This is a genomic window from Catellatospora sp. KI3 (assembly GCF_029948125.1).
Lineage (GTDB): Bacteria > Actinomycetota > Actinomycetes > Mycobacteriales > Micromonosporaceae > Catellatospora.
In genome coordinates, this window is sequence record NZ_JASAMB010000001.1 from 511,755 (window position 1) to 569,425 (window position 57,671).

Below are 57,671 nucleotides of genomic sequence, written 5' to 3' on the forward strand. Positions count from 1 at the left end.
CCAGCGTGAAGGCGACCGAGCCCAGCACCCGCCCGGTCGGTTCGTCCACCGCCACCAGCACCGTGCCGTGCTCGGCCCGCGCCGCGACGTCGCGTAGGTGCAGCTCGTACGGGTGCCCCTCGCGGGTCTGCCCGTCACCGCGGTAGGCGGCGACGGACAGCTCGCCGATCTCGTCCAGGTCGGCTTCGACGGCCGCCCGGACCACGATCCTGTTCACGGCAGCGTCACTCGATCACGGCGATGAGGTCGCCCTCCTGGACGACGTCACCCTCATTCACAGCGATCTTGGAGACGACGCCGTCGGACTCGGCGATGACGGGGATCTCCATCTTCATCGACTCGAGGATGACCAGGGTGTCGCCGCCGGAGACCTCGTCCCCGGCCTGCGCCACGACCTTCCACACGTTCGCCACCATCTCGGCGCGAATCTCCTCGCCCATCGCCAGTCCCTTCTCCGCTGAAGCAAGACGTCCGTATCCAATCACGGAGCGCCTGACCCCGGTCGGCCAACCGGCGCATAGGATTTCGACTGACCTGCATCCGTCTGCGGGAGACCGACCCGCACGCTGTGAGAAGAGGTGTCGACATGGGCAAGCGCGCTCGTAAGAAGCGGCAGCGCAAGGGCTCGAAGGCCAACCACGGCAAGCGTCCCAACAGCTAAATCCGTTGCCGGGGTGCACGCCGGAGCGGACCATTCTCCGTCGTGCACTCCGCGCTCACCGTCACCCCGTCCCGGCTGCCCGACCTGCTGCTGCACGTCGCGGTGGTCCGACCCGTGTTCGTCTGGGGCGCCCCGGGCATCGGCAAGAGCTCCCTGGTCCGCGCCTTCGCCGACTCGCTCGGCCTGCCCTGCGTCACCCTGGTCGGCACCCAGCTCGCCGCCGAGGACCTGATCGGCGTGCCCGAGCTGGTCGACGGCCGCAGCCGCTTCGCGCCGCCCGAGTCGATCGCCCGTACCGAGCCCTACTGCCTGTTCCTGGACGAGCTGAACGCGTCCTCGCCCGAGGTGCAGAAGGCCTTCTACTCGCTGATCCTGGACCGCCGCATCGGCTCGTACGAGCTGCCGCCCGGCTCGATCGTGATCGGCGCGGGCAACCGGGCCACCGACAACGCGCTCGCCCGCCCGATGGCCTCCGCCCTGGTCAACCGCCTGATCCACGTGCACCTGCGGGCGTCGGCGACCGACTGGCTGGCCTGGGCCCCCGCGGCCGGCATCCACCCCTGGGTGCTGGACTACCTCACCCAGCGCCCCGACCACCTGTGGAGCCAGCCGCCCAAGACCGAGGAGCCGTTCTCCACCCCGCGCTCCTGGCACATGCTGTCCGACGCGCTGACCTCGTACGGCGAGGGCGTGGACGAGGAGACGCTGCGGCTGCTGGCCGGGGGCACCCTGACCGCCGCCCACGCATCCGGTTTCTGCGCGTACGTCAAGACGGTCCGGCACCGCTACGGGCTGGACGCGATCATCCGCGGCGACGCGTCCTGGCCGCGCGCGGTCACCGACCGCGACCTGCTCTACTTCTTCGCCGAGACGTTCCGGGCCCGCCTGGTCAAGGAGCTGCCCGCCAGCCGCGAGCACGCCTCCCGCGCGGTGCGCGACTTCGCGCTGCGCGCCAAGGGCCTGCTGGTCGAGCTGGCCGAGCTCTCGCTGGAGTGCGCGCAGCTCGTGGTGGCCGCCGACGCCGAGGGCCGGCCGGTGCTGCCCGCCTGGTTCCTGGTCGAGGTCACCCGCGACCTGCCGCGCCTGGTCGCGGCGCGGGTGTGACCCGGTGAGCCGCCGCGCCCCGCAGAGGCTCGACCCGAACCAGGAGGCGTTCCGCGCAGCCGCGCAGGCGGTCAGCGGCCTGCCCATGTTCCGCCCGCTGAGCTCCGGCGGGATGGGCTGGCGGCGCGGCATCCGCCCGCACTGGACGCAGGACGAGCGGCTCGGCCGGGCACGCGGCTACGCCCGGGTGAACCCGGACGGGCGGATCACGGTTAACAGCTCGGCCCGCGCCACGGCCGAGGAGTGGACCTGGATCCTCACCCACTGCGTGCTGCACCTGGGCTTCGGCCACCTGGAGCCGGGGCGCCGCGCCGACCGCGCCGCGCAGACGGCGGCGTGCGTGGCGGTGGCCCGCTTCCAGCAGCAGCTGCGGCTGGGCAAGCCGCCGTTCCCGGTCCCGGCCGACCTGCCCGGCGGCGACGAGGACCGGATGGCGCAGCTGTGGCGCGACACCGCGGTCCCCGCCGAGCTGGAGTCGCTGGGCTGCGGCGGCACCGGACCCGACCAGGACCCGGCCGACACGGTGCCCGACGACGACACCCCGCGCGCCGGGCGGGCCGCCGGGCCGCCGCCGCTCACCTGGCCCGAGCTGTTCGCCGTCGGCCTGGCCGCGGCCGCGACCGAGGCGGTGCGCACGGCGGGCGAGGTGCGGACCCGCCCCGAGGGCGAGATCGACCCCGACAGCCCGTGGGAGCAGGCGCGGCGCTGGTTCGTCTCGTCGTACCCGCTGCTGGGGGCCCTGGCCGCGGGTTTCCGCATCGTGGCCGACGTGGAGCTGGCGCGGGCCTGGCAGATCTCGGTCGCCGCGGTGGACGCGACGGTCGGCGAGATCTACATCAACCCGCTGAACAAGCTGCCCGAGCCGCAGTGCCGGTTCGTGCTGGCGCACGAGATGCTGCACGCGGCGCTGCGCCACGGCGAGCGGGTCGGCCCGCGCGACCCGTACCTGTGGAACGTCGCCACCGACTTCGTGATCAACGGCTGGCTGGTCGAGATGGGCGTCGGGGAGCTGCCCGAGGACGTGCTCTACGACCCCGAGCTCAAGGGCAAGTCGAGCGAGCAGGTGTACGACGAGATCACCACCAACCTGCGCCGCTACCGCAAGCTGGCCACCCTGCGCGGACGCGGCCTGGGCGACATTCTGGCCCACCCGGTGCCGGGCGCCGAGGAGGCGCGGCGCGCGGGCGACCTCGACGACTTCTACCGGCGGGCGCTGTCCAGCGGCCTGTCCTACTACGAGCAGGCCGCCGGGCGCGGCCTGCTGCCGGCCGGGCTGGTCGCCGAGATCAAGGTGCTGGACAACCCGCCGCCGCCGTGGGACGTGCAGCTGGCGCAGTGGTTCGACCGGTTCTTCACGCCGCTGGAGCCGCTGCGCACCTACGCCCGGCCGTCCCGGCGCCAGGCCTCGACCCCGGCCATCCCCCGGCCCGGCCGCTACTTCCCGGAGCAGCTGGAGCGGCAGCGCACCTTCGGCGTCGTGCTGGACACGTCCGGGTCGATGAGCGCCGAGCTGATGGGCCGGGCGCTGGGCGCGATCGCGGCGTACGCGCTGGCCCGCGACGTACCCGCGGCCCGGGTGGTCTTCTGCGACGCCGCCGCCTACGACGCCGGGTACCTGCCGGTCGAGGAGATCGCGGGCCAGGTCCGGGTGCGCGGGCGCGGCGGCACCGAGCTGCAGCCCGGCATCCGGCTGCTGGAGCGGGCCGAGGACTTCCCCGCCGACGGCCCGATCCTGATCATCACCGACGGCGAGTGCGACGTGCTGCGGGTGCGGCGCGAGCACGCCTACCTCATGCCCGCGCACGCCCGCCTGCCCTTCACCCCGCGCGGTCCCGTCTTCGCCCTGCGCTGACAGACGAGAAGAGCCGCCCGAGGGCGGCTCTTCCACATCCAGGGGGTACGGCCTCAGCCGAGCTCGCGCGCGGCCTCGTGGTCGACGACCAGCTCGGAGAGCTTGGCCCGCAGCCGCTCCTTGAGCTCGTTCGGCGCCTGCTCCTGCCCGCAGCAGCGGTTGACCAGGGCCTTGACCTCCTGCTCGATGCCGAACTCACGCAGGCACGGCGAGCACTCGTCCAGGTGCTGCTTGATCACGTAGCGGCGATCCTCGCTGCACTCCAGGTCGAGATAGAGGTAGACCTCGGTGAGCACTTCGCGGCAGTCGTTGTCCTCGTGGTCGCTCATGACGCCTCCCGAGCGTGCTGACCCGTGAAGCCGCGCTCGGCGGCGTAGTCCTCCAGGAGGTTACGCAGATTGCGCCGACCGCGGTGCAGCCGCGACATCACGGTGCCGATCGGCGTACCCATGATGTCGGCGATCTCCTTGTAGGAGAAGCCTTCCACGTCGGCGAGGTAGACCGCCAGCCGGAACTCCTCCGGCAGCGACTGCAGCGCTTCCTTCACGTCGCTGTCGGGCAGCCGGTCCAGCGCCTCGGTCTCGGCCGAGCGCAGGCCCGACGAGGTGTGCGACTCCGCCTCGGCCAGCTGCCAGTCGGTGATCTCGTCCGTGGGCGCCTGGATGGGCTGGCGCTGCTTCTTCCGGTACGAGTTGATGAAGGTGTTCGTGAGGATGCGGTAGAGCCACGCCTTGAGGTTCGTGCCGTCCTCGAACTGGTGGAACGCGGCATACGCCTTCAGGAACGTCTCCTGGAGCAGGTCCTCGGCGTCGGCCGGGTTGCGCGTCATGCGCAGCGCCGCCGCGTAGAGCTGGTCGAGGAAGGGCATCGCGTCCCGTTCGAAGCGGGCACGACGCTCTTCGACGCTGTCGGTGCTGGTCAACCGCGAAACCACCTTCTGCAGTTTCTTCGGCTGCGGCTCCTCCACGACGGGCCGCTGCGCTGAGGCTGACTCTACCGATGCCAGCTGCACCCGGGGCGCGGGCACGGCGGTAATGCCGCTCACCGCGTCGGAGTCGAGCGCCGCGGGCCACTTGGGTGCGGAGAGCAGATTCTCCAGGGCCCGCAGGACCGGATCGTCGTTCGACCTTGCCAGGCAGCGTGTACCGGTTCGCACCATCGCCCACCTCTCGCCCTGGGGCCGGCGGGTGCCGGCCTGTCCGCGGGGTGCAACACCGCGTGGCGGCTCTCGCATTCCGGACGGCCGTGACCGGGTGGCGCCCGTCACCCGGGCCGCCGCCGGACCGCGGCCTCAGCGCGCCCAGCCGTGCGCGCGCAGAAACGCGACCACCGCACCGGCCACCGCGGACGGGGCCTTGCGCAGGTCGTGCCGCTCCCCACCCAGTACAACGAGCTCCACCCCCAGTGCGGCACCGGGCACGCCGAACGGATCTCGATCACCGTTGACGACCAGCGTGGGCAGCCCGGTGGCCAGCTCACCGGCCCGGCTGCGGTCGGGCTTGCCGGGCGGGTGCAGCGGGAAGGCCAGCGTGACGATGCCGACCGCGCCGACCTCGGCGGCGGTCCGGCAGGCCACCCGGGCTCCGCTGGAGCGGCCGCCCACGATCACCGGCAACCGCCCCGTCTGCCCCATGAGCACCGCGAGCACCGCCCGCCACGCCTCGTCCAGGTGCCCCGCCGGGGGCGGCGTACGCCGTCCGGCGACCCGGTAGGGCTGGGTGACCAGCGCGACCGCGACGCCCGCGGCCAGCGCACCGTCACGGACGGCGGTCAGGTCCGGGGCGTCGACGCTGCCCCCCGCCCCGTGCCCGAGCACGAGCAGCGAGGCGGGGACGGCACGGCCGCCCGGCACGGTCAGGTCGACCCGTGCCGGGCCCCGATCGGTCTCGATGGTCTGCGTGCCAGTGCGCACACCGACGATCATGCAGCGTGTGCGTGCTCCCTGGCCAGTAACGGCACGCCGTGCGGACGGACGTCCCGGTCACGCTCGGCCTCGCCGAGGGTGACCAGCGCCAGTTCGGCCCGGCTCTGCGTCGGCACGCGCCGGTTGGCGCCACCCCGGCGGGGCGGCTCCAACTGCCCCGCCGAGACCACCAGCTCCGGCTGGGGCCCGAACGCGACGTACTGCAGCTCCTCGGCGGATTCCTCCGTGCGCCAGGCGACGAGCATGGCCCGGCGTTCCCGGGCGGTCGTGCCGCCCCAGACGCCGTGGCAGTCGCCGACGCTCAGTGCCCAGGCCAGGCACGCCCCGGACACCGGGCAACGACCGCACAGCTGCACTGCTGCGTCGGCCGCCTCCAGCGGCGCCGGGAAGAAGGTCTCCGGATCGGTGGCCTGGCACGCACCTCTGGTCCGCCAGGCATTGTCATGACGCTCCCGCACCGCGCGCGCAAGACGCGGATCGCGGCGCGCGGCCGCGATTTCATGCGGGCGTGGAACCCGCGCCCGGGTCATTCCACCCACCTCCCCCGTGGGTCGGTCCCATCGCCAACTGGCGATGGGATCCGGCTGAATGTCGTTGACGCTAAGACAACCGCGCCACCGACGCTGTGTCTTACCGCACAGCGGGGAGTCGAGACAAGGGTTTACCCGCAAAGTCGTGACGCAAACTGTCACGATCCGACGCAAAATCAGAACAGGGTTGCCGGTTCGGCCGATCCGGCCAGCCGATGGGCCAATTCAGGGCCGTCATTGCGGACGTCGCCCACCGCCGGGCCCACCGGGCGGATCTCCACCGTGGACACGAGCTCCGGCCCCGGCGGGGTCAGCAGCTCCGCGTCGGCGGGGCCGCTCAGCCAGGCCGCCCAGTCCACCGGAGCCAGCAGCAGCGGCATCCGGTCGTGCACCTCCGCCAGCGCGCCCTGGGCCGCGGTCGTGATGATCGTGCAGGTCAGACCGAACCTCCCCGCGGTCCACAGCCCGGCGAAGGCCAGCCCGCCCGGCTGGGTCATGAAGTACGCCTGCTTGCCCTCGGGGGTGCGGGTCCACTCGTACCAGCCGTCGGCGGGGACGATGCAGCGCTTGGCCTTGAACGACGGCCCGAAAGCCCGCGACGAGGCCAGCGTCTCGGCCCGCGCATTGATCATCTTGAACCCGGTGCGCGGATCCTCCGACCACGGCGGCAGGAAGCCCCACCGCGCCAGGCTCACCACCCGGGCGGCGCGCGAGGCCGAGACGCGCACGATCGGCGCGGGGTCGGTCGGGGCCAGGTTGTAGTCGGGGGCCAGCGCGCCCGCCGTGTCGTCCTCGGCCTGGAACAGCTGGGACAGATCCACCGCCGTACGCGTCGTCGCATAGCGCCCGCACATGCCGCTCACCTTACGCCTGCGTCCATCAGGCAGACTGGAGGGCGTGAGCAGACCGTTACAGCCGTGGGCCGCGCCCACCGCCACCGGCCCGGTGAACTCCGTGGTCCGACTGCCCGGATCGAAGTCCATCACCGCCCGCGCGCTGGTGCTGTCCGCCGTCGCGATGGGCCCGTCGACCCTGCTCGCCCCGCTGCGGGCCCGCGACACCGAGCTGATGGCGGCCGCGCTGCGCGCGCTCGGCTCGCATGTGAACACCGCCGACGAGCAGCGCTGGGAGGTCCGGCCGCGGCCGCTGGCCGGCCCGGCGCACGTCGAGGTCGGCCTGGCCGGGACCGTGATGCGCTTCGTACCGCCGCTGGCGGCGCTGGCCCACGGCCCGGTCACCTTCGACGGCGACCCCCGCGCCCGGCAGCGTCCGCTCGGCCCGCTGCTCAAGGCGCTGCGCGAACTCGGCGCCACCATCGAGGCCTCCAGCATCGACGGCCTGCCGCTGACCGTGCACGGCAAGGGCCAGCTGCGCGGCGGCGAGGTCCACGTGGACGCCTCGCTGTCCAGCCAGCTCGTCTCCGGCCTGCTGCTGGCCGCCGCCGACTTCGACGAGGGCGTCACCGTGCGCCACGTCGGCACCGACCCGGTGCCCAGCGCCCCGCACCTGCGCATGACCGTGCAGATGCTGCGCGCCGCCGGCGCCGCCGTGGACGACGCCACCCCGAACGTCTGGCACGTGGCCCCGGGCCGCCTCAGCGGCCGGGCCTGGCAGATCGAGCCGGACCTGTCCGGTGCCGCGCCGTTCTTCGCCGCCGCCCTGGTCACCGGCGGCAGCGTCACCCTCACCGGCTGGCCGCGCAGCAGCGTGCAGCCGGTGGAGAAGGTGCGCCAGCTGCTCACCCAGCTCGGCGGCGTGCTCACCCTGTCCGAGGACGGCCTGACCGTCACGGGCACCGGGGACGTCCACGGCATCGACGTCGACCTCTCGGATGTGGGCGAGCTCACACCCGTCGTGGCCGCGCTCGCCGCGCTGGCCGACAGCCCGTCGGTGCTGCGCGGCGTCGGGCACATCCGCACCCACGAGACCGACCGGCTGGCGGCCCTGGCCCGCGAGCTGACCGCGCTGGGCGCGCGGGTGACGGAGACCGCCGACGGCCTGGAGATCACCCCGGCCAAGCTGACCGGCACCAGCTTCGAGACCTACGACGACCACCGGATGGCGCACGCGGCCGCCGTCATCGGCCTGCGCGTGCCCGGGGTGCAGCTGTCCGACGTGGCGTGTACCGCCAAGACGCTGCCCGAATTCCCGGCACTATGGGGCGAGTTGGCCGGGCAGTGAGGGCGAGCAGGTGAAACGCAAGCGGGAGTACGACGAGGACGACGTGCGGGTGCGCGCCACCCGCTCCTCCCGTCCCCGCACCCGGACCCGGCCCACCCACTCCGACGCGGTGACCGGGTTCGTGGTCGCGGTCGACCGCGGCCGCTACACCTGCGTGGTGGCCGGCGACCGCAAGGGCGAGTCGTCGGAGGTAACCGCGATGCGCGCCCGCGAGCTGGGCCGCAAGTCGGTGGTGGTCGGCGACGAGGTGGCCCTGGTCGGTGACGTGAGCGGCGACGCGGGCAGCCTGGCCCGGATCGTCCGGATCGAGGAGCGGCGCTCGGTGCTGCGCCGGACGGCCGACGACGACGACACCACCGCCGAGGGCCGGATCGAGCGGGTCGTGGTCGCCAACGCCGACCAGCTGGTCATCGTCAGCGCGCTGGCCGACCCGCCGCCGCGGGAGGGCTTCATCGACCGCTGCCTGGTCGCCGCGTACGCCGCCGACATCGAGCCGCTGCTGTGCCTGACCAAGGCCGACCTCGGCGGCCCCGAGCAGGTCGTCTCCTACTACTCCGAGCTGGACCTCGACTACGTGCTGTGCCGACCCGACAGTGACCTGGCCGAGCTGCGCGAGCGCCTGTCCGGCCGGGTCTCGGTGTTGGTCGGGCACTCCGGGGTGGGCAAGTCGACGCTGGTCAACCGGCTCATTCCGGGCACCGGGCGGGCCGTGGGCGCGGTCAGCGCCATCGGCAAGGGGCGGCACACCTCGACCAGCGCGGTCGCGCTGCGCCTGCCCGACCGCAAGGAGTCCTGGATCATCGACACCCCGGGCGTACGCAGCTTCGGCCTGGCCCTGGTCTCCTCCGACGACCTGCTGCACGGCTTCCCCGACCTGGTCGAGGGGACCGTCGACTGCCCGCCCAACTGCGAGCACGGCGGCGGTGAGTGCGCCCTGGACGCCTGGGTCGAGCAGGGCCGCGCCGACGCGCGGCGGCTGGCCTCGTTCCGGCGGCTGCTGGCCTCCCGGGCCGGGGACACCGAGCAGCCGGGCCAGACCTCGACGTAGCCGGGACATGGTCGCCCGCTACCGCAGGCTTCCGCGTCAGACGTCGACGTAGCCGCCGGTGCGCCAGTAGACGCCGTCCTCGCGGGCCATCAGGCCCGTGTCGATGAGGTAGCGGCGCAGGGACACCCAGTCGTGCTCGTAGAACGCCCGCAGCACCGCGTCGACCTCGCGCTCGGTGAGCCGCACCCCCGGCTCGAACGCGCACACCACGTGCTCGAGCAGCAGCCGCCGCTTGCCGGCGCGGGCGGGCATGCTGCGGATGCGGCCGGACTCGTCGAGGAAGGGCGCGAGCACCCGGTCCCTGTCCGTACTCATGCCGACGAAACTACCCGGCTGGTCCAGCGGGTATTCGCACCCGATACCGGGCGATAGCGGAGATCCGATAAATTCTCGGCATGGCCCGCTACTCGGACGACCTGGGCGTCGCCCACGCGCTGGCGGACACCGCCGACTCGATCTCGATGTCGCGCTTCCGCAAGCTCGACCTCCGCATCGAGTCGAAGCCGGACCTCACTCCGGTCACCGACGCCGACACCGCGGTGGAGAAGGCCCTGCGCTCCACCCTGGCCCGCATCCGCCCCCGCGACGGGGTGCTGGGCGAGGAGTTCGGGATCACCGGGGCCTCCGGCAGCCGGCAGTGGGTCATCGACCCGATCGACGGCACCAAGAACTTCATCCGGGGCGTACCGATCTGGGGCACGCTGATCGCGCTGATGGAGGGCGACGAACCGGTGGTCGGCCTGGTGTCGGCGCCCGCGCTGAGCCGCCGCTGGTGGGCCGCGCGCGGGCTGGGCGCGTTCGCGGGCCGCCACCAGGCCGCGGCCACCCCGATCCACGTCTCCGGCGTACGCCGGCTGGCCGACGCGAGCTTCTGCTACTCCGAGCTCGACGGCTGGGAGCAGACCGGGCGGCTGGCCTCGGTGCTGGACCTGATGCGCAAGACCTGGCGCAGCCGCGCGTACGGCGACTTCTACGGCTACATGCTGCTGGCCGAGGGCGCGCTCGACATCATGATCGAGCCCGAGCTGATGCTGTGGGACATGGCCGCGCTGGTCCCCATCGTGACCGAGGCGGGCGGGAACTTCACCGACCTGTCCGGACGGCCGGGCGCGGGCGGCGGCTCCGCCATCGCGACCAACGGGCAGTTACACGAGGATGTCCTGGAAAAGCTGAGCCCAGCGGGCCTTCGCGCTCTGTAGTCAGTCTCATTCACTCGGTTATCTGACCTCCGGGTTGGGCACACCCGACCCCTAAGGGTCTAAGCTGCGTTGGTGGTGTCCTCTGGCTGGTGGTTCCTGGTGGCGATGATCGCCGCGTACGGCATCGCCAACCTGCTGCAGTCCATGGCGGCAACACGTACAGCGACGACCGACAACCTGGATCCGGGCCTGCTGCTGCGGCTGTTCGGCAACAAGACGTACCTGCTCGGTCTCGGCTGCCAGATCCTCGGCTTCTTCCTGGCCCTGGGCGCGCGGCGGGACCTGCCGCTGTTCCTGGTCCAGTCCGCCGTCACGGCCGGCCTGTGCGTGACCGCCTTCTGCGGCGTCGTCCTGCTCAAGTGGAAGCTGCCGTTCGCGGAGATCGCCCTGCTCACGCTGGTCGTGGCGGGCATCGGCATGCTCGCCGCCTCGGCGAAGCCCGGACACGCCGAACCACTCGACGCCAAGGGCATCATCTCCCTGGTGGTGGCCCTGGCCGCGATCGCCGCGGTCAGCGTGGTCGCGGGCAAGGTGAAGGGCGTGCTGGGCTCGGTGGTCCTCGGCTCGCTGGCCGGGCTCTGCTTCGCCTCCGCCGCCATCGCCGCCCGCCCGCTGGCGTCGGCGCAGAACATCGTCGAGTTCGGCCTCAACCCCCTGCTCTACCTGGTGATCGCGCACTCGCTCACCGGCCAGCTCCTGCTCGGCCTCGCCATGCAGCGCGGCTCCACCAACGCCGCGGTCGCCGCGATGGACGCCGCGGGCGCGGTGCCCGCCGCCGCGATCGGCATGCTGCTGCTGGGCGACCAGATCCGCAGCGGCATGGTGTGGGTGGCCGCGCTCGGCTTCGTGCTCACCCTCGGCGCGGTCATCGCGCTGACCAGATTCGCCGAACCGCAGCACGACCTGGTCGCCGAGCCGGTCCCGCTACCGGTGCGCCGCACCTCGGCCTCGGTCCCCGGCCTGCCGCCGCATCCGGCTCGCGGCGTGTTCCAGGTGCCGGGCGCCTCGCAGACGAGCAAGCGCGACGCCGAAGACACCGCCGACGCGGCCCGGTCCGTCCCCGCGGCCCAGTCCGCCCCGGCTGCCGAGCCCGCACCGGCCGTGCACCCGGTGCCGCCAACCCAGCCGATCCCGCTGCCGCAGCCCGCACCGGCCTGGTCACCCGCCCCGGCCAACGGCTACCTGCACACCCAGAGCTTCACCCCGGCCACGGTCTTCCATCCGGCCGCCGACCAGCCCGGCAACGGCCACCAGCCCGCGCCGCCCGCCCCATACACCCCGGCCCCCGCCGGCTACGGCCACGGCGTTCCGGTGCACAGCTACGACGGCAACGGCCACGGCTCGACGCCCGGAAACAACCACGCCGCCCCGAACGGCCACGGTCCAGCCAACGGCCACGCCCACGGACCGGGCAACGCGCACGGGCAGGGCAACGGGCACGGTCCGGGTAACGGGCAGGGCAACGGGCACGAACCGGCGAACGGGCAGGCCGCCGCGCCGCAGGTCCCCGGCCAGCCGCAGCCGCAGCCGCAGGTCGCGTTCCCGGTCTCCGGGCGCCCGGCCCACCCCTGAAACAACGGCGCACCCGGACTCTCCGGGCCAGCGCCCGCCCGCGAATCAGCCTCAATCGGCGATCACCCTACGAAGATCGCTAATCCAGGTCTGAACGTGCACAAGGAGCCCAGCTTCCGACCTCAACCCGCGATCACGAAAGGAAGATCGCCGCTTCGGGACAGAACTCGGGTGCAGGTATCGCTCGGCGACTCACCCTGCCGAAGATCACCGACCCAGGTCTGAACATGCGCAAGGAGCCCAGCTTCCGACCTCAACCCGCGACCACAAGAGGAAGATCGCCGCCTCGGGGCAAGAAGCCGTGCATGGAGATCGCGCAGAGGTGAAGAAGTTTGGGGGCGGGGCAAGGTTCGGCACCGTTGGTGCCGTCTTCCCAGTGGTGTCACTTCTGACCACGGGGAGGTACGGCGATGGCGACCACGTCCCGCCGCAAGTCCGACACATCCGTTCCCAGGCAACGCAGCCGCTCGAAGCACAGCGCCGAGCCGAGGAGCACTCAGCCGAAGACCGCCGAGCCGAAGAACGCCGAGCGGAAAGACGCCGACCGCAGGCGCCGCCCCAGGACCCGGCGGCGGAAGGTCCCGCTCTGGGCGTCGCTGGCGGTGACGTTCGGTGCGCTGGTGATGCTCGCCGTGGGCGGCGCCCTCGTGGCGCTCCGCTCGGTGGTCGGCACCCTGGAGGACAGCATTCAGGTCGTCGACGTGCTCGACGACGCGGCCAAGCAGCCGACCGAGTCCGGCAAGGCGCTGGAGGGCGCGATCGACCTGCTGCTGCTCGGCATCGACACCCGGTCCACGCAGGAGCGTGACGACGCCCGCGCCGACACGGTCCTGGTGGTGCACATCCCGGCCACGCACGACCAGGCGTACCTGATGTCGATCCCGCGCGACACCCGGGTCACCATCCCGGACGCGCCCAACGGCATGAAGTCGATCTCCGACAAGATCAACGGAGCGTTCACCCGCGGCGCGATGAAGGGCGGCGGCTGGGCGGGCGGGCTGGCGCTGACGGCCCGCACGGTGAAGAACCTGACGGGCATCGAGTTCGACGGCGCAGCCGTGATCGACTTCGGCGGCTTCAAGAAGGTCATCGAGACGCTGGGCTCGGTGAACCTGTGCGTCGAGGCGGACACCCGGTCGTCGCACTACTTCGTCCTGAAGCCGGGCGGAAAGCCCACTTACGTGAACGGGTCGGGCAACGACGGGCTGCCGGTGGAGAAGCGGCTCGGCATCAACGGCAAGCAGTACCTGCACAAGAAGGGCTGCCGGGACATGCAGGCCTGGGAGGCGCTGGACTTCGCCCGGATCCGCAAGGGCGCGGCCGACAACCAGGGCGACTACTCCCGGCAGCGGCACCAGCAGCAGCTCATCAAGGCGATGATGAAGAAGGCGACGACCAGCGGTGCGCTCACCGACATCGGCAAGCTCAACGCGCTGCTCAAGGCCGTCGGTCAGTCGATGCTGCTGTCACTGAAGGGCATCACCCTGGTCGACTTCCTGTTCACGATGAAGGACCTGGCCGGCTCCGACCTGGTCCTGCTCAAGACCAACAGCGGCCGGTACAACAGTTACAAGGTCAACGGGCAGAGCTTCGAGCGCCTGGACGACCTCACCCTGGAGATGTTCAAGGCCGCCAAGAACGACACTCTGGGCCAGTTCACCGCGAGATACCCGGAGTTCGTCAACAACGAGAAGTAGCCCGGCCTCGTCGAACAGCCACAGGAGGCCGTCCGCGCGGACGGCCTCCAGGCCGTCGGGCAGCCCCGGCAGCACGGGAGTGATCCCGGCGTCGGCACACGCCCGTTCGAGCCAGTCGGACAGACCCGCGTCGTCGAGCTCGCAGGACAGGTAGCGGGCCGTCCCGGCTCCGTCGGCGCGGCTGGTCGCGGCCGGGCGCCCGTCCGGGTAGCGCGCGGTGACCTGGGCGTACGGCGCGGACAGCCACTCGGTCCAGCCACTGGCGACGGCCCCGGTGTCCAGCACCGCCAGCCGGTCCGGCGGCAGCGGGTCGAACTCCTCCACCACGATGCCGAGCAGGTTTCGCAGCGCCCCCGGATACCCGCCGAGGCGGACCCGTGCGTTCGCGTCGACCAGCCCCGACTGGTGCGTCACCAGCAGCTGCCCGCCCTCGCGCACGAACCGCGCCAGCTTCGCCGCCGAAGCGTCGTCGACCAGGTACGCGGCGGGCAGCACCAGCACCCCGTAGTCGGACAGGTCCGCGCCGGGCGGGACCACGTCCACGGCGTACCCCCGCCGCCGGAGCAGGGTGTGGCAGCGCCGCACCCGCGCCTCGTAGTCGACCGGCGCGGGCAGGTGCGCCGCCTGCACCGCCCACCAGCACTGCTCGTCGAACCACACCGCCACCCGCGCCCGCGGTCCGACCCGCGGCGCATCGGCGGACGACGTCGGCACCGGAGCAGTGCCGGCTGGAGCAGTGCCGGCTGGAGCAGTGCCGACTGAAGCAGTGACGGCTGGGGCGGGGCGGGGCGGTAGCGCGGCGAGCTTCGCGCCGAGTGCGGCCGCCTCGCGGAAGAGCCGGTTGTCGGCGCCGCCGTGGCCGACCAGGGCGCTGTGCCACTGTTCGGCACCGCCCGCGCTGGCTCGCCACTGGAAGTACAGCGCGCCCGCCGAGCCCCGGGCGACGTGCCCCAGCGCGATCCGCTCGAGCATGCCGGGTGGTTTGCGCCGCTGCAGGCCGCCCTCGGTGACGTGCGCGGGCGCGTGCTCCATCAGCAGCCAGCGGCCGCCCTGCCCGGCCGCGCGCGACCAGCCCCGGGCCAGGTCGGCCGCGAAGGCGCTCTCGGCGACGGCACCGTCCAGGCTCGCGGGGTAGTGGTCGATCGCGACCAGGTCGACCTCGGCGGCCCAGCGGGCGTGGTCGACCGGCACCCACCCGCCGAGCACGAAGTTCGTGGTGACGGTGGCGCCCGGCGCGGCGTCCTTGATCAGGTCCCGCTGCCGGGTGTACGCCGCGAGCATGCTGTCGGACAGGAACCGCCGGTAGTCCAGCTCGTGCGCCGGGTTGCCGAGGTACTGGGTGGCGCGCGGCGGCAGCACCTGCGCCCAGTCGCCGTACTCCTGGCTCCAGAAGGCGGTGGTCCACGCCTCGTTGAGCGTGTCCAGGGTGCCGTGGCGCGCGCGCAGCCAGTCGCGGAAGGCGGCGGCGCAGTGGTCGCAGAAGCACCAGGTGCCGTACTCGTTGTGCACGTGCCACAGGCGTACGGCCGGGTGGTCGGCGTAGCGGCGGGCGAGCTGCTGGGCGACCGCCTCGCTCGCGCGCCGGTAGGCGGGGGCGTTGACGCAGTAGGTGTCGCGTGACCCGTGCACCAGGCGTACGCCGTCGCGGCGCTGCGCCAGCGCGTCGGGGTGGGCCCGGGTGAACCACGGCGGCGGGGAGGCGGTCGGGGTGGCCAGGGCGACGCCGACGCCCGCCCGGTGCAGGTCGTCGAGGACCCGGTCGAGCCAGCCGAAGTGATACCGGCCGGGCTCGGGCTCCAGCCGCGACCAGGCGAACACGCCGACCGTGGCGAGGTTGACCCCGGCCGCGCGCATCAGCTCCAGGTCCTCGGCGCGCACCTGCTCGGGCCACTGCTCCGGGTTGTAGTCGCCGCCGAACAGGTACACCGCTCCCCCTTTTGTTTGGAACGCAGCCAAATTAGGTGACCCTGGGGGTGGCGTCAACCGGACGCGGTTGACGTTTGTTTGGCTACACGGAAAACTAAATTTAGCTTGGCCAAGCCGATTTGTACCGGCGTTGGTGCCCCGCCGCCGTTACCCGCGCCCGCCGACCGTCCGAGGAGCCGATCATGCCGTTTCGACCGCCGCTGGTGGCGCACGAGTACTTCTCCGCCGACCCGCCGGAACTGCCGCGCCGCTCCCCCGGCGAGCCGGGGCCGCAGGTGGTCGTGCGCGCCGAGCTGACCGGCAAGGACTCGACCGGGGTGACGCTGCAGGCGTACACCGCCGACGGCACCGCCCTGCACCTGCAGCTCAGCGCCGCCGGCGAGGGCATCCTGCGGGTACGGCTGAGCGACGACCCCGCCGCCCGCACCCGTTCGGCGCGGGCGCTGCCGCTGACGCAGCCCGACCCCGGCGCGGTGGCCACCGTGGTCGCCGGGGTCGACTCCATCAGCGTCACCGCCGGGGCGCTGACCGCGCACGCGGTGCTCAGCCCCTGGTCGCTGTCCTTCCAGGACACGGTAACCGGGCGCGAGCTGCTGCGCAGCGACCCGGGCCTGGTCGACATCTCCGGCCGGATGCGCAACCTGCCGCTGGGCTGCTCCCGGGTGGACGGCCGGATCGTGGCGTACCACGAAAGTTTCACGTTCCCGGCCGACGAGGTGCTCACCGGGACCGGCGAGCGCTTCACCGCGCTGAACCTGCGCGGCCAGCGGCCGGTCATGTGGAACTTCGACGCCTTCGGCAGCGAGTCCGACCGCGCCTACAAGAACGTGCCGTTCTACCAGTCCAGCCGCGGCTACGGCCTGCTCGTCGACTCCGGCCTGCCCGTCGAGTACGACTTCGGCGCCGCCACCGGCAGCGTCACCCAGCTGCTCGTACCCGATGACGCGCTGGACTACTACGTCCTGGCCGGACCCACCCCGAACGCGGTACTGGAGCGCTACGACGCGCTCACCGGCCGCCCGCAGTGCCCGCCGAAGTGGGCGTTCGGCTCCTGGATCTCCTCGGGCTTCTGCCGCGACAGCCAGGAGCAGGTGCTGGCCCGCGCCGCGACCATCCGGGAGCACGGCATCCCCTGCGACGTGCTGCACCTGGACACCTACTGGCAGCCCGACGGCAGGTGGTCGGAGCTGCGCTGGGACGGCGAGACCTTCCCCGACCCCGAGGGCATGCTGGCCACCCTGCACGAGCAGGGCTTCCGGATCTGCGTGTGGATGAACCCGTACCTGTCGCACAACTCCGACCGGTTCACCGAGGCGGCCGAGCGCGGCTTCCTGCTGCGCCGCCCCGACGGCGAGGTGTACGTCGCCGACTCGTGGCACGGCTCGTTCCCGCCCGGCGGCATCATCGACTTCACCAACCCCGAGGCCGTCGCCTGGTTCCAGGACCTGCTGCGGGTGGTCGCCCGCCAGGGCGTGGACGTGTTCAAGACCGACTTCGCCGAGGGCGTGCCCGCCGACGCGGTCGCCCACAACGGCATGACCGGCACCGAGCTGCACAACGTGTACACGCTGCTCTACAACGACGCCGTGGTCGAGGTGACCCGCGAGGTGCACGGGCACAGCATGGTGTGGGCGCGGTCGTCGTACCTGGGCGGGCAGCGGCACGCGGCGCAGTGGGGCGGGGACACGATGTGCTCGTACCCGGCGCTGGCGTCCTCGCTCAACGGCGGGCTGGCGCACGGCATGTCCGGCATCCCGTACTGGTCGCACGACAGCGGCGGCTTCTGCGGGGTGCCCAGCGACGACCTGTACCTGCGCTGGGCCCAGTTCGGCGCGCTGTCGCCGCTGCTGCGCTTCCACGGCACCACCACCCGCGAGCCGTGGCGGTTCCCCGCCGTCGAGGCGGCCACCATCGAGACCCTCAAGCTGCGGTACCGGCTGCTGCCGTACCTCTACTCGGCGGCGCTGCGGGCGCAGGAGACCGGCGAGCCGATCATGCGGGCGCTCGCGGTCGACTCCCCGGCCGACCCGGCCTCCTGGCGGGCCGAGCACGAGTACCGGCTGGGGCCGGACCTGCTGGTCGCCCCGATGATCAGCGAGACCCAGCGGCGCGACGTCTACCTGCCGCCCACCACCGTCGACGGCGCGGGCGGCAGCGGCGGCTGGGTCTGCTGGTGGACCGGCGAGGTCTACCCCGAGGCCACCACCATGCCGGTCGCCCCGGCCCTGGACCGCCTCCCGCTGTACGTCCGCCGCAACGCCCTCATCGCGACCACCGAGCCGACCCAGCACCTCGCGGACGGACCGTGGCCGTCGGTGACCCTGCTGAGCTTCGGCGGCGGCGACGCGACCTGCGAACTCCTCGACGACGGTTGCGCAAGCACTGTCGTGGCGCACAGGTCAGGGGATACTCTCGCGGTGACGGTCGCGGGGTCTGCCCGCCTGCGCGCGATCGCCTTCCCCGAAACAGCCGGGTGCACCCCGCCTGCCACGGTGCTCGTCAATGGTGTCGAGGCGCCGCTGCGCACGGTCGACGGGCTGCTCACGGCGTCCCTCGCTCCGGGAGACTGAAACGATGGTGCTGGTCGCCGGTGTCGACTCGTCGACGCAGTCCTGCAAGGTCGTCGTACGCGACGCAGACACCGGCGCGCTGGTGCGCCAGGGCCGCGCGGCCCACCCCGAGGGCACCAGCTGCCCGCCCGACGCGTGGTGGGCCGCCCTGCAGACCGCGATCGCCGACGCCGGCGGCCTGGCCGACGTCGCGGCGATGTCGGTAGGCGGCCAGCAGCACGGCATGGTCTGCCTGGAGGACTCGGGCGCCGTGGTCCGCGACGCGCTGCTGTGGAACGACACCCGCTCCGCGCCCGACGCCGCCGACCTGGTCACCGAGCTCGGCGGCGGCCAGGCCTGGGCCGACGCCGTCGGCAGCGTCCCGGTCGCCTCGTTCACCGTCACCAAGCTGCGCTGGCTGGCCCGCGCCGAGGCCGCCAACGCCGCCCGCACCGCCGCCGTGTGCCTGCCGCACGACTGGCTCACCTGGCAGCTGGCGGGCGCGCCCGGCCTGGACGCGCTGGCCACCGACCGCAGCGACGCCTCCGGCACCGGCTACTGGTCGCCCCGCACCGGCGCGTACCGCCGCGACCTGCTCACCCTCGCCCTCGGCAAGGACGTGCTGCTGCCGCGCGTGCTCGGCCCCGCGGACAGCGCGGGCAGCACCGCCCAGCTCGGCGCCGCGATCCCGGCCGGGCTGCTGCTCGGCCCCGGCGCGGGCGACAACGCCGCCGCCGCCCTCGGCGCCGGCGCCGGCCCCGGCGACGTCATCGTCTCCATCGGCACCTCCGGCACCGTCTTCTCCGTCGCGGCCGCGCCCGCCGCCGACCCGACCGGCGCCGTGGCCGGGTTCGCCGACGCCAGCGGCCACTTCCTGCCGCTGGTCTGCACCCTCAACGCCGCCCGGGTCCTGGACAGCGCCGCCGCCATGCTGCGCGTCGACCACGCCGAGCTGTCCCGCCTGGCCCTGACCGCCCCGGCCGGGTCCGACGGCCTCGTGCTGGTGCCCTACCTCGAAGGCGAACGCACCCCCAACAAGCCCGACGCCACCGGCAGCCTGCACGGCCTCACCCTGGGCAGCTCCACCGCCGCGCACCTGGCCCGCGCCGCCGTCGAGGGCCTGCTCTGCGCGCTGGCCGACGGCCTCGACGCGCTGCGCGCGCAGGGCGCCCAGGTCGAGCGGGTCATCCTGGTCGGCGGCGGCGCCCGCTCCGAGGCCCTGCGCCAGATCGCCCCGACCGTCTTCGGCTGCCCCGTCCTGGTCCCCCCGCCCGGCGAGTACGTCGCCGACGGCGCCGCCCGCCAGGCCGCCTGGATCACCACCGGCGCCCAGCCCGAGTGGGAACTCGACGGCCTCACCCGCTACGACGCCGCCCCGGTCCCGGCCGTCCGCGCCCGCTACGCCGACGCCCGCGACCTCACCCTCACCCGCATCAGCTGACCCCGAGCCGCCCGACGCCACATCGCCCCGCGCCACGTCGCCCCGCGCACGTCGCGCACCGGGTGTTGGCTGCAGTTTCGGGGGAACTGCACGAATCCCAGCCAAGATTCCTGCACTTTCCCCGAAACTGCACGCACTCCGCGCGTACGGAGTGCGCACGCACTCCGCACGTACTCTCGCGCGCCCGCGGCTACCCGGAAGGTCCCGGGCGCGCGAGTATTCCCACCTGCGGCGCGACTGGTGAACTTGCCGATGCCGAGTCGGTCCGGTGGCGGCGAAACTTCGGCGATGCAGACCTTCACCTCGTACGACGGCACGTCCATCGCCTACCACGTCTGGGAGGCGGCCGGCGCCGCGCCGACCGTCGTCCTGCACCACGGCTTCGCCTCCTCGGCGGCGGGCAACTGGGTGGTGACCGGTGTCGTCGACGCGCTGGCCGCCGCGGGGCGGCGGGTGGTCGCCATCGACGCGCGCGGGCACGGCGGTTCGCAGAAGCACCACGACCCGGCGTACTACGGCGAGGACGCGATGGCCCGCGATCTGACCGGCCTGTTCGACCTGCTCGGGCTGGACCGGGTGGACCTGGTCGGCTACTCGATGGGCGGGGTCGTCTCGCTGGTGACCGCGGCGGCTGAACCGCGGGTGCGGCGCCTGGTCGTGGGCGGGATCGGCGCGAGCGCCGCCGAGCAGGGCGGGGTAGACCGCGGCGCGCTGGTCGGGTCGGCGCTGATCGACGCGCTGCTGACCGACGATCCGGGCACCATCACCGACGAGCGGGCGCTGGGCTTCCGGATGTTCGCCGAGGCGACCGGGGCGGACCGGCGGAGTCTGGCCGCGCAGGCGCAGGCGAGTCGCCATACCCCCATCGGTCTGGCTCGGATCACGGTGCCCGCGCTGGTGCTGGCCGGGGCGGACGACTGGCTGGCGACGCGGCCGCACGTGCTGTCCTCGGCGCTGCCGGACGGCCGCTGCAAGGTGCTGGCCGGCGACCACCTGACGGTGGTGCGCAACCCTGAGTTCGCCGCCGCGATCGTCTCGTTCCTCGCCGACTGACCGGGAGAAAGGAAGGGGCCCTTCTTATCGCATTCCGTATAAGAAGGGCCCCTTCCCAACCCGCGGAGCGGGGCGTGGCGGGCGGACCGGGTCAGCCCTTGATGGCGCCGGCGATGACGCCCTTGGTGAAGTGGCGCTGGATGAACGGGTACACGATCACGATGGGGATCAGCACCACCACCACGACGGCCATCTTCACGGCCAGGCTGGGCGGGGCGCTGAAGCCGAGCGCGGGCGGCGACCCGATGCCCGCCGGGCTCTGCCCGGCCAGGATGTACGCCTGCAGCACCTGCTGCGCCACGTGGTCGTCGGCGTTGTTGAGGTACAGCACCGCGTTGAAGTACATGTTCCAGTAGCCGACGGCGTAGAACAGGCCGACCACGGCCACCACCGCCTTGGACAGCGGCAGCACGATCCGGCCCAGGATGGCCCACTCGCCCGCGCCGTCGATGCGGGCGCTGTCGAGCAGCTCGGCGGGGATGCCCATGAAGAACTGGCGCACCACGACCAGGTTGAACGCGTTGACCGCGGCGGGCAGGATCAGCGCCCAGTGCGAGTCCTTGAGCCCGAGGCTGGTCACCAGCAGGTAGCTGGGGATCAGGCCCGGCCCGACCAGGAACGTGATCAGGAAGAACAGCAGCAGCGGCCGGTGCCACAGGCTGCCCGGCCGGGACAGGCCGTACGCGGCGAGCACGGTGCAGCCCAGGCTGAGCGCGGTGCCGGCGAGGGTGACCAGCATGCTGCGCCACACCGCGCCGGACACCTCGCCCCGCGTGAAGATCAGCACGTACGCCGAGATGTCGAAGTCGCGGGGCATGAACACCATCCCGCCCGCGTCGGCGATCGCCTTCTTCGACGACACGCTGGTGACCAGCACCGACCACATCGGGATCAGCACCGCGAGCACCACCGCGCTGAGCACGGTGCCTTTGATCAGCTGCCCGATCAGGGTGGGCGGCTCCTCCCACGACGGGCGTTCGGGGCGGCGCGACTTGGTGAGCGGACTCATGACTTGACGAACACCCCCTGCTCGCCGAAGCGGTGCGCGAGCTTGTTGGCGATCAGGATCAGCACCAGGCCGATGGCGGCCTTGAACAGGCCCGCGGCGGCGCCGACGCCGTAGTCCTGGGTGACCAGGCCCAGGTAGTAGACGTACGTGTCGAGCACCTCGGCGGCCTGCCGGCCGACCGCGTCGCGCTGCAGGATGAACTGCTCGAAGCCGACCGACAGCGAGTTGCCCAGCTGCAGGATGAGCAGCAGGATCACCACGGGGCGCAGGCCGGGCAGGGTGACGTGCCACAGGCGCCGCCAGCGGTTGGCGCCGTCGGAGGCGGCCGCCTCGTACAGGCTCTGGTCGATCGCGGTGAGCGCGGCCAGGAACACGATGGTGCCCCAGCCGACGTCCTTCCACAGCGACTCGGTGCTGACCAGCACGATGAAGGTGTCCGGGTCGGTCATCACGTCCCACGGCTGCACGCCGTTGTCGCGCAGCGTCTGGGCCAGCAGTCCGGCGCCGCCGAGCATCTGCACGAAGAAGGTCACCACCAGCACCCAGCTGAAGAAGTGCGGCAGGTAGACCACGGTCTGGATGAACGAGCGCAGCCGCCGCGACACCACGCTGTTGAGCAGGATCGCCAGCGCGATCGGCAGCGGGAAGAAGAACACCAGCTGGAATGTGGTGATGGCCAGGGTGTTGCGCAGCGCGTCCCAGAACTGCGAGTCCTCGAACAGCTCGGCGAAGTTGGTGAAGCCGATCCACGGGCTGTTGACGATCGCCTCGACGGCGGTGCTGCCGGACCACTGGTCGTAGTCCTTGAACGCGACGATGTTGCCCAGCGTCGGGATGTAGTGGAACACCAGCAGCAGCAGCGCGGCCGGGGCCGTCATCAGCAGCAGGACGCGGTCGCGCCGCCACCGCGCGGCGAAGGAGCTCCGGTTGCGCTTGGGGGGCGCCTCGGGAGCCGGGGGTACGGGAGAAGGCCGGGCCTGTACAGGCCCGGCCACCTTGGTGCTGCTCACGGTGCGATCCTCATCGACCGGCGTCGCTCAGGGCCTTGGCCATGAAGGCGCGGCCGTCCTCGCCGCCGCCGTCACGCCACTCCTTGAGCACGACGTCCAGGTCCGACAGCGGACGGCGACCGCGGATGATGTCCTTGATCTTGTCCTCCGTCGGCTGCTTGACCTTCACGTAGCTGGCCGGCATCTCGAGCTTGATGCCGCGCCACGGGTCCACCTCGATGTGCTGGACCGAGGCGTTCTCCCAGTTGATCAGATCGTTGACGTAGGTGGGGACCCGCGCGTCGAACTTGATCGTCGGAGCGGTGCCGGCGAGGAAGCGGAACTGGTCCGCCTTCTCCTTGCCGAGCAGGTCGTTGCCGGCCGGCCAGCCGTCGGCGCCCTTGGCGAAGTGCTTGCCCTCGACGCCGTACTCGATGAGCTCGAACTCCTTGGTGCCCAGCGGCGCGGCGAGGAAGTTGAGCACGCGCAGGATCTCCTCGGTCTTGTCCTTGCCGAGGCCCTTCTTGATGAAGGTGTAGAAGATCGGGTCGCCAGAGCCGTGCACCAGCGGCTTGCCGCCGTCAGCGGCGAAGAACGGCACCGGCTGCATGTTGAAGCCCGGAGTCACCTTCTGCTGCTCGGCCTGCACGCCCAGCCAGGCGCCGACGCCGTCCTGCACCATGACGATCTTGCCACCGTTGAACAGCAGCTTCGCGTCGGCGCCCTTGGTGGCGATGATCTCGGGGTGGACCAGGCCGTCCTTGAAGACCTTGACCAGGAACTCCAGCGCGGCCTTGAACTCCTCGGTCTCCAGCTTGAACGTGACCTTGCCGTCCTTGCTGCGCCAGCCCTCCTTCGCACCCGGCACCCGGAAGATCATCTCGACCATGGCCTGGATGTCGTTGAAGGCCCACACGCCCTTGTCGGCGTTGGTGACCGCCTTGCCGAACGCGTACAGCTCGTCGGCGGTCTTCGGCACGCTCGCGCCGATGGCGTCGGTCAGGTCCTTGCGGTAGAACAGCGCCCACGGGTACGGGCCGTCGGTCGGCCACGGCACACCCATCAGCCGCTGGTTCCAGACCGCGTTGGACCAGGCCACCGTCGGCAGGTTCGCCAGCATCGCGTACGGCAGCGCCTTGTCCCCGGACAGGTGGTCGGTGAGGTCCTCGAACAGCGCCTTGGCCGCCTCGGAGAAGTTGGGGATCTTGGGGATCTCCCAGCTCGGGATGCACAGCACGTCCGGGATGTCGCGGGCGCCCATGATCGTGTTGAGCTTGTCGGCGTAGGTGTTGCCGTCCTGGATGCCCGGGGTGACGACGGCGCCCAGTTCGGCGTTGATCGCGTCGACGTACGCGTTCTGGCCCGGCCCGGCGGGCACGGTCCCCCAGTACGGCGTCATCGTGGTGATGGTGCTGCCGCGACCCGGCTTGTCGGTGATCGCGTCGACCAGGTTCGCCGGGTACTTCGTGAACCCGTTGGCGACCGGCGAGATGCCCTTGATGTCGGGCTGGACCAGGTCCAGCGGCTTGAACTTGGGCAGGACGGCGGTCAGCTTGTCGACCTCCGCCGCCGTGCCGGTGTCGGCGGCCTTCTCGGTGCAGCCGGCCAGGGCACCGCCACTGGCGGCAGCGACCGCGCCCAACCCGACAAGGGTGAGGAACGACCGGCGGTTCGCCGTGCCCGGGAGGGGGTGGTCCACGGCGTGCTCCCTTCGTCGAAAATATTTCAGGATCAGGGGAAACCGCCCCGATGGGCTGGGGGCGGGCTATATTTAGTTCGTCTGACGACTAAACAAATTAGCGGAAGGCGGTAGCCCCCACAAGGGAGCGCTTCCATGCGGGCGCCGAGTCCGGCCATACGGCATGATGGTGCGACGACCGCAGCGAGCTCCGGAGGGCGCACGTGATCACGATGCAGCGGGGGCCGCAGCCGGCGGACTTCGCCGACGTCAGAGCCACCAACCTCGCCGTCGTGCTGCGCTACGTGCGCGGCAACGCGCCCTGCTCCCGTGCTGAGATAGCCGCTGCCACCGGCTTGAACAAGGCCACGGTCTCCAGCCTGGTCGCCGATCTGATCGACCGGCGGCTGCTGCGGGAGACGGGCCTGACCGAGCACCGCATCGGCCGCCCGGCCACCATGCTGATGCTCGACGGCTCACCATACGCCGCGATCGGCATCGAAGTGAATGCCGACTACCTGACGGCCGTCGCCGTCGACCTCGCGGGCACGCAGGTGCTGTCGTGGCGGCGGTCGTTCGCCGGGCTGGGCGCCAGCCCGGCACAGGCCGCGACCGCGATCGCGGCCCTGGGCCGCCGCGCGGTGAACCGCGTGGTCAAGGACGGGCGCCGGGTGCTCGGGCTGACCGTCGGCGTGCCCGGCCTGGTCGACTCCGCCGGCGTGGTCACCCTCGCCCCGAATCTGGGCTGGCGCGACGTCAACCTGCGCGGCGCGCTCATCCGGGCCCTGGGCGACCCCGACTTCCCCGTCGGCGTCGACAACGACGCCAACCTCGCCGTCCTGGCCGAATCGCGGTACGGCGCCCACGCCGGCACCCGCAACCTGGTCTACCTCACCGGCGAGGTCGGCATCGGCGCCGGGATCATCGTCGACGGCCGCCTGCTGCGCGGCCACCGCGGCTTCCCCGGCGAGATCGGGCACATCACCATCGACCCCGGCGGCCCGGCCTGCCGCTGCGGCCGGCGCGGCTGCCTGGAGGCGGTGGCCGGCATCGCCGCCATCGTGTCCCGGGTCATCCCCGAGGCCACCAGCGACGGCGAGCTCACCGACCTGCAGCCCGAGATCGACGAGGTGGTCCGCCGCGCCCGCGCCGCCGACCCGGCGGCGCTGCAGGCCCTCACCGAGGTCGGCCACGGCCTGGGCCAGGGCGTCTCCATCGTCGCCGACCTCCTCGACCCCGAGGTGATCGTGCTCGGCGGCTACTTCGTCCCGCTGGCCCCCTGGCTCCTGCCCGCCGTCGAGACCGAGCTCGCCTCCCGCCGCATCGCCCCCGACCTCGGCGGCCCCCAGGTCTCCGCCTCCATCCTCGACCACGGCGCCGCCGCCACCGGTGGCGCCGCCACCGTCCTCGACCACGTCGACGAGGGCCACCTCCCCACCCCCTAACCAAGATCCACTAAGTTGCCGGGAAATCGGGCGCAATCAAGCGCAAGATACGCCCGATTGCCCGGCAACTCGAACGATCTTGACGCGGGCAACCCGCGCACGGCCGGCCCACGCCGCCAGCTCGCCCCGCCCCCGCCCCCGCCCCGATGCCCGCTGCTGGCCGCCCCCCTGCCCGCGGGTTCGTGCAGTTTCGAGGAAAGTGCGGGAATCTTGGCCCGCTTTCGTGCAGGTTCCCCGAAACTGCACGAACCATCCGCCGCGCGAGGCGGTGCGGGTCGGGGTGGCGGGTCGTTGAAAGGGTGTAAGTCGTAAATACGGCGTTAATGGAGTGCGGCAAGCAATGGGCGACGAGCGGCCGGTCTTCGTCGTGGGCTGTCCCCGGTCGGGGACCACGATGCTGCAGCTCATGCTGCATGCCCATCCCCGGATCGCGATCCCGCCGGAGACCCGGTTCCTGCTGAAGGCCTACGCCGAGCGGGAGCGGTACGGCGACCTCGCCGACCCCGCCAACCGCCGCCGGCTCGCCCAGTGGATCACCACGGGCAGGACCGCCTTCGCCGACCTGGGACTGGACCCGGGCGCCGTGGTCGAGGAGGTCGTCGCGGCGGGGCCGACCCTGGGCAGCGCCCTCGGCGCGGTGTTCCGGGCGTACGCGGCGCGGTTCGGGAAGGTCCGGTGGGGTGACAAGCGGCCGGCGTACCTGAACAACCTGGATGTGGTGCGGCGGCTGTTCCCGGACGCGCAGATCGTCAACATCGTGCGCGACGGCCGCGACTGCATCGCCTCGATCCGCGAGACCCCCTGGTACGACAAGGACATCTGCCTGGCCGTCTCGGACTGGGCGCGGGCCATGGACAGCTCGGCGCGGGCCCGGCGCACGCTGCCCCCGGACTCCTACCACGAGCTGCGCTACGAGGAGCTGGTCGCCGAGCCGGAGCCGGTGCTGCGGCGGCTGTGCGCGTTCCTGGGCGAGGCCTACGATCCGGCGATGGCCGAGCCCGCCCGCGTGGCGGAGGTGGCCGTGCCCAGCCGCAAGAGCTGGCACCGGCTGACCCGGGAACCGGTGACCAGCCAGCGGGTCGGCAGCTGGCGGGAGCGGCTGCAGCCGTGGGAGATCGCGCTGTGCGAGGCGGTGGCGGGGCGGCACCTGACCGGGCAGGGCTACCAGCTGTCGGTGGGCATCCCGTCGGTATGGCACGGGCAGGCCCTGCGGCACCGGTTGCACTACCCGTTGCACGACGCCCCACGTTGGACACTGCCCGCCCGGCGGATGGCCACCGGCCTGCGGGAACGCTTCGCCGCGCCGGAAGCCCTGGCGTACGAGGCGAGCCGGGCGGCGCAGGTCCCTTCGCGATGACGGCCGGGGGCGGCTCTTGACGGCGGCGCCGCGCAGGGGGTAAACCTCAGGGACTCTGTTCGAAACATCTTGGCAATCGTCTCGGGCAGGGTTTCTTTCGCACCACCGTCGAAGCGCTTCGACAACACCTCCAGGACGAAGCTCCCGCCTCCACCGGGACCGTCGGCCACCGGGCACGTCGAAGCGCTTCGACAGCGCCCGAGCACCGCCACCTGCTCCACCGCACCCGCTCCACGCGACCCGATCGCCCCACCGGCGGCCACCCGGCTGCCGGAACGCAATTTCCGACCGTCCGCCCAGACGAAGGAAAAGACCATGAACTTCCGCGACCCGCGGCTACCCCTGCCCGAACGCGTCGCCGACCTGCGGCGACAGCTGACCCTCGCCGAGCGGATCAGCCTGCTGCACCAGCACCAGCCACCGATCGCCCGCCTGGACGTCGGCGGGTTCCGGACCGGGACCGAGGCCCTGCACGGGCTGGCCTGGCTCGGTGAGGCGACCGTATTCCCGCAGGCCGTGGGCCTGGGCGCCAGCTGGGATCCCGACCTCGTCCGCCGCGTCGGCGCGGCGGTCGGCGACGAGGTGCGCGCCAGCCACCACAAGGACCCGTCCCGCGCCGGCCTCAACGTGTGGGCGCCGGTGGTCAACCCGCTGCGCGACCCGCGCTGGGGCCGCAACGAGGAGGGGTACAGCGAGGACGCCTGGCTGACCGGGCTGCTGGGCCAGGCGTACGCCCAGGGCCTGCGCGGCGACCACCCGACGCTGCTGAAGACCGCCCCGACGCTCAAGCACTTCCTCGGCTACAACAACGAGAACGACCGCTGCACGAGCAGCAGCAACCTCGGCCCCCGGGTGCTGCACGAGTACGAGCTGCCCGCGTACCGCCCGGCCCTGGCCGGCGGCGCGGCGGTGGCCGTGATGGCGTCGTACAACCTGGTCAACGGGCGGCCCGCGCACGTCACGCCGCTCATCAACGACGAGCTGCGGACCTGGACCGAGGACGAGATCCTGCTGGTCTCCGACGCGTACGCGCCGAGCAACCTGGCCGACCCGGACCAGCAGGCGTACTTCCCCGACCACGCGACCAGCCACGCGGCCGCGCTGCGGGCCGGGGTGGACAGCTTCACCGACGCCGACGACCGCTCACATGTGACCGTCGAGCGCATCACCGAGGCGCTGGAGCGCGGCCTGCTCACCGAGGCCGACATCGACCGCGCCGTGGACCGGGCGCTGACCGTCCGGATGCGGCTGGGCGAGTTCGATCCGGTGGGGAGCAACCCGTTCGCCCAGATCACGCCGGAGACCATCGACGAGTCGGCGCACCGGCGGCTGGCCCGGGAGGCCGCCCGCAAGTCGATGGTGCTGCTCAAGCAGGAGTGCCAGCTGCTGCCGCTCAACGCCGAGAGCACCGGGCGGGTCGCGGTGATCGGCCCGCTGGGCGACCAGCTCATGACCGACTGGTACAGCGGCACCCTCCCGTATCAGGTCACGGCGCGCGACGGGCTGGTCGCGCGGCTTGGCCCCGACCGGGTCGACTTCGTCGAGGGCGCCGACCGCGTCGCGCTGGCGCTGGCCGACGGCGGCTTCCTGTGCGCGGGCCCGACCGCGGGCGCGCTGACCAGGGGCGAGGCCGACCCGCACGGCTTCGACGTGTTCGACTGGGGCAGCCACCCCGGCCGGGGCGGGCATCCGGGCAGCGTGCTGGCACTGCGGGCGGTCGCCAACGGCGCCCACGTGACGGTACGGGACAACGTCCTGGTCAACGACGCCCCCGGCCCCAACGGCTGGGAGGTGCACGAGACGTTCCGCCTGGTCGAGCACGCCGACGGCACCCTGTCACTGCACCACGAGCTGTCCCGGTCGTACCTGGCGTTCGCCGCGGACGGCACCGCCGTGGTCGGCGCGGACGCCGAGCACGCCGCCCGGGTGGTGCCGCGGCTGCTGCGCAGCGGTGCCGAGCAGGCGGCGCTGGTGGCCGCCGAGGCCGACGCGGTGATCGTCGTGCTGGGCAACCACCCGCTGGTCAACGGCCGCGAGACCGAGGACCGGGAGAACCTGTTCCTGCCCCCGGCCGCCGACGCCCTGCTGCGCGCGGTGTACGCCGCCAACCAGCACACCGCACTGGTGCTGACCAGCAGTTACCCGTACGCGATCACCTGGGCCGACGTGCACCTGCCCGCGATCATCTGGAGCAGCCACGGCGGCCAGGAGTTCGGCCACGCGCTGGCCGACGTGCTCTTCGGCGACGAGGACGCGGCCGGGCGGCTGCCGCAGACCTGGTACCGCAGCCACTGCGAGCTGCCGGACCTGTTCGACTACGACATCATCACCAACGACGCCACCTACCTGTACTACCGCGGCACCCCGCTCTACCCGCTCGGGCACGGCCTGAGCTGGGCCGAGTTCGAGTACGGCGCGGTCACCCTGCACAGCGGCGACGGCGCGGCCGACACGGTCGAGCCGGACGCGGTGATCAGCGTGCGGGTGGAGGTGGCCAACGTCGGCGAGCGGCCCGGCGAGGAGGTGGTGCAGCTGTACACGCACCAGCAGCGCTCGCGGGTGAAGCAGCCGCTGCGGCAGCTGCGCGGGTTCGCCCGGGTGCGGCTCGCGCCCGGCGAACGGGCGGTGGTCGACATCCCGCTGCGCGTGTCGGAGCTGGCGTTCTGGGACGTCACCACGGGCCGTCCGGTGGTGGAGGCGGCCCGGCACAAGGTGATGGTGGGCCGCTCGGCGACCGACATCCGCGGCTGCGCCACGCTGACCGTACGCGGCGAGCGGATCGGGCCGCGGCGCCCGCGCCCGGTCGACGGCGGTGCCGCGGCGCTGCGCGCGGTCGACCACGACGAGGCCTGCGGCATCGCCCTGGTGGACACCTCGCCGGAGCGGGGCGACTCGATCAGCGCGGTGCACGCGGGCGGCTGGGTGTCGTTCGGGCCGACCGACCTGTCCGGCCGCACCGGCGTCGCGGTCGGCGTGGCCGGGGCGTCCGGCCGGGTGGTGCTGCGCGCCGACGACCCGCTCGACGGCGACGTGCTCGCCGAGGTGCTCGCGCCCGGCTCCGGCCGGTACGCCTACACCCCGCTGGCCTGTACGCTGGCCGCCCCGGCGCAGGCGGGCCCGGTCGATCTCTACCTGGTCTGCGACGCGCCGGGCATCATCGTGGACGAGCTCCTGTTCTCATGAGCGAGCGCAGCGAGCGAATCGTGGGGCACAGCGCGCCTCATGCCGGAGGCACGCGAAGCGGGCTTCCGGCATGAGCAGGCGTACCGAGGGCGGGGAGGCGATGCGGAGGATGGCCAGTCGGCGACCCGCGCAGCGCGACAGCGTGGTGACCATCGCCGACGTGGCCAGGCACGCGGGCGTGTCGACGAGCACGGTGTCGTACGTGCTCAGCGGCAAGCGGGCCATCTCCGCCACCACCAGTGCCCGGGTGCACGCCAGCATCCGGGCGCTGGGCTTCCACCCGCACGCGGGCGCCCGCTCCCTGGCCAGCAAGCGGGCCAGCGTGATCGCGCTGGTCCTGCCGCTGCGCCAGGGCATGCACCTGCCGGTGCTGATGCAGTTCGCCACCGCGGTGGTGACCAGCGCCCGCGCGTACCACCATGACGTGCTGCTGGTCACGGCCGACGAGGGCCCGGCCGGGCTGCGCCGGGTCGCGGCCGGGGCGCTGGTCGACGGCCTGGTGCTGATGGACGTGGAGATGCACGACGCGCGGGTGCCCACGCTGCGCCAGCTGGAGCGGCCCAGCGTCCTGATCGGGCTGCCGGCCGACCCGGCCGGACTGACCTGTGTGGACCTGGACTTCCACGCCGCCGGGGCGGTGTGCGTGGAGCACCTGGCCGCGCTCGGGCACCGCGAGATCGCGCTGCTGGGCGCCCCGCGTGTGGTGTACGAGCGCGACACCGGCTACGCGCACCGCACCCGCGACGGCTTCACCGACGCCGCGCGGCGGCTCGGGCTGACCGCGCACGCCCAGCCGTGCGAGGAGCACCCGGACGCGGTGACCGCCGAGCTGACCGCGCTGCTGGACCGGCATCCCGGTCTGACCGGCCTGGTGGTGCACAACGAGGCGGCGGTGACGCATGTGCTCGGCACGCTGCGCGCGCTGGGCCGCCGGGTGCCCGAGGACATCTCGGTGGTGGCGATCTGCCCGGACGAGCTGGCCGAGCGGTGCTCGCCGCCGCTGAGCTCGGTGCAGATCCCGGCCGAGGACGTGGGCCGCCAGGCGGTGGACCTGTTGATGCGCAAGATGGACGCCGAGCCGGTGCCGGACGCGACGCTGCTCGCCCCGGCCCTCACCGCGCGTACCAGCACCGCTGCGCGGTTGTGAAATCAGGCCTTTACGCGGCGGCAATGGCGGGGTTAAATCGGAGGCACGTCGATGGGAGCGCTTCCATCGATGTGTACACATTTGCACACCGATCCCTGACACCCACCGCACGACCGTGAGGCGGGCTGCGGTGGGGCGGATGCGCCCACATCCGCCCCACCTGTCCACCGCGAACGCATCACGTCGCGCGGCTCCACGGACAGGAGAAATCCTAGTGCCCAGCACTCCTGGCGCCATCCGCCCTTCTGGCAGGTGGAGACGCAGACTCGCCGGTGCCGTCAGCGCGCTCACCCTCAGCACCCTGGCCCTCGGCCTGTCCGCGGCCCCCGCGCACGCCGCCGGGCCGTACAACTACGCCGAGGTCCTGCAGAAATCGCTGTTCTTCTACGAGGCTCAGGCCAGTGGCCCGAAGCCGTCCTGGAACCGCGTCGGCTGGCGCGGCAACTCGGCCATGAACGACGGCTCCGACGTCGGCCTCAACCTGACCGGCGGCTGGTTCGACGCGGGTGACCACGTCAAGTTCGGCTTCCCGATGGCCGCCACGGCGACCATGCTGGCCTGGGGCGCGGTCGAGTACCGCGCGGCGTACTCGGCGTCCGGGCAGCTCACGCCGCTGCTGAACAACCTGCGGTTCGTCAACGACTACTTCATCAAGGCGCACCCGTCGGCCAACGTCCTCTACGGGCAGGTCGGCAACGGCGGCACCGACCACCAGTGGTGGGGTCCGGCCGAGGTGATGAAGATGGCGCGGCCCTCATACAAGATCGATGCGAGCTGCGGCGGCACCGACCTGGCCGCCGAGACGGCGGCCGCGATGGCGGCGGCCTCGATCGTGTTCCGGCCCACCGACGCGACCTACGCCAACACGCTGGTCAGCCACGCGCGGCAGCTGTACACGTTCGCCGACACGGTGCGCAAGAAGTACAGCGAGTGCATCACGGACGCGGCCGGCTACTACAACTCGTGGAGCGGCTACAACGACGAACTGGTCTGGGGCGCGATCTGGCTGCACCGGGCCACCGGCGAGGCGGCGTACCTGGCGAAGGCCGAGACGTACTACGCCAACCTCAGCACCGAGCCGCAGTCCAGCACCCACTCCTACAAGTGGACCCAGGACTGGGACGACAAGACCTACGGGTCGTACGTGCTGCTGGCGAAGCTGACCGGCAAGCAGCAGTACGTCGACGACGCCAACCGCTGGCTGGACTACTGGACCGTCGGCGTGAACGGCGCGAAGATCACCTACTCCCCCGGCGGCCAGGCCTGGCTGCAGCAGTGGGGCTCGCTGCGCTACTCGGCCAACACCGCCTGGGTGGCGCTGCTCTACTCCGACTGGATCACCGACGCCACCCGCAAGGCGCGCTACCACGACTTCGGCGTACGGCAGATCAACTACATCCTCGGCGACAACCCGAACCACCGCAGCTACGTCAACGGCTTCGGGGCCAACCCGCCGATCAACCCGCACCACCGCACCGCGCACGGCTCGTGGACCGACCAGCTCACCAGCCCGGTCAACAACCGCCACACGCTGTACGGCGCGCTGGTCGGCGGCCCCGGCTCGGCCAACGACGCCTACACCGACGACCGGCAGAACTACCAGATGAACGAGGTCGCCACCGACTACAACGCCGGCTTCACCTCGGCCCTGGTCCGCATGTACAGCGAGTACGGCGGCACCCCGCTGGCGGGCTTCCCCGGCGCCGAGACCCCCGACGACGCCGAGATGTACGTCGAGTCCGGCCTGAACACCACCGGCACCACGTTCACCGAGGTGAAGGCGCTGGTGTACAACAAGTCGGCGTGGCCGGCGCGGGCGCTGACCAACGCGTCGTTCCGCTACTACTTCACCCTGGACGGGGCGACCACCCCGAGCCAGATCACCACGTCGGTGGCGTACAGCCAGTGCTCCCCGCCGACCGGGCCCACCCAGCACAGCGGCAGCGTGTACTACGTGACGGTCTCCTGCGCCGGGCAGAACATCATCCCGGCCGGGCAGTCGGACTGGCGTCGCGAGGTGCAGTTCCGCATCACCAGCTCGGGCACCTGGGACGTGGGCAACGACTGGTCGTACCAGGCGACGATGGCCCGCAACAGCAAGATCACGCTGTGGGACGGCACCACCAAGGTCTGGGGTGACGCGCCCGGCGGCGGCACGCCCGACACCACCCCGCCCACCCAGCCCGGCACCCCGACCGCCACGGCGGTCACGTCGAGCGGCGCGACGCTGAACTGGACCGCCGCCACCGACACCGGCGGCAGCGGCCTGGCCGGCTACCGGGTGTACCGCGAGGCGGGCGCGACGGACGTGCTGGCCGGTTCGCCGACCACCAACACGTTCACGCTGACCGGCCTGGCGGCCTCCACCGCGTACACGTACTACGTGGTGGCCGTCGACGGCGCCGGGAACACCTCGACCGCCTCGACCCCGGTCACGTTCACCACCGGCGCCCCGCCGAACGACACCACCCCGCCCAGCCGGCCCGGCACGCCGACCGCGTCGGCGATCACCCAGACCGGCGCCACGCTGAGCTGGAGCGCGTCGACCGACACCGGCGGCAGCGGCCTGGCGGGCTACCGGGTGTACCGGGAAGCGGGCGCGACGGACGTGCTCGTCGGTTCGCCGACCACCAGCACGTTCGCGCTGACCGGGCTGACCGCCGCCACGTCGTACACGTACTACGTGGTGGCCGTGGACGGGTCGGGCAACCTCTCGACCGCCTCGACCCCGGTCACCTTCACCACCCTGCCGACCGGGGGCGGCGCGTCCTGCGACGTGGCGTACACCATCGGGAGCCAGTGGCCCGGCGGCATGTCGGTCACGGTGGTCATCAAGAACACCGGCACCACCACGATCAACGGCTGGACGCTGCGGTTCTCCTTCCCGGCCACCGGCCAGGCGGTGACCAACGGCCACAGCGCCACCTGGACCCAGACCGGCCTGAACGTCACCGCGACGGACCTGGGCTGGAACGGCACCCTGGCGCCCGGTGCCAGCGCCCCGATCGGCTTCAACGGCTCGTGGACCACCGCGAACCCCGAGCCGACCGCCTTCACCCTCAACGGAAGCACCTGCACCGTCTCGTAACCCTCCCCGAAACCCCTGCTCATCAACTCGATGAGCAGGGGTTTCGTCTTGCGGCGACTGGCATCAAAGTGCCGGGCATGCTGCTGCCAGCGGCTTACTGATGACTTCTCCGATCCGCTGCCACATCCTTGTTCCAGGCGAGCCGAAAGGGGCTCGGAAAGACTTGGGAAACGGGGACCGGAAATGAAGCGGACGGCGCGGCTGGCGATCGTTCTGTCACTACTCTCCTTGCTCGGAGTGGGGCTCGCGCAGCATTCTGTCGCAACCGCCTCCGCCTCGGCCGCGACCATTTCTGCCGACGGCGGCAACGAATGGGGGTGACATGCACCTGGTCACCTGGCGGTTGCGCGGTGACGGTACGGCGCACACAGGGACCGGCGAAGGCGTCGTCACCGACCTGATCTGGGCACTCTCCCGCCCGGACGACGGCGTCGACCATGTCGTGGTCCGCATTCAGCCCGGTCGGATGGCGATCGTCCTCTTCGTCCGCGCACTTCGTCCCGGCGGCGCCCGAGACGTTTCCGCCGAGCTTGTGAATCGCGTTGCAGAAGCCCCGGCGATGCGGGGCTGGCACCTCTTATAAGACACCACTCAAGTGAAGACGGCGTCCGCCGGGCGCCGCCGCGATGACTTGCACCCTCATACCGGATAAGGAAATTCGAATGCTCACCGACACCCCCATGCGCCGCCGGTTCGCCAGTGCGACGCTCGCTCTAGCGCTGGCCGCGGGCATCGGCGCCGGCGTCGGCGTCACCGCCGAGATGACCGGGACCGCGCAGGCGGCCCACGCCGCGTCCGTCAAGGGCGGCCCGATCACCCGGGGCGAGGTGATCGCCCGAGCCGAGTACTGGCTCGCCCACGCCGGCGAGATCACCTACAACCAGAGCGGATCGTTCCCGGACCCGCAGGGCGACAACTACCGCACCGACTGCACCGGCTACATCTCGATGGCGCTGCACCTCAGCGACCAGCCGTGGACGGGCAGCTTCCCCACCATGCCGTACGTGACCGAGATCAGCCGCAGCGCGCTGAAGCCCGGCGACTTCCTGATCACGCAGGACGGCCACGGCATCCTCTTCGGCAAGTGGGAGACGTCCACCAGCTTCGCCTACTACGCCTTCGGCTCCACCCCGGTGGACTACAACCCGGGCCACTCGTTCTCCGACTCCTCGCTCGACGGCCACCCCACCTCGGGGTACAAGGCGTACCGCTACGACAACATCATCGACGGCGGCAACCCGGGCGTCGACTTCAACGCCGACGGTCCGGCCGACTACCTCATCGTCAACCCCACCACCGGCGCCGTGACCGTCTGGATCAACAACGGCGGCAACAACCGCGGCGGCTGGACCAGCTACGGCCAGGTCGCGGCCGGTGTCGCCCCGGGCAGCCAGGTCCGGTTCGCCGACTTCAACGGCGACGGCAAGGCCGACTACCTCATCGTCAACCCGACCACCGGCGGCATCACCGCGTACATCAACAACGGCGGCGACGGCCGCGGCGGCTGGACCAGCTGGGGCGTCGTCGCCACCGGCGAGGCCCCCGGCAGCCAGATCCAGCTCGCCGACTTCAACGGCGACGGCAAGACCGACTACCTCATCGTCAACCCGACCACCGGCGCCGTGACCGCCTGGATCAACAACGGCGGCAACAACCGCGGCGGCTGGAGCGGCTACGGCCAGGTCGCGGCGGGCCTCGCCCCGGGCAGCCAGGTGCGGTTCGCCGACTTCAACGGCGACGGCAGGGCCGACTACCTCATCGTCGACCCGACCACCGGCGCGGTGACCGCCTGGATCAACAACGGCGGCGACGGCCGGGGCGGCTGGAGCAACTGGGGCGTAGTCGCCACCGGCGAGGCTCCGGGCAACCAGGTGCGGTTCTCGGACTTCAACGGCGACGGCAAGGCCGACTACCTCATCGTCGACCCGACCACCGGCGCCATCACCGCCTGGATCAACAACGGCGGCAACAACCGCGGCGGCTGGAGCGGCTGGGGCCTCGTCGCCACCGGCCTCGCCCCCGGCGACCAGGTCCACATCTGACCTGACCGCGAAGAACCCGGAGCGGTGCGGCCGTCCAGGCCGCACCGCTCCGGGCTGCTCCGGGCAGTTTCGGGGAGACTGCTGGAATCTTGGCGGGCATTCGCGCAATTTCCCCGAAACTGCAAGATCGACACCCGATCTACGCGCGATCGACGCGCGATCACATACGGATGCGGGGGTACGGGCCGAAGCCCGTACCCCCGCGTTCCCACCTGCGAGAGGGTCTGTCCGGTCCCGGCGGCCCGCCCGCCGGAGCAGGCTGCCGGGACCACGCCCGGCCGTCAGGCCGGGCTGTCCAACTCCCGGACGGCGTCAGCCGTTCGGGAAGAGCGCCGCGAAGTCGGCGAAGGCCATCGCCACGTCGCTCTGCGCCCAGAACCGGTGGTAGTTGAACGTCGGGGCCGACCCGCCGCTGAGGAAGGTCTGCACCTTCGACCAGTCGGCGTCCTGCTTGTACCAGGAGCGGATGTCGACGAACGACTTGCCGGCGGTGATGGTGTCACCGTTGGGCATGCGGCCGGTCCAGCCGGACGGCACGTAGATGCCCTGGCCGGTGGAGGCGTTGTACACGTCGTCGAACCGCGCGTAGTCCCCGCGGGTCTCGGCCGTCGACACGCCCTTGCTCTCGGCCTTGGCGTACAGCGCGTCGATGAGCGCCTTGCCGGTGGTCTTGGCCGAGGCGTTGCCCGACTTGGCGGCGTAGTACAGCAGCGCGCGGGCCAGCGAGGCCGTGACGCCGACGTCCTGGCCGGTGCTGGTCACCGTCACGTGCAGGCCGGTGTTGGTGGCCGGGCTGGCCGGGTTCCACGTGGTCGGCGCGCCGGACCAGGCCATCTCCGACGGGACGGCGAAGTTCGTGCCGCTGACCGTGGTGTTGGCGATCGCCCACGGCACCCACTTGTCCAGCAGGGCCTTGGCCTTGGCGTTGCCGGTGGCGTAGTACAGCTCGGCGATGCGGCCCATCGACCAGACCTGCATGCCGAACCACTGGTTCGACGGCGGGTCGTGGTAGACCGGCTTCTCGTCGTAGTACATGCCGTAGAAGGTCGGCGTGCCCGCCGGCGGCTGCGCGTACGAGCCGTTCCAGCTGTTGGTCGCACCGCCGGCGATGCCGCCCTCGGCCGACTGCAGCCACTGGTAGAACTCCAGCTGGCGGTTGAAGCTGTTGGTCCAGTCCGCGTTGGCGGTCGGCGACAGCGGCTTGAGGCCGTTGACGTTGGCCAGCGCGTACGCCGCGAGCGGGTTCTGGTAGCCGAAGTGGTTGTGGCTGGAGCCGATCCGCCACGACCACGCCGAGGTCAGACCGCCGCCCCAGGCGTAGTACCAGGACATCAGGTAGTGCATCGAGTCACGGCCGGTGCCGGCGGCACAGGTGGTGGCGCCGACGCAGTTGCCGATCTTCTTGAAGTACTTGTCGAACATGGCGTAGCGCAGGTAGTCGCCCATCTTCGACGCCTTGGCGAGGGTCGACGCGATCTGCGACTGCTTGCCCTGCTCGGTCGCCCAGGTCAGCGCCCAGTACGCGGCCTCGATGGCGCGCGCGTCGGCGTCGGGGGCGTTGGTGTACTTCCACTGCGCGGCCGGGGCGCTGGACTCCTTGACGAACAGGTCCAGGTAGCCGTTGGTGCCGCCGTAGTTGAGCTTGTCGCAGCTCGGCTGCGGGATGGTCTCCCACACCGACTCCTGCGGGCCCCGCTGGAAGGTGTTGATGTACGCCGGACGCGTGGTGCCGTCGCCGCAGCGGCCGAAGCCGTACTTGTTGTCGACGTCGAGCAGCCAGTGCATGCCGTAGATGGTGCCGCTGCCGTAGGTGCTCTGCAGCTCGCTGCGCAGCGGGTCGGCGCCGACGGGGACGCTCGGCTCCAGCTGCGACGGGTAGTTGGCCGGGGTGAGGTGCTCGGCCGCGTACTGCGGAGTGCCCGCCACGCCCGCGTTGGGCTGGTCGGCCGCCGACGGGATGATGTACTGCTCCATCACCGTCCAGGCCTGGTTGAACCGGGTCCAGTCCTGGGTGAAGCGGCCGTAGTAGGCCTCCAGCCACAGCCAGTAGCTGAACGCCTCGGACGTGGTCTCGTGACCGTAGTCGGGCGCCTCGACGATCAGCGTCTCGATCGAGTGGTACGGCACGCCCTCGGGCGAGAAGTACCCGTTCGCGACGTTCTTGATCTTGTTGTACTGCTCCAGGAACCGCTGCGTGTAGACGTTGACCTCGTCATCGGCCTCGGTCGCGGTGACCACGCCCGCGTCGTACCCGGTGGCACTGGCGGTGATGGTCGCGGTGCCGTTGGCGTTGTCGGCGTCCTGCGCGGCGGCCAGGGTGACCGTCTGCTCGGTGCCGAAGTTCGCCGGGGTGAACGTCAGCGCGGCACCGGTCGACACCGTCACGTCGGTGTCACCGGCGGTACGGGCCACGGCCACGGTCACGTTGGCCGCCGGCGCCGCCGACAGCTTCACCTTGAACGTGTTGGTGCCGCCCTCGGGGACGCTGACCGCGGCGGTGCTCGCCGCGTTCACCAGCACCTTCGGCGCGACGGAGGCGTCCACGACGACCGTGGTGTTCGCGGTCGCGCTGGCACCCTGGTTGTCGGTCGCCTTCGCCTGGAACACGTACGTGCCGACCGGCAGCGCCGAGACGTCCCACGTGTACGGCGCGGCGGTGTCCGAGCCCAGCAGCAGCCCGTCCCGGTAGAACTCGACCTTGGCCACCGAACCCGGAGCCGTGTCGGCCGCGTTCGCCGCGATCGTGAACGAGGCGGGCGCGGTGAAGTGGGTGTTGTTGGCCGGCGAGGTGATGCTCACCGTCGGGGCCGGGTTCGCACCCGTGCAAGGGGTGCCGTTGACGCTGAACGACGTCGGGCTGGAGTACGTGCCGCTCCAGCGGCCGTTGTAGCCGATGCCGGTGCTGCCGCCGGTGCCGATGCTGCCGTTGTAGTTCAGGTTGGTGCCGGTGACGTTCTGGCCCGACTGCGACCAGTTCGCCGACCAGCCCGGCAGGGTGACCGACTGGCCGGAGGGCAGCGCGTAGGTCAGCGTCCAGCTGCTCCATGCGTCGCCGAGGTTCTTCAAGGTGAGGTTGGCGGTGAAGCCGCCGGTGTTGGGGCCCTCGGTCCACGGGCTGGCGGTGTAGACGACCTCGCAGGCGACGGCGGCGTGCGCCGGGGTCGCGACGGCCAGGCCGCCCGCGACCACCACAGCGGCGGTGAGCACCGCGCTGGACCTGCGGAAGATTCTGTGGCGGGACCGCCGCAGAGCGTGCAACAAGATGAACTCCTCGCGGATACGCCGGGCAGCGCCCGGCGATGGAAACCTGCTGCCGCCGCAGTCCCTTGGGTGGACGGCGACGGTGTCGCTTCGGCCCGTCCGTGCCCTGACGTGCCGCTTCGCGCGACGCATGGCTCCCGGTCGCGAGTGCCCCCAGTCTTCCATGGGAGCGCTTCCATCGCAACCCCTCACTTCCTGAGGAAAGGAAGGGCCCCTTCTTATCGCATTACGTAGAGGAAGGGCCCCTTCTTAACGGCCGCCACGGCGGCGCCCGCGCACCCTGCAACTCCCTCCGGCGCCAGGTTGGGAAGGGACCCTTCTACTACGGAATGCGATAAGAAGGGGCCCTTCCTTACCCGGCTGGGAGGATGGGGGGATGACGGGTAACGAGGTGACGCTCAACAATGGCGTCAAGATGCCCCAGCTGGGGTTCGGCGTGTGGCAGGTCGAGGACGACGAGGCCGAGAAGGCGGTGGCCACCGCCCTGGAGGCCGGCTACCGCAGCATCGACACGGCGAAGATCTACTTCAACGAGGAGGGCACCGGCCGGGCGCTGCGCGGCAGCGGGCTGCCCCGCCAGGAGCTGTTCGTCACCACCAAGCTGTGGAACACCGACCACCGGTACGACGACGCGCTGCGCGCCTTCGACGACAGCCTGGACCGGCTCGGCCTGGACTACCTGGACCTCTACCTCATCCACTGGCCGGTGCCGTCGCAGGACCTGTTCACCGAGGCGTGGCGCGCGCTGGAGAAGATCCACGCCGACGGGCGGGCGCGCGCGATCGGCGTGTCCAATTTCACCGCCGAGGCGCTCACCCGGCTCGCCGAAGAGTTCGGCGTGGTGCCCGCCGTCAACCAGATCGAGCTGCACCCGTACCTGCCGCAGCGGCAGCTGCGCGAACTGCACGACAAGCTCGGCGTGCGCACCGAGGCGTGGAGCCCGCTCGGGCAGGGCAAGGCGCTGCTGGCCGAGCCGGTGCCGGCCCAGCTGGCCGCCAAGCACGGCAAGACCCCGGCGCAGGTGGTGCTGCGCTGGCACCTGCAACTGGGCAATGTGGTCATTCCGAAGTCGGTCACCCCGGCCCGGATCGCGGAGAACATCGACGTCTTCGACTTCGAGCTCGACGACGACGACCTGGCCGCGATCGCGACGCTCGACAACGGCGGCCGGATCGGGCCCGACCCGGCCACGTTCGCCTGGATGGGCTGAGCCGCAGGGCTTCCGGCGGCGGGCGTCCCACTTCGGACGCCCGCTGTCCGCGCCCGCGGCCGGTCAGTATGCTCGCCGCTGTGTCAGACATGGGGGGCGGGGTCGTCCGGCAGGTGCTCGGTGAGCTGCTGCAGACGGTCTTCCGCAAGGTCTACTACGTCATCGGCGCCGGGTTGGTGGCCGTGACCGGGGCGTTCGGCGGCCTCGACGCGGTGCCGCAGCCACCGGCGGCCGGGGAGCCGGTCGCCGTCGGCGAGGTCGTCGACTGCGGCCGCTGGACCGTCGCGGTGACCGACGTCAAGACGTTCACGCAGCTCGGCGACCTGCACCTGAAGCAGGACGGCAACCGCTGGCTCGTCGCCATCGCGAAAGTCACCGTCACCGCCGACAGGAGCATGGACAACCTCTACGCCATGCTGCGCCTGCCGGGGACCAAGGGCCTGACCACGGTCGAGCCGGACCGGATCATCCTGGCCCGCGACGGCAACCTCATCCGGCGCCTGCACCCGAGCATGACCGAGCGGGTCGCGTTCGTGTGGGAGCAGGCGGGCACCGAGCAGGCGCCGACGTCGCTGCCGGTGGGCGTGCTGTGCGAGACCCATGAGGACGACCCGGATCCCGGCATGCCGGAGTACGTGGCCGACACCGAGCCGACCGCCGCCGTCACGGTGCCCGTCGTGGCAGGAGCGACGAAGTGAGGAAGCTGCCGCACCGGCTGGGGACGCTCGCGCTCGTGGTGGTGACGCTGGCCGTCGGCGGGTACCTGCTGTGGCTGGACGAGAACTGGACCCAGGACCGGCCGTTCGAGACCGCGGGCGCGTTCGCCGAGCCGGTGCCCGGCCGCCTGTTCACCGCGACCGGCGTGCGCGTGCGCTGCGCCGCGAAACTCAAGCTCGGCGAGGCGATCCTGGACACCCAGGGGGTATGGGTCATCGCGAAGATCCGTGCCGTCGCCGCCGATCGCACGTCTCGCATCGGCTGGGCGGCGCTGCGCGACGGCAGGGGCCGCACCTTCCTCACCAGCGACCGGCTCCAGCAGTTCATGCTGAACCACCCGCTGCAGCCCGGCATCCCGGTCGAGGGCGAGATCGTCTTCGAGGTGCCTGCCGACGCCGCCGGCGACCTCACCCTGCTGCTGGCGAAGAACTCCCTCGAACAGGAGATGGACTCGATGATCGCCATCCCGCTGCCGATCTCCGACGTCAGCAAGGTGCTGTCCGACCCCACCCCGGCGCCGGTCTACCTGCCGAAGGCCGTCGCGTGAAGCGGGGCTGGTGGCGGCGCAACGCCTGGGGCCTGGTCGCGCTGGGCCCCGCGCTGGCCGCGATGGCCTTCGCCGCGCTGCTGCCCAACCTCGACCAGTGGCGCCGCCGCGAGCTGCCGGTCCTGTCCGCCGCGGCCGACGGCAGCGTCTCCATGGCCGGGGCGCGGGTCACGCTGGTGGAGCTGACCGAGGCGCAGCTGACGACGTACGGCGGCAAGCCTTTCGAGCTGCCGCACGGCGTCATGGCCTGGCGGGCCGTGCTCCGGCTGGAGTCGGCCGACCCCACCCGCAACGACTACTGCGAGATCGCGCTCGAGGACGCCGCGGGGCGGGTGTTCGAGACCGGCGCCGACGAGATCGACCGCGCCGACATCGGCTTCGCCACCTGCAAGGCCGACCCGAGCCCCGCGCCCGCGCTCACCCCGTCGGCAGCGCCCGGCACGGCCGCCGCGGTGCCCAGCCCCACCACGGGACCGGGCACCACCCCGGCCGGCTCAGGCGTGTACCAGACCGTCGCCTACTTCGCCACGCCGGTCGGCACCGAGGCCGTGGCCGTCCGGCTGCACTTCCCCTCCGACCCCTACCACGACTACCGGCTGACGCCGCAGGGCTGAGATCCGGTCCAGCCGCAGCACCCGGTCGACCGTCGCCGCGGCCAGGCCGATCTGCAGCGTCAGCACCACGGCGTCGTTGAAGGTGCCCAGCACCCAGGACAGCGGCATCCAGAACAGCGTGCGGTCCCCCGGACCGATGATCATGCGCTCCAGCGCGAACAGCCCGGTGCCGGCGAGCTGGAGTGCCACGAACAGCACGCAGTACAGCAGCACCGGCACGCGGCCGGTGGTGGCCAGCGTCCGCAGCACCCGCAGCAGCGGGCCGAGCGAGTCGCGGCCGTCTGCGGTGGCCGTGCGCGCGAACGAGCGCAGCGAACCGGGCACCCGCCGCCACCGGCGCACCGCCCCGGCCAGCGCCCGCCCCTTCAGCACGGTCACGCCGAGGTACTGGCCGTACACGACCGCCGCCATCGCCAACCAGGCGACAGGGGCGATGAGCACCGACTGGACGTCCATGACGAGGCCGCGGAGCACGTCGAAGGCCAGCAGCACCGGAGCCGGCAGGTACTCCTCGGGGTGGAAGGCCCAGTGGACCGACACCCGGCTCTCGGCGAAGTCGCGCAGCGGATACCCCACGTTGCGCAGGATGAGCAGGGCCACCGTGACCGAGGTGACCTCCAGGTAGGCGCGCACCATGCTCAGGCCGTGCCACAGCTCCTTGGCCCGCAGGCCGAGCAGCATGCGCAGCAGCAGCACCGCCACCAGGATGAGGAACAGCGTGCCCACGCGGTCGAACGGCAGCCGCTCCGCGATGTTGATCGCCTCGGGGTGGTACTCGAACGGGTCGGTGGGCGAGCTGGTGTACGCGTCGCCGTTGTTGAATATCTCGTCCCGGCCGACCTCGTACAGGTAGACGCGCTTGTCCTCGGCGAAGAAGCCGAAGTCGGTGTACACGACGGCGAAGGGCACGATCACGCTGGCCCAGTGCCGCAGCACCCGCCGCTTGCGGCCCGCCGGGCCGGACTCGTCGGTGAACCGCGACGGCAGCGAGACCGACACCGCGCGCAGCATCAGCACCACGGCCAGCGCCATCGGCACGGGCGTCATCAGGAAGACGAGCATGCCCGCGAAGCCGTTGACGTCGCTGAGCTGCACCGCGGCCCAGATCAGCGCGCGGCGCCCGGCCATCCCGGCGAAGATCAGCGCCAGCAGCACGGGCAGGTGCCTGGCCAGCAGGACGACGGTCGTGCCCAGCACCGCGAACAGGTGCCGCACCGACCAGACCAGGCCGTGCTTCGGGCGCTCGGCCGCCACGACCGCAGAGGGGTTGTCGGACACGCGAGCACGCTACCCGCTGTCGGGTCCGGACGGTGATCCCGGTCAGGCCTCGGCCGCTATGAGGATGCCCACGCCGTCGAGGATGCGCTCCAGCCCGAACACGAACTCCTCGGCCGGATCGTCGGCCTGCTCCAGCACCCCGGCCTCGACCACGCGCCCCAGGGCCGGGAAGCGGACCGGGTCGACCAGCACCCGCAGCATCCTGCCGTAGGCGGCGATCGCGTCGTCCAGTGAGGACGAAGCGGCGGCCGTGGCGGCGGCGATGTCGGCGGTCAGCATCGCCTCGTTGCGGACGTACCCGCTGAGCAGCAGCAGCACCGACATCTTCCGCGCCTCGGCGAGCCCGGTGCCGGCGAGGTAGCGCAGGCCCGCGTCGAGCCAGGCGAGCTGGTGCGGGGTCGCGGGCGGGCCGCTGATCGGCGCCTTCAGCGCCCAGGCGTTGTCGAGGTAGACCGTGCGCACCGCCCAGGCCCACGCGGTCAGGCCCGCGCGCCAGTCGAGTGCCGGGTCCAGCGGCGGCGGTTCGCCGATGCAGGCGTCGACCATGAGTTCGAGCAGCTCGTCCTTTGACCGCACGTACCGGTAGAGGGCCATGGTCGACACGCCCGCCTCGGCGGCGACCTTGGCCATCGACAGCGCGCCGATGCCCTCGGCCACGGCGACCCGGATGCCCGCGGCCACGATCAGTTCGACGCTCAGGCCCGGCTTCGGTCCCTTGCCCGGTCGCTCCCGCAACCCCCACGCCGCCGCGACGTTCGGCGGCAGTGCCGTGCTGTCCAGCTCCATAGTCCCTGCTCTTGCTCGGTGCGCGCACAACGCGCTTGACCGTCATCCTAGTACCGCGTATAACGTACACAGTAAAGCGTATGACATACACAGAAGCGCGTACCGTGTACGCAGAAGGTGGTCTCCCATGAGTCCCCAGATCGCCCCGCAGGCGGGCCGGCGCGAGTGGATCGGCCTGGCGGTGCTGCTGCTGCCGCTGCTGCTGGTCTCCATGGACGTGTCGGTGCTCTACTTCGCCGTCCCGTTCATCAGCCTCGACCTGCACCCCTCCGCCACCCAGCAGCTGTGGATCTTCGACATCTACGGCTTCGTGCTGGCCGGGCTGCTCATCACCATGGGCGCCCTCGGCGACCGGATCGGGCGGCGCAAGCTGCTGCTGATCGGCGCGATCGCGTTCGCGGCCACCTCCACCGCCGCGGCGTACGCGCACAGCGCCGAGGCCCTGATCGGGGCGCGCGCCCTGCTCGGCATCGGCGGCGCCACCCTGATGCCGTCCACCCTCGCCCTGGTCCGCAACATGTTCCAGCAGGAGAAGCAGCGGGCCACCGCGATCGCGATCTGGACCGCCGCCCTCACCTCCGGCGTGGCACTGGGCCCGATCCTGTCCGGGTTCCTGCTCGAGCACTTCTGGTGGGGCTCGGTCTTCCTGATCAACGTGCCGTTCATGGTGCTGCTGGTGGTGCTGGCCCCGGCGCTGGTGCCCGAGTCGAGGCAGACCCGGAGCGGCCGGTTCGACCTGCTCGGCTCGGTGCTGTCGCTCGGCGCGGTGCTGCCCGTGATCTGGGGCGTCAAGGAGATCGCGGCGCACGGCGCGCAGCCCAGGGCGCTGGCCGCGATCGGGGCCGGGCTGCTGCTGGCGGCGGGGTTCGTCTGGCGCCAGCGCGCCACCGCGTACCCGATGCTGGATCTGGCCCTGTTCCGGCGGCCCGCGTTCGGCGGCGCCATCGTCGTCAGCGTGCTCGCCATGTTCGGCCTGGTCGGCTTCGCCATCTTCACCACCCAGTTCCTGCAGTCGGTGCTGGACATGTCCCCGCTGAAGGCGGCGCTGTGGAGCCTGGCGCCGTCGCTGGTCGTCGGCGGTGCGGCACCGGCCGCGGCGGCGCTGGCCCAGCGCGGCGTGCGCAAGGCGTACCTGGTCTGCGCCGGGTTCCTGCTCGCGCTGGCCGGATTCGCCGCGTTCCAGCTGGTCCAGGCGGACTCGCCGCTGTGGCTGCTGCTGGTCGTGGCCATGTTCTACTCGACCGGCCTGGTCGTGGTGATGTCGCTGGGCACCGAGATGATCGTCGGCGCGGTCCCCGCGGAGCAGGCGGGCGCGGCCTCGGCCGTATCGGAGACCGGCACCGAGTTCGGCGGCGCACTGGGCATGGCCCTGCTGGGCAGCCTCGGCACCGCGGTCTACCGGCACGAGGTGCCGGTGCCGGCTGGGCTGGAGAGCGCGGCCGGCACCATCCGGGAGACCCTGGCCGGGGCCGCGGGCGTCGCGCACACCCTGCCCGGCCCGGCCGCGGCCGACCTGCTGCGCGGGGCCAAGGTGGCTTTCACCGCCGGCATGCACGCCGCCGCGCTGGGCGCGGTCGCGGTGATGGCCCTGGGTGCGGTGGTGGCGCTGATCGCGCTGCGCCGGGTCCCGGCGGTCCGGCCCGCGGCGGCCGCCGCCGAGGCCGAGCAGCCCGAACCGGTACCCACCGCTTGATCGACGAACAACATAGGCTAGCCTAACCTAAACCGCTGTCCCCGCCGGTTGAGCCATCGGCGGGGACAGCACTGCCCATCCCCCAGGAGGCTTCGGCATGCCGGCAACCCAGCCCTGGCGCTTCTTCACCGCCACCGTCACCCGGGTCGCCGAACTCAGCCCCTCCTTCCTGCGCCTGACGTTCACCGGCGCGGAGCTGGGCACCTTCGCCGACAACGGGTACGACCAGCGCATCAAGCTGGTGCTGCCGCTGCCCGGGATCGGACTGGCCGGACTGCCCACCGACGAGCACTGGTACACGGCCTGGCGCTCGCTGCCCGACGAGCGGCGCAACCCCATCCGCACCTACACCGCCCGCGCGGTACGGCCCGAGCTGCGCGAGGTCGATGTGGACGTCGCCCTGCACGGCGACACCGGGCCCGCCTCCCGGTGGGCGCGTGCCGCCAAGCCCGGCGACGAGATCGTGCTGCTCGGGCCGGACGCCACGTACCCCGGCGAGCACGGCGGCGTCGAGTTCCGGCCGCCCGCGCCCGGCACCCCCGTGCTGCTGGCCGGGGACGAGACCGCGGTGCCCGCGATCGCGGCCATCCTGGAGCGGCTGCCCGAGGAGACCGTCGGCGCGGCCGTGCTGGAGGTGCCGCACGCCGCCGACCAGCTCGGCATCGTCGCACCCGAGGGGGTACGGGTCGAGTGGCTGGCCCGCGACGGCGCCGCCCACGGGGCCCGGCTGATCCCCGCCGTGCAGGCGGCGGCCGCGCGGCTGGTGCCCGGATCGGCGAGCGCCGCCGAGATCGAGGACGTCGACGTCGACGCCGGGATCCTGTGGGAGGTCCCGGAGCAGGCGGGCAGCTCGGTCTACGCCTGGCTGGCCGGGGAGGCGGCGGTGATCCGCACACTGCGCCGCCACCTGGTCTCCGAGCTGGGCTTCGACCGCGGCTCGGTCGCCTTCATGGGCTACTGGCGCCACGGCCGCGCCGAGGGCTGACCTTCCCACCGGGCCCGCCCTGCCGCGCGCCGCCCCGCCGCGCCGCCCCGCCGCGCCTCCCGCGCCGCCTTGCCGCGCCGGACCGCCCCTCCCGCGCCGCGCCGCGCCACGCCGCCCGTCCGGCGCCCGGCTGCCCTCCCGCGCGTCGCTCCCGGCGCCGCGCGTCGCGCGCGCTCCTTCCGCCAAGATCGTCGTTTGCGGTCAGACGGCGCGGTTCAGCGCCATGATCTGACCTCGAATAACGATCACCGCTGGAAGATCGGCGTTTCGGGGACGGGCTGCGGTCATCTGCGGCTGCGGTGGCCGGGTCGGCGAGGGTCGTTGGCCGAGACACTCTCCTTTTTGTCGCTTTCGTCGATAAGCTCACGTTTGTGAGTGTGCTGGGTCATTCCATCCAGTTCGGCGGGTGGCAGTGGTACGGCGATCAGACGCTGATCAACCTGATCGCCGCCTCGACCAACGCGCTGAACGGGGCGCTGCTGGCGCGCCGGCCGGACCACTTCCGGCAGTACACCGTCGTCGGCGTGATCCTGATGGCCCTGCTCGGCGGCATCGGCGGCGGCGTGACCCGCGACGTGCTCATCAACCAGGTCCCGAGCGCGCTCACCAACCCGGCCTACATCACCCTGAGCGTGCTCTTCGGGTACCTCGGCTACAAGGTCGCCTACGGCCCCGGCCAGCTGTTCCGCGAGGGCTTCTTCCAGTTGATGACCGCCTTCTCGCTGCCCTGGTACGCGGTGGCCGCCGCCGAGAAGGCGGCCGCGGCCGGGATCCCCGCCATCGGCATCCTGGTGCTGGCCATCGTCGGCCCCACCGCCGGCCGGGTCTACATCGACCTGTGCAGCGGCGTCGCGCCGAAGGAGTTCATCCGCAGCGAGTGGTTCGTCGGCACCGCCCTGCTCACCGGCATGGTGTGGATCACCTGCGACACGGCCGGTCTCAGCACCTGGTGGGCGGCGGGCGTCTCGGTCGCGGTCGGGTTCTGCTTCCGGCTGCTTGCGCTGTTCCGGGGCTGGGAGGAACCGCTGGCGGCCGAACCGGCGGGCATCGTCGTACACAAGCCGCATGTGCTGCTGGGGCGCAAGCTGCACGACAAGTCGGATGAGGAGCTGCGCGACCTCGGGCTGCTGGTCGGCGACCCACCCGCGCGTTGAGGTTTTTCACAGGGTTGACAGAGCGTCGCCCGGGTATCTCCGCCTGTGAAGGAGGTACCCCACCATGACAACGACACAGCTGGTCCTGCTGATCGCGGTAGTGGTCGTCCTCGTGCTGTGCGGGGTCGGCGCGTGGCTGTACGCCCGGCGGGCCGCGCTGCGGCAGCGATTCGGCCCGGAGTACGACCGAGTGCTGGCCGAGCAGGAGTCCCGCACCGCGGCCGAGGCCGAACTGCGCGAGCGCGAGCGCCGCCACGCCGAACTCGAACTGCGCGAGCTGACCGACGACGAGCGCGCGCGGTTCACCGCCCGGTGGCGCTCGGTGCAGCAGCGGTTCGTCGACGAGCCGGCGGCGGCGGTCGCCGAGGCCGACGACCTGATCACCGAACTCGTCGCGGCGCGCGGCTACCCGACCGGCGACTACGACGAGCAGTTGGCCCAGCTGTCGGTGGACCACGCCGAGACGCTGGAGTCGTACCGGCACGCGCACGAGATCAGTGCGCGCGGCCGCGACGGGCAGGCGGACACCGAGGACCTGCGGGTCGCGGTGGTCCACTTCCGCAAGCTCGCCGCCCAGCTGCTCGGCGAGGAGCCGGTGGCGCCCCTGACCGACGAGCAGTCCCCCCGAACCGATGCCGCCCGGCAGCCGAAAGAGGTGCACGCATGACCACGTACGACACCCGTACCGAGACTGATCAGGACCGTGACGAGCTGCGCGAGGAGGCGCCGCGCGGGTACGAGGGCAACCATGTCGCCGACGGCGAGGTCGTCGACGTCGACGCGGTGCCGGAGCGGCCCGAGGCGCGGGGCGACGAGCCGATCGTCGACCTGGAGGAGCGCGACGGCGTCTACGTCCCGACCGACTCCGCCGCCACCGACGACGCGACCGAGGACGACCGCGCCGACGACAGCGACGGCACCACGCAGCCGCGCGGCGAGTTCCGTCCCGAGACCGACGAGGCCGCCCCGCTGTCGGAGCACCTCGAGGACGAGCCGGAGTCCGAGCCTGAACCGGCCGAGCAGACCCTGAGCGACGCCGAGGTGGCCGCGGCCGCTGCGGCGCAGACCGAGCCGCAGGAGCGGCCCGACGACGTCGCCGTCGGTGTCGCCGCGGTGCCGACCGCCGCCGGGGCCGAGCAGCCGGCGCCCGCGACGCTGTGGGCTGACGGCAAGACCGACGAGCTGCGCGACCGCTGGGAGGCGCTGCAGCTGCGGTTCGTGGACGACCCGGCCGGGATCACGTCCGAGCTGCGCGACCTGGTGGAGGAGGCGCTGCAGACGATGCAGCAGGAGCTGAGCCGCCGCCACGACGAGCTGGACTCGCTGGTGCAGGGCGCGGACGGCGACACCGAGCAGCTGCGGCAGGCGGTGCAGCGCTACCGCGACTTCTACCACGCGCTGCTGGCCCACTGAGCTGACAGCACGGCGGAGGGCGCCCACCCCGCGGGGTGGGCGCCCTCCGCCGTTCGTGCTACAACGACACTCGTCGATGCATCTGGGCAGGGTCACAACCGTTTCACAGTCGTTTCGCAGCCGCCGCCTGCTCTCCTCACTGATGCCCACATAGGACTCGGGAGGAGACATGAGGCTATCCAGCTTCACCGGCACCGTACGGCACCGGGTGCTGAGCGCGGTCGCGCTCACCGCCGCGCTACTGGTGTCCACGGCGCCCGCACAGGCCGCGACGATCGACACACACCCCAGCCTGGCGGCCCAGCAGGACTGGCAGACGAGGATCTCGCAGCTCGCCAAGCCGGCCCAGGGCTGCTTCACGGCCGTCTATCCGGCCGTCGAGTGGCAGCGGGCGGCGTGCGTGACGCCGTCGAAGAATCCGATGGTGCCGCGCCCGGCGGCGCCGAACAACCCCCGCACCGGTCCCCGGCCCATGGTCGTCGGCAACGGCGACGACCTCTCGGCCAAGGCCCCGAGCGGGTTCATCTTCAACGCGATCGGCTCGTTCGACAACGTGTCGGGCGTGACCAGCGTGAGCAGCCCGCCCGGCGGGGTGGGCGCGCCGGTGGCCAACGCGTACTCGCTGCAGTTGAACACCGACTTCTTCGTCAGCACCGCCTGCGCCGCCTCGCCCGACCCGAACTGCCGGGGCTGGGAGCAGTTCATCTTCGCCAACAACGGCACGTCCGGGATGTCCTTCATCCAGTACTGGCTGATCTTCTACAACGCCCCGTGCCCCGCCGGGTGGTTCACCTACGCCATCCACTGCTACCGCAACAGCCCCACCGCCGTGGGCGTGCCCAACCAGCCGATCACGAACCTGGCCAACCTGCGCGTGTCCGGCACCGCGAACCCGGGCAGCGACAGCGTCACCACCTTTGTCGGGCTCACCGCCTACACGACGGCCGGCGGCAACTACGTCAACGCGGCCGCGGGCTGGAAGATCGCCGAGTTCAACGTGTTCGGCGACGGCGGCGGCTTCTCCGCCAACTTCAACCCGGGCGCCTCGCTGACCGTCCGGACCCGGATCAACTACGGCGGCACGGCCGCGCCCATCTGCGTGGCTCAGGGCTTCACGGGCGAGACCAACAACCTGAGCTTCGGGTCTCCGCCGCCACCCCCCACTCCGCCGGGCCCGGCCATCCTGTTCACCGAGAACACGTCCAACACGGGTACGGCGAACTGCGCGTACGCCACCGCCGTGGGCGACACCCATGAGCACACCTTCTCCGGGCTGTCCTACGACTTCCAGGCCAGCGGCGACTTCATCGAGGCGCGTACCAGCGGCTTCGAGGTGCAGTCGCGGAAGGTGTCGGGTGCGCCGAACTGGCCGAACACGTCGATCAACGCGTGCGTCGGCACGCGTTCGGGCAGCACCAGCGTCGTGGTGGCGCTAGGCCCGAAGCTCTACGTGAACGGCAAGGCCGTCCTGCTCAACTCGGGCCAGCTCGCGCTGCCCGGAGTCGTGGTCAACCGCAGCGGCAACACGTACACCGTCGTCAACGACGCCGGTGACAGCATGAAGGCCGTGGTCAACCCGCTCTACGTCGACCTGTCGGTGGGGATGGGCACCTGGCCGACGTCGGTACGGGGCCTGCTCGCCAACCCCAACAACGACGTCACGAAGCTGGAGGCGGCGGACGGCACGATCTTCAACGTGCCGCTCTCGTTCAGCGACCTGTACAACGTCTACGGCCAGAGCTGGCGTGTCCCGCCGACCAGCAACCTGCTCACCGCGTGCAGCGGCCAGGTCCAGGCCGGCAACCCGAGCCGGCCGTTCTTCGCCAACGACCTGCCGCAGGACCTGCGCGAGCAGGCCGAGACCACCTGCATCCGGGCGGAGATCCACCAGGCGTGGCTCAACAACTGCACCCTGGACGTCGCCGTGCTCGGCGAGAACGCCGTGAAGGTGTACATCGGTGCGGCCCCGCCGGTGCTCGACGGCAACCCCCGGACGCAGTCGTAGGCACCGGATAGACCAAGGGCACTTACCCGGTCCGGGTAAGTGCCCTTGGTATTTGTAGCGGGGACAGGATTTGAACCTGCGACCTCTGGGTTATGAGCCCAGCGAGCTACCGAGCTGCTCCACCCCGCGTCGGCTCCGTAACACTAGCGCGTTGATCGCGGGACCTGCAAATCGGCACCGGGGTGATCCGGGTCATATGTCCCCGATCACCCCGGTACGCGGAGATCAGCCGGTGGTGGGCGTAGGGCTGGGCGTGGGCGTGGTCGGGTTCGCGGCGGCGTTGGCCGTCTCGAACTCCTTGATCGCCGCGTCCAGGGCGGCCAGCGCCTTGCCGTACGCCTCGAAGTCGCCCTTCTGCTGCGCCGCCCGCAGGTCGTCGATGGCCTGGTCGACCTTCGCGGCCGCCGCCGCCAGCGGTGTGCCCGTGACGGGCGGCGTGCCCGTCGTCGGCGGCTTCTCGGGAGTCACCACGGGCGGAGTGCCGGTGGTGGTCCCGACCAGCTGCTTGATGCCCTCGGCGAGGGTGTCCGCGAAGGCCACCTTGTCGCCGTAGCTCAGCAGCACCTTCTCCAGCAGCGGGTACGTCTTCTCACCGCTGGAGCGCAGGTAGATCGGCTCGACGTAGAGCATGCCGCCGCCGTACGGCAGGGACAGCAGGTTGCCCTTGACGACGTTGGGGCCCCAGATGTTGAGCTGGTTGCGGACCGCCCCGTCGTTCTCCATCTGCTGCTGCGCCTGGCCCGGACCTGGGATGCGGTTGTCCTTGTTGAGCTCCAGCACCTCCAGCACCGGCTTGCCGTCGACGTACGACCCGGAGATCAGCGCGGCGAGGTTCTGCCGCGCCGCCGGCGTCACCGCCGAGGTGAGCTGGAAGCGCGCCTCGGTCTGCCCCGGCAGCTGCGTGAGCAGGTAGTACGGCGGCTGCTTGGCGTCGCCGTGGCCGGCCGGGTCGTTGGGCACCGCCCAGAAGTCGGGTGCGTTGAAGAAGTCGTTGGCGTTGTTGACGTGGAACCGGGTCAGCAGGTCGCGCTGCACCTTGAACATGTCCGCCGGGTAGCGGAAGTGCGCCGCGAGCTCCGCCGGGATCTGGTCCTTCGGGGTGATCAGCTTGCCGCCGAACGCCTTGTTCCAGGCCTGGAGGACGGGGTCCTTATCGTCGAACTGGTACAGCGTGACCGTGCCGTCGTAGGCGTCCACGGTGGCCTTGACCGAGTTGCGGATGTAGTTGATCTCCTGCTTGGCCAGGCGGAACGTGCCGTCGCCGGTCAGCGAGTCGCTGGTGGCGTCCTGCAGGTCGATGCGCTGCGAGTACGGGAAGTTCGCGCTGGTGGTGTAGCCGTCGACGATCCACACGATGCGCCCGTTCACCGCCGCCGGGTACGGGTCGCCGTCCAGGGTCAGGAACGGCGCCACCTTCTGCACCCGGTCGCGCGGGTCGCGCTCGTACAGGATCTTCGAGTTGCCGTTGACCGCGTCGGCCAGCAGGAACTTCGACTCCGCGTACTTGATCGAGTAGAGCAGCCGCCGCCAGGTCGAGCCGATGTCGACGCCGCCCTTGCCGGTGTAGGTGTAGCGGGCGTCGCTGGTGTCGCCGGTGGGCCGGTCGTACTCGGCCGCGGCCGCGCCGTCGGAGCTGCCCACCACCGCGTAGTCGCTCATCCGCTCGCCGTAGTAGATGCGCGGCTGCTCGACCGGCAGCTTGTCGGTGGGCGAGGAGCAGCCCTGCTCGCTGGACTGCTTCGACTGCCCGGTGAAGAAGCCGGAGACGAAGAACGGCTGGCCGTTGCAGACCGTGGTGTTGGCCGGGGCCGCCACCAGGCCGTAGCCGTGGGTGAAGACGGTGTGCCGGTTGATCCAGTTGTTCTGTGCCGCCGACAGCTTGCTGTACTCGATCTCGCGTACGCCGACCACGTAGTCGGCGAGCTTGCCGTCGACGGTGTACCGGTCGATGTCCAGCTTGTCGCCGAACTGGTAGAAGCTGCGCACCTGCGAGAACTGCGTGTACGTCTCGGGCACCACGGCCGGGTCGAGCAGGCGGATGTTCGGCACGATGGTCTTGTCGTCCGCCAGCGAGGCCGGCGGCACCAGCGTCTCCGACGAGTAGGGCGTGCTCACCGCCGCGTCCAGCCCGTACGCGCTGCGCGTGGAGGCGATGGCCCGCTCGATGTACGGCGCCTCGCGGCTGTTGCGGCTCGGGTCGACCTGGAACGTCTGCACGCCCCACGGGTAGATGCCACCGATCGCCACCGCCGAGATCGCCAGCAGGCCCAGCGCCACGCCCGGCCAGGTCAGGTTGCGCAGCCACGCGTTGGAGAAGATCAGGATCGCGATCGCCACGATCACGGAGATGTAGGTCAGCATCTCCTTGGCCGGCAGCAGCGCGTGGATGTCGGTGTAGCCGGCGCCGGTCAGGCCGGTGCCGGTGATGGTGTCCAGCAGCAGCGCCCGGCGGTCCAGCACGTACGCGATCGCCTTGAGGATCACGAACAGCGCCACCAGGCTGGTCAGGTGGGCCCGCGCGCCGGTGGTCATCCGGTCGCCCGGCCCGGCCAGGCGCACCCCGCCGTAGAGGTAGTGCACGCCCATCGCGCCGAGCAGCGCCAGCACCGTCACGGTGAAGCCGGTGTTCAGCAGGTACTGCCAGAACGGCAGCTTGAAGACGTAGAACCCGATGTCGGTGCCGAACTGCGGATCCTTCTGCCCGAACGGCACCGCGTTCTCGAACAGCAGCCACTGCTGCCAGTGGCCCTGCGCGGCCAGGCCGCCGAAGAACGCGATCACGCCGGACAGCAGCAGGAACCAGCGGTTCAGGTGCGGGCCGAGCAGGTACCGGTAGCGCTCCAGCGTCTGCTGCTCCACCCCGGTCGGGGGCAGGAACGGCCGCAGCTTGTACGCCAGGTACAGGTTGCCGAACAGGAACGCGCCGATGATCAGGCCGAACACCCCGAACAGGCCCAGCCGCGTGCCGAGCTGCCCGGTGAACACCCTGGTCGCGCCGAGTTCGTCGAACCACAGCCATTCGGTCCAGGCGTCCACCACCCATCCGATGAGGGCGAAGAACACCAGCAGGCCGGTCAGCACGATGAGCCAGGCGCGGCCGCGGCGGCTCATGTGCGGCAGTTGACTTGATCGGGTCACCACGTAGGAAGCCTACGTGGCCGCGCAAGGACCAGCCTCGCCGCGTCGCGGTGCCGACGCCGTCAGCAGGTCGGCGGCTGACCGCCCGCACGCAGCGTGGCCAGGGCGTTCAGCGCGTCGTCGAGGGTCGCCACCTTGATCAGCGGCAGGCCGTCGAGGGCGTTGGCCTTCGCCTCGGCGCAGTTGTCGGCCGGGGTCAGGAAGACCTTGGCGCCGGCCTTCTTGGCGCCGTACAGCTTCTGCGGCACGCCGCCGATCGGGCCGACGTTGCCGGCGTCGTCGATGGTGCCGGTACCAGCGATGATCTTGCCGCCGGTGAGGTCCTCCGGGGTCAGCTTGTCCATGATGCCCAGGGCGAACATCAGGCCCGCGCTGGGACCGCCGATGTCGTCGAGCTTGATGCTCAGGTCGAACGGGTGCGGCTGCACCGTGGCGACCTCGATGTTGATGCGCGGGGTCTGGTCGGTGGCGGAGGCGGGCTTGGTGGCCACCTCGACCGCCTCAGCCTTGCCGTCCCGGGTGACCTGGAACTTCAGCACCGTACCCACCGGCTTGGCCTTGATCAGCTCGACCAGCTGCGACGGCGACTCGATCTTCGTGCCGTCGACCGACTCGATGACGTCGCCCTTCTTCAGCTTCCCGTCCGAGGCGCCGCCCGCGGTGACCTCGCCGACACTGACGCGCACCGGGTAGCCCAGCTTGCGCAGCGCGGCGGTCTCCGCGCTGGTCTGCGACTCCTTGAAGTCCTCCTGGTTCTGCTGCTCGACCTGGTCCTTGGTGCGGTCGGGCGGGTAGACGAACTCGTACGGCACGACGGCCTGCTCGTCGGAGAACCAGCCCTTGATCACGTCGAGCAGGCCGGTGCGCGACTGCACGTTCACGGTGACCAGCCGCAGCTGCCCGTCGGAGTCCGACGTCGAGGTCTTGGCGATCTGGATCACCTCCTGGCAGCCCTTGGCGCCGACGGTGCACTCGTCGCCGTCGGCGTCCACCGCGGTCAGCGTGTTCACGGTGGGACCGGCGCTCATCACCACGTAGGGCACCCGGGCCAGGCTGATTCCGGCCACCAGCAGCACGGCGAGCACGAAGCCCGCCAGTACGGTCACACCGCGACGTTTCATGCGGGCCAGCGTAGCCGCCGCGCCCGGGAATCCGGCTCGAAGAGCGGCCGACCCTGAATTGTCCCCGATCAGCCCGGGGTATGAGTCACTTCGGCTCAACTTCGCGTACGGTGGAGGGCGTGTCCGACACCCCATTCGGGTTCGCCTTCCCCGGCGGCCAACCACCAGACCCCAACGACCCGCAGCAGATGCAGCAGTTCCTGGCGGGCCTGCAGCAGCTCATGGCCATGAGCCAGCCGGGCGGCGGCCCGGTGAACTGGGACCTCGCCCGCCAGGTCGCCACCACGACGCTGAACACCGAGGGCGATCCGGCGGTCTCGGCCGCCGACCGCGCCGAGGTCGGGGAGGCGCTGCGCCTGGCCGACCTGTGGCTGGAACCGGTCACCTCGCTGCCCAGCGGCCTGGTCGGCACCGCCGCCTGGAACCGCAATGAGTGGATCTTCAACACGCTCGACGTGTGGCGCAAGCTCGCCGACCCGGTGGCCGGGCGCATGGTCGCCGCCATGGGCGACCTGGTCCCGCCGGAGCGCCGCGCGCAGCTCGGCCCGATGGCCGCGATGATCACCGGCCTGGGCGGCGCCCTCTTCGGCGGCCAGTTCGGCCAGGCCCTGGCCAAGCTCGCCACCGAGGTCCTCTCGGCCGGCGACATCGGCCTGCCGCTGGGCCCCGCCGGCACCGCCGCGCTGGTCCCGGCCAACATCCGGGCGTACGGCGAGGGCCTGGAACTCGACCCCGGTGAGCTGCGCCTGTTCACGGCCCTGCGCGAGGCCGCCCACCAGCGGCTGTTCGGGCACGTCCCGTGGCTGCGCGGGCACGTGCTCAGCGCCGTCGAGGCGTACGCCAACGGCATCAAGGTCGACCGGGAGGCGATCGAGGAGGCGCTGGGCCGCATCGACCCGAGCGACCCCGAGTCGATGAACGAACTGCGCCTGGAGGGCATCTTCACGCCCGACGACAGCGAGCAGCAGCGCATCGCGCTCAACCGGCTGGAGACCACGCTCGCGCTGGTCGAGGGCTGGGTCTGCCACACCGTCGAGGCGGCGGCCGCCGGTCGCCTGCCCAACGTGGTGCGGC

The 57,671-nt window shown here is 71.7% G+C and carries 42 protein-coding genes, 1 tRNA gene and 3 pseudogenes (2 of these 46 cut by a window edge); 28 read left to right on the forward strand and 18 right to left on the reverse strand.

Translation table 11 applies throughout. The features are described 5' to 3' along the window. Both QEZ54_RS02305 and QEZ54_RS02310 read right to left on the reverse strand, forming a co-directional pair. Positions 1-208, reverse strand: the 5' portion of a protein-coding gene (locus QEZ54_RS02305) for an N-acetyltransferase (RefSeq protein WP_281303026.1). The gene continues 290 nt to the left of window position 1, outside the view; 208 of the gene's 498 nt are visible here — the first part of the coding sequence; it begins with the start codon at positions 206-208; its stop codon lies beyond the left edge, outside the window. Between the two features lie 16 nt (positions 209-224). Beyond that, a complete protein-coding gene (locus tag QEZ54_RS02310; protein WP_281303027.1) occupies positions 225-446 on the reverse strand; it encodes a biotin/lipoyl-binding carrier protein in 222 nt (73 codons plus the stop codon). 257 nt (positions 447-703) lie between these two features. Here QEZ54_RS02310 and QEZ54_RS02315 point away from each other — a divergent pair, with 257 nt between their 5' ends. Together QEZ54_RS02315 and QEZ54_RS02320 are read left to right on the forward strand one after the other, a co-directional pair. Continuing rightward, positions 704-1,765, forward strand: coding sequence for a MoxR family ATPase (locus QEZ54_RS02315; RefSeq protein WP_281302748.1), 1,062 nt, complete (start codon positions 704-706; stop codon positions 1,763-1,765). 85 nt (positions 1,766-1,850) lie between these two features. After that, positions 1,851-3,617: a hypothetical protein gene (locus QEZ54_RS02320; RefSeq protein ID WP_281303028.1), complete on the forward strand. Its 1,767-nt coding sequence runs from the start codon at positions 1,851-1,853 to the stop codon at positions 3,615-3,617. Positions 3,618-3,670: 53 nt separating this feature from the next. Here the strand turns inward: QEZ54_RS02320 and rsrA are convergent, their stop codons facing one another. The 5 genes and pseudogenes from rsrA to QEZ54_RS02345 all read right to left on the reverse strand — a co-directional run bounded on the left by rsrA (position 3,671) and on the right by QEZ54_RS02345 (position 6,925). Continuing rightward, positions 3,671-3,946 carry a mycothiol system anti-sigma-R factor gene (rsrA, locus tag QEZ54_RS02325; protein ID WP_281302749.1) on the reverse strand — a complete coding sequence of 92 codons (276 nt, stop codon included), beginning with the start codon at positions 3,944-3,946 and terminating at the stop codon, positions 3,671-3,673. Beyond that, positions 3,943-4,776, reverse strand: coding sequence for a sigma-70 family RNA polymerase sigma factor (locus QEZ54_RS02330; protein WP_281302750.1), 834 nt, complete (start codon positions 4,774-4,776; stop codon positions 3,943-3,945). Before QEZ54_RS02330 ends, rsrA begins: the two co-directional genes overlap by 4 nt. A gap of 132 nt (positions 4,777-4,908) precedes the next feature. Continuing rightward, entirely contained in the window at positions 4,909-5,529 is a 621-nt protein-coding gene (locus QEZ54_RS02335; RefSeq protein WP_281302751.1) for an alpha/beta family hydrolase, read from the reverse strand. Between the two features lie 236 nt (positions 5,530-5,765). Then, positions 5,766-6,071: pseudogene (locus QEZ54_RS02340) on the reverse strand (WhiB family transcriptional regulator); the annotation flags it as partial. Between the two features lie 176 nt (positions 6,072-6,247). Beyond that, positions 6,248-6,925: an SOS response-associated peptidase gene (locus tag QEZ54_RS02345; RefSeq protein WP_281302752.1), complete on the reverse strand. Its 678-nt coding sequence runs from the start codon at positions 6,923-6,925 to the stop codon at positions 6,248-6,250. Here QEZ54_RS02345 and aroA point away from each other — a divergent pair. Both aroA and rsgA read left to right on the forward strand, forming a co-directional pair. Beyond that, positions 6,924-8,252: a 3-phosphoshikimate 1-carboxyvinyltransferase gene (gene aroA / locus QEZ54_RS02350; protein ID WP_281302753.1), complete on the forward strand. Its 1,329-nt coding sequence runs from the start codon at positions 6,924-6,926 to the stop codon at positions 8,250-8,252. The genes QEZ54_RS02345 and aroA overlap by 2 nt on opposite strands. 10 nt (positions 8,253-8,262) lie before the next feature. Next, entirely contained in the window at positions 8,263-9,300 is a 1,038-nt protein-coding gene (gene rsgA, locus QEZ54_RS02355; protein WP_281302754.1) for a ribosome small subunit-dependent GTPase A, read from the forward strand. 36 nt (positions 9,301-9,336) lie between these two features. On the opposite strand, the gene QEZ54_RS02360 is transcribed toward rsgA, so the two are convergent. Further along, positions 9,337-9,615 (reverse strand): DUF2087 domain-containing protein, encoded by a 279-nt coding sequence (locus QEZ54_RS02360; protein ID WP_217394354.1) that lies wholly within the window; start codon positions 9,613-9,615, stop codon positions 9,337-9,339. A gap of 80 nt (positions 9,616-9,695) precedes the next feature. Between QEZ54_RS02360 and hisN the strand changes: the two genes are divergently transcribed. From hisN to QEZ54_RS02375, 3 genes and pseudogenes are all read left to right on the forward strand, one after another. Further along, complete coding sequence (hisN, locus tag QEZ54_RS02365; protein ID WP_281302755.1) at positions 9,696-10,499, forward strand: histidinol-phosphatase; 804 nt, start codon at positions 9,696-9,698, stop codon at positions 10,497-10,499. Between the two features lie 105 nt (positions 10,500-10,604). Further along, positions 10,605-11,399, forward strand: a pseudogene (locus tag QEZ54_RS02370) (hypothetical protein); the annotation flags it as partial. Positions 11,400-12,481: 1,082 nt separating this feature from the next. Continuing rightward, the gene (locus tag QEZ54_RS02375; protein ID WP_281302756.1) at positions 12,482-13,768 is read left to right on the forward strand and encodes an LCP family protein; all 1,287 of its coding nucleotides are present in this window, start codon (positions 12,482-12,484) and stop codon (positions 13,766-13,768) included. A gap of 93 nt (positions 13,769-13,861) precedes the next feature. Here the strand turns inward: QEZ54_RS02375 and QEZ54_RS02380 are convergent. Continuing rightward, a pseudogene (locus QEZ54_RS02380) lies at positions 13,862-15,694 on the reverse strand (beta-galactosidase); the annotation flags it as partial. A 182-nt stretch (positions 15,695-15,876) separates the two neighbouring features. Here QEZ54_RS02380 and QEZ54_RS02385 point away from each other — a divergent pair. The 3 genes from QEZ54_RS02385 to QEZ54_RS02395 all read left to right on the forward strand — a co-directional run bounded on the left by QEZ54_RS02385 (position 15,877) and on the right by QEZ54_RS02395 (position 20,737). Then, positions 15,877-18,264: a TIM-barrel domain-containing protein gene (locus QEZ54_RS02385; protein WP_281302757.1), complete on the forward strand. Its 2,388-nt coding sequence runs from the start codon at positions 15,877-15,879 to the stop codon at positions 18,262-18,264. Positions 18,265-18,268: 4 nt separating this feature from the next. After that, complete coding sequence (gene xylB, locus QEZ54_RS02390; protein ID WP_281302758.1) at positions 18,269-19,684, forward strand: xylulokinase; 1,416 nt, start codon at positions 18,269-18,271, stop codon at positions 19,682-19,684. Positions 19,685-19,972: 288 nt separating this feature from the next. Further along, complete coding sequence (locus QEZ54_RS02395; RefSeq protein WP_281302759.1) at positions 19,973-20,737, forward strand: alpha/beta fold hydrolase; 765 nt, start codon at positions 19,973-19,975, stop codon at positions 20,735-20,737. A 91-nt stretch (positions 20,738-20,828) separates the two neighbouring features. Here the strand turns inward: QEZ54_RS02395 and QEZ54_RS02400 are convergent, their stop codons facing one another. The 3 genes from QEZ54_RS02400 to QEZ54_RS02410 are packed head-to-tail and all read right to left on the reverse strand — an operon-like array spanning position 20,829 to position 24,434. Next, positions 20,829-21,746, reverse strand: a complete 918-nt coding sequence (locus tag QEZ54_RS02400) for a carbohydrate ABC transporter permease (protein ID WP_281302760.1) — start codon at positions 21,744-21,746, stop codon at positions 20,829-20,831. Next, positions 21,743-22,756 carry an ABC transporter permease subunit gene (locus QEZ54_RS02405; RefSeq protein ID WP_281302761.1) on the reverse strand — a complete coding sequence of 338 codons (1,014 nt, stop codon included), beginning with the start codon at positions 22,754-22,756 and terminating at the stop codon, positions 21,743-21,745. The genes QEZ54_RS02400 and QEZ54_RS02405 overlap by 4 nt, the downstream gene beginning before the upstream one ends. 10 nt (positions 22,757-22,766) lie before the next feature. Next, complete coding sequence (locus tag QEZ54_RS02410) at positions 22,767-24,434, reverse strand: extracellular solute-binding protein (protein ID WP_281302762.1); 1,668 nt, start codon at positions 24,432-24,434, stop codon at positions 22,767-22,769. Positions 24,435-24,646: 212 nt separating this feature from the next. Here QEZ54_RS02410 and QEZ54_RS02415 point away from each other — a divergent pair, with 212 nt between their 5' ends. The 7 genes from QEZ54_RS02415 to QEZ54_RS02445 all read left to right on the forward strand — a co-directional run bounded on the left by QEZ54_RS02415 (position 24,647) and on the right by QEZ54_RS02445 (position 36,675). Beyond that, positions 24,647-25,858 (forward strand): ROK family transcriptional regulator, encoded by a 1,212-nt coding sequence (locus tag QEZ54_RS02415; protein ID WP_281303029.1) that lies wholly within the window; start codon positions 24,647-24,649, stop codon positions 25,856-25,858. 340 nt (positions 25,859-26,198) lie between these two features. Continuing rightward, positions 26,199-27,215: a sulfotransferase gene (locus QEZ54_RS02420; protein ID WP_281302763.1), complete on the forward strand. Its 1,017-nt coding sequence runs from the start codon at positions 26,199-26,201 to the stop codon at positions 27,213-27,215. A 315-nt stretch (positions 27,216-27,530) separates the two neighbouring features. Beyond that, on the forward strand, positions 27,531-30,398 hold the full coding sequence (locus tag QEZ54_RS02425) for a glycoside hydrolase family 3 C-terminal domain-containing protein (RefSeq protein ID WP_281302764.1): 2,868 nt from the start codon (positions 27,531-27,533) through the stop codon (positions 30,396-30,398). Positions 30,399-30,468: 70 nt separating this feature from the next. Then, positions 30,469-31,545 (forward strand): LacI family DNA-binding transcriptional regulator, encoded by a 1,077-nt coding sequence (locus QEZ54_RS02430; protein ID WP_281302765.1) that lies wholly within the window; start codon positions 30,469-30,471, stop codon positions 31,543-31,545. A gap of 214 nt (positions 31,546-31,759) precedes the next feature. Next, positions 31,760-34,633, forward strand: coding sequence for a glycoside hydrolase family 9 protein (locus QEZ54_RS02435; RefSeq protein ID WP_281302766.1), 2,874 nt, complete (start codon positions 31,760-31,762; stop codon positions 34,631-34,633). Between the two features lie 322 nt (positions 34,634-34,955). Then, entirely contained in the window at positions 34,956-35,216 is a 261-nt protein-coding gene (locus tag QEZ54_RS02440; protein ID WP_281302767.1) for a hypothetical protein, read from the forward strand. Between the two features lie 79 nt (positions 35,217-35,295). After that, complete coding sequence (locus QEZ54_RS02445) at positions 35,296-36,675, forward strand: VCBS repeat-containing protein (RefSeq protein WP_281302768.1); 1,380 nt, start codon at positions 35,296-35,298, stop codon at positions 36,673-36,675. 312 nt (positions 36,676-36,987) lie between these two features. On the opposite strand, the gene QEZ54_RS02450 is transcribed toward QEZ54_RS02445, so the two are convergent. After that, positions 36,988-39,936: a glycoside hydrolase family 48 protein gene (locus QEZ54_RS02450; protein ID WP_281302769.1), complete on the reverse strand. Its 2,949-nt coding sequence runs from the start codon at positions 39,934-39,936 to the stop codon at positions 36,988-36,990. A gap of 376 nt (positions 39,937-40,312) precedes the next feature. Between QEZ54_RS02450 and QEZ54_RS02455 the strand changes: the two genes are divergently transcribed. The 4 genes from QEZ54_RS02455 (at position 40,313) to QEZ54_RS02470 (ending at position 43,024) form a co-directional block, all read left to right on the forward strand. Continuing rightward, on the forward strand, positions 40,313-41,146 hold the full coding sequence (locus QEZ54_RS02455; RefSeq protein WP_281302770.1) for an aldo/keto reductase: 834 nt from the start codon (positions 40,313-40,315) through the stop codon (positions 41,144-41,146). Between the two features lie 80 nt (positions 41,147-41,226). Next, positions 41,227-41,844 (forward strand): hypothetical protein, encoded by a 618-nt coding sequence (locus QEZ54_RS02460; protein ID WP_281302771.1) that lies wholly within the window; start codon positions 41,227-41,229, stop codon positions 41,842-41,844. Beyond that, complete coding sequence (locus QEZ54_RS02465; protein WP_281302772.1) at positions 41,841-42,410, forward strand: hypothetical protein; 570 nt, start codon at positions 41,841-41,843, stop codon at positions 42,408-42,410. The genes QEZ54_RS02460 and QEZ54_RS02465 overlap by 4 nt, the downstream gene beginning before the upstream one ends. Beyond that, positions 42,407-43,024 carry a hypothetical protein gene (locus QEZ54_RS02470; protein WP_281302773.1) on the forward strand — a complete coding sequence of 206 codons (618 nt, stop codon included), beginning with the start codon at positions 42,407-42,409 and terminating at the stop codon, positions 43,022-43,024. The genes QEZ54_RS02465 and QEZ54_RS02470 overlap by 4 nt, the downstream gene beginning before the upstream one ends. Here QEZ54_RS02470 and QEZ54_RS02475 read toward each other — a convergent pair. Beyond that, the gene (locus QEZ54_RS02475) at positions 42,905-44,302 is read right to left on the reverse strand and encodes a hypothetical protein (RefSeq protein ID WP_281302774.1); all 1,398 of its coding nucleotides are present in this window, start codon (positions 44,300-44,302) and stop codon (positions 42,905-42,907) included. The two genes, QEZ54_RS02470 and QEZ54_RS02475, sit on opposite strands and share 120 nt — an antisense overlap. Positions 44,303-44,344: 42 nt before the next feature. Beyond that, complete coding sequence (locus QEZ54_RS02480) at positions 44,345-45,088, reverse strand: TetR/AcrR family transcriptional regulator (RefSeq protein WP_281302775.1); 744 nt, start codon at positions 45,086-45,088, stop codon at positions 44,345-44,347. Positions 45,089-45,215: 127 nt separating this feature from the next. Here QEZ54_RS02480 and QEZ54_RS02485 point away from each other — a divergent pair, with 127 nt between their 5' ends. From QEZ54_RS02485 to QEZ54_RS02510, 6 genes are all read left to right on the forward strand, one after another. Continuing rightward, positions 45,216-46,781 (forward strand): MFS transporter, encoded by a 1,566-nt coding sequence (locus tag QEZ54_RS02485; RefSeq protein WP_281302776.1) that lies wholly within the window; start codon positions 45,216-45,218, stop codon positions 46,779-46,781. A 97-nt stretch (positions 46,782-46,878) separates the two neighbouring features. Next, complete coding sequence (locus QEZ54_RS02490; RefSeq protein WP_281302777.1) at positions 46,879-47,766, forward strand: siderophore-interacting protein; 888 nt, start codon at positions 46,879-46,881, stop codon at positions 47,764-47,766. 371 nt (positions 47,767-48,137) lie between these two features. Then, on the forward strand, positions 48,138-48,920 hold the full coding sequence (locus QEZ54_RS02495) for a TRIC cation channel family protein (RefSeq protein WP_281302778.1): 783 nt from the start codon (positions 48,138-48,140) through the stop codon (positions 48,918-48,920). A 64-nt stretch (positions 48,921-48,984) separates the two neighbouring features. Continuing rightward, complete coding sequence (locus tag QEZ54_RS02500; RefSeq protein ID WP_281302779.1) at positions 48,985-49,587, forward strand: hypothetical protein; 603 nt, start codon at positions 48,985-48,987, stop codon at positions 49,585-49,587. Beyond that, the gene (locus QEZ54_RS02505; protein ID WP_281302780.1) at positions 49,584-50,333 is read left to right on the forward strand and encodes a hypothetical protein; all 750 of its coding nucleotides are present in this window, start codon (positions 49,584-49,586) and stop codon (positions 50,331-50,333) included. Before QEZ54_RS02500 ends, QEZ54_RS02505 begins: the two co-directional genes overlap by 4 nt. 169 nt (positions 50,334-50,502) lie before the next feature. Continuing rightward, positions 50,503-52,338 (forward strand): hypothetical protein, encoded by a 1,836-nt coding sequence (locus tag QEZ54_RS02510; protein ID WP_281302781.1) that lies wholly within the window; start codon positions 50,503-50,505, stop codon positions 52,336-52,338. 55 nt (positions 52,339-52,393) lie between these two features. Here the strand turns inward: QEZ54_RS02510 and QEZ54_RS02515 are convergent. The 3 genes from QEZ54_RS02515 to QEZ54_RS02525 all read right to left on the reverse strand — a co-directional run bounded on the left by QEZ54_RS02515 (position 52,394) and on the right by QEZ54_RS02525 (position 56,597). After that, positions 52,394-52,467 (reverse strand) — tRNA-Met (locus tag QEZ54_RS02515). 96 nt (positions 52,468-52,563) lie between these two features. Next, on the reverse strand, positions 52,564-55,449 hold the full coding sequence (locus tag QEZ54_RS02520) for a UPF0182 family protein (RefSeq protein WP_281303030.1): 2,886 nt from the start codon (positions 55,447-55,449) through the stop codon (positions 52,564-52,566). An 89-nt stretch (positions 55,450-55,538) separates the two neighbouring features. Beyond that, positions 55,539-56,597, reverse strand: coding sequence for a PDZ domain-containing protein (locus tag QEZ54_RS02525; RefSeq protein WP_281302782.1), 1,059 nt, complete (start codon positions 56,595-56,597; stop codon positions 55,539-55,541). A 119-nt stretch (positions 56,598-56,716) separates the two neighbouring features. Between QEZ54_RS02525 and QEZ54_RS02530 the strand changes: the two genes are divergently transcribed. After that, positions 56,717-57,671 carry the 5' portion of a zinc-dependent metalloprotease gene (locus QEZ54_RS02530; RefSeq protein WP_281302783.1) on the forward strand. It continues 323 nt past the right edge of the window, so the window shows 955 of its 1,278 coding nt (coding positions 1-955); the start codon lies at positions 56,717-56,719; its stop codon lies off the right edge, out of view.

Excerpts from the sequence above, each read along its gene's own strand:
- QEZ54_RS02385 (WP_281302757.1), top strand. The coding sequence starts at position 15,877 with ATGCCGTTTCGACCGCCGCTGGTGGCGCACGAGTACTTCTCCGCCGAC.
- QEZ54_RS02455 (WP_281302770.1), top strand. The coding sequence starts at position 40,313 with ATGACGGGTAACGAGGTGACGCTCAACAATGGCGTCAAGATGCCCCAG.
- QEZ54_RS02415 (WP_281303029.1), top strand. The coding sequence starts at position 24,647 with ATGCAGCGGGGGCCGCAGCCGGCGGACTTCGCCGACGTCAGAGCCACC.
- QEZ54_RS02440 (WP_281302767.1), top strand. The coding sequence starts at position 34,956 with ATGCACCTGGTCACCTGGCGGTTGCGCGGTGACGGTACGGCGCACACA.
- QEZ54_RS02320 (WP_281303028.1), top strand. The coding sequence starts at position 1,851 with ATGTTCCGCCCGCTGAGCTCCGGCGGGATGGGCTGGCGGCGCGGCATC.
- QEZ54_RS02395 (WP_281302759.1), top strand. The coding sequence starts at position 19,973 with ATGCAGACCTTCACCTCGTACGACGGCACGTCCATCGCCTACCACGTC.
- QEZ54_RS02500 (WP_281302779.1), top strand. The coding sequence starts at position 48,985 with ATGACAACGACACAGCTGGTCCTGCTGATCGCGGTAGTGGTCGTCCTC.
- QEZ54_RS02510 (WP_281302781.1), top strand. The coding sequence starts at position 50,503 with ATGAGGCTATCCAGCTTCACCGGCACCGTACGGCACCGGGTGCTGAGC.
- QEZ54_RS02420 (WP_281302763.1), top strand. The coding sequence starts at position 26,199 with ATGGGCGACGAGCGGCCGGTCTTCGTCGTGGGCTGTCCCCGGTCGGGG.
- QEZ54_RS02400 (WP_281302760.1), bottom strand. The coding sequence starts at position 21,746 with ATGAGTCCGCTCACCAAGTCGCGCCGCCCCGAACGCCCGTCGTGGGAG.
- QEZ54_RS02480 (WP_281302775.1), bottom strand. The coding sequence starts at position 45,088 with ATGGAGCTGGACAGCACGGCACTGCCGCCGAACGTCGCGGCGGCGTGG.
- QEZ54_RS02485 (WP_281302776.1), top strand. The coding sequence starts at position 45,216 with ATGAGTCCCCAGATCGCCCCGCAGGCGGGCCGGCGCGAGTGGATCGGC.
- hisN (WP_281302755.1), top strand. The coding sequence starts at position 9,696 with ATGGCCCGCTACTCGGACGACCTGGGCGTCGCCCACGCGCTGGCGGAC.
- QEZ54_RS02360 (WP_217394354.1), bottom strand. The coding sequence starts at position 9,615 with ATGAGTACGGACAGGGACCGGGTGCTCGCGCCCTTCCTCGACGAGTCC.
- xylB (WP_281302758.1), top strand. The coding sequence starts at position 18,269 with ATGGTGCTGGTCGCCGGTGTCGACTCGTCGACGCAGTCCTGCAAGGTC.
- rsrA (WP_281302749.1), bottom strand. The coding sequence starts at position 3,946 with ATGAGCGACCACGAGGACAACGACTGCCGCGAAGTGCTCACCGAGGTC.
- aroA (WP_281302753.1), top strand. The coding sequence starts at position 6,924 with ATGCCGCTCACCTTACGCCTGCGTCCATCAGGCAGACTGGAGGGCGTG.
- QEZ54_RS02445 (WP_281302768.1), top strand. The coding sequence starts at position 35,296 with ATGCTCACCGACACCCCCATGCGCCGCCGGTTCGCCAGTGCGACGCTC.
- QEZ54_RS02345 (WP_281302752.1), bottom strand. The coding sequence starts at position 6,925 with ATGTGCGGGCGCTATGCGACGACGCGTACGGCGGTGGATCTGTCCCAG.
- QEZ54_RS02520 (WP_281303030.1), bottom strand. The coding sequence starts at position 55,449 with ATGAGCCGCCGCGGCCGCGCCTGGCTCATCGTGCTGACCGGCCTGCTG.
- QEZ54_RS02490 (WP_281302777.1), top strand. The coding sequence starts at position 46,879 with ATGCCGGCAACCCAGCCCTGGCGCTTCTTCACCGCCACCGTCACCCGG.
- QEZ54_RS02375 (WP_281302756.1), top strand. The coding sequence starts at position 12,482 with ATGGCGACCACGTCCCGCCGCAAGTCCGACACATCCGTTCCCAGGCAA.
- QEZ54_RS02430 (WP_281302765.1), top strand. The coding sequence starts at position 30,469 with ATGAGCAGGCGTACCGAGGGCGGGGAGGCGATGCGGAGGATGGCCAGT.
- QEZ54_RS02425 (WP_281302764.1), top strand. The coding sequence starts at position 27,531 with ATGAACTTCCGCGACCCGCGGCTACCCCTGCCCGAACGCGTCGCCGAC.
- QEZ54_RS02525 (WP_281302782.1), bottom strand. The coding sequence starts at position 56,597 with ATGAAACGTCGCGGTGTGACCGTACTGGCGGGCTTCGTGCTCGCCGTG.
- QEZ54_RS02505 (WP_281302780.1), top strand. The coding sequence starts at position 49,584 with ATGACCACGTACGACACCCGTACCGAGACTGATCAGGACCGTGACGAG.
- QEZ54_RS02330 (WP_281302750.1), bottom strand. The coding sequence starts at position 4,776 with ATGGTGCGAACCGGTACACGCTGCCTGGCAAGGTCGAACGACGATCCG.